Below are 55,471 nucleotides of genomic sequence, written 5' to 3' on the forward strand. Positions count from 1 at the left end.
CTTGCCGATCGCCGGGTGTTCGGCCAGGGCCTCTTGCCGATCGCCGGGTGTTCGGCCAGGGCCTCGCCGACGTCGCGGCCGCCGGAAACCACCGTGAGGAGGCCGTCGGGGAGTTCCTGGTTGAGGATTTCGACCAGGGCCAGGACGGAGAGCGGGGTGTATTCGGAGGGCTTGACCACCACGGCGTTGCCCATCCGCAGTGCCGGTCCGATCTGCCAGACGGTGATCAGCATGGGCCAGTTCCAGGGCCCGATCGCGCCGACGACGCCGATGGGCCGGTAGTGCAGTTCGGCGCGGGTTTCGCCGTCGTCCACCACGGTTTCCGCTTCCAGGGGCGTGGCGGCGGCGGTGCGGAGCCACGCGGCGCAGGCGCCGACCTCGAAGCGGGCGTTGGGGCCGTTGAGCGGCTTGCCCTGCTCGCGGGAGAGCAGCCGGGCGAGTTCCTCGGCGGAGCGTTCGACGGCGTCGGCGGCCTTCAGCAGYGCGGCGGACCGGGCGTCGTGGCCCAGCGCGGCCCAGGCCGGCTGCGCKGCGGCYGCGGCGGYGATGGCGTGCTCGAGGTCCTCGATCCCGTGGACCGGGGCTTCACCGACCGSCTCGCCGGTGGCCGGGTCCAGGATGGTCCGGGTCGGGCCSGASGCCGGGGTGATCGAGGCMAGAAGGGCGTCGTAGGTTTCCATGGTTACTCCACATCGAGTAGTTGAGGCACTAAGAGGCTTGTGCACGGGCAGCTCTGTCATGTCCGAGTYTCCTCCGGCGCCGGACGYGCAGTCTTGTCTTTGCGCGAACTGCACTTGACCCAGTGCGAATGATCACCGCGGTCCCGGATGCCGCTGCGCCGGATGCCGCGGKYCTGGATGCCACTGCGCTGTGGAACAACAACCGGTCACTGATCGACAAAAGGGTGACGGGCATCACCTGCCATGCTGGTTTGCACGGTGCMAGGCACCTCCCATTTCACGGCGCTTTTCCCAGACTGTTTTCCCCAGACTGTTTTTCCCAGACCGCAGGTCCCAGATCGACATTTCCCAGCACTCATGACCGTTAAGAAGGATCCGATGAGTATTTCAAATTCCGAGTCCCGGACCGCGGAGGCCCGTCCCCGCGCGGAGCATTCCACTGCGCTGCGCGCCGGCAGCGTCGGCGTCATGGGCATTCTCTTYTTTGTCTTGTCCGCCCAGGCGCCATTGACCGGCATCGTCGGAGCGTCACCGCTGGCCGCGGCCCTCGGGAACGGGGCCGGGGCGCCCGGGGCATATYTGGTGGTGGGCATCGTCATCGTGATCTTCGCCGTCGGATTCGTCGCCATGAGCCGCAAGATCCAGGCCAATGGCGCCTTCTACGCCTACGTCACCGCCGCATTTGGGCGGAAGATTGGGGCAGGAGCTGCGTGGCTGGCKCTCCTCGCGTACAGCACGGTCCAGGCCGCGATGTACGGGCTGTACGGCGCCGCGTTCTCGGGTGTCCTGGGAACCGCCGGCATTGAGGTCCCCTGGTGGCTGCTGGCCGTGATCACCATGGCGGGAGTGCAGGTGCTGGGATCCCTCAACATCGAACTCGGGGCGCGGGTCCTGGCGGTGCTCGTGGGCCTGGAAGTCGCCATCCTGCTCATGTTCGGGTTGACAGTGCTGTTGCGCGGCGGTGGGCCGGAAGGAATCAGCCTGGCGGCATCCTTCTCTCCCGCGGCGATCGGCGCCGGGGCCCCGGGGGTGGCCATCATGTTCGCTGTCGCCTCGATGTTCGGCTTTGAATCCACGGCCATCTACTCGGCCGAAGCCAAGGATGCGCACCGCACGGTGGCCCGCGCCACGTATCTGTCGGTGGGGGTGATCTCGGTGTTCTTCTCCTTCATTTCCTGGATGCTGGTCAGCTACTACGGCCCCTCGCACGTCATTGATGCCGCGGGCGCGGCTCTCGAATCGGGCGATTCCACCGCCTTTGTGCTGACACCGATGGTGGAGCTGTTCGGGCCATGGGCCGGAACCGTCACCGGCATCCTGCTGGTGACGTCCCTGCTCGCCGGCATCATCGCCTTCCACAACGGCATCAACCGCTACCTCCACTCGCTGGCGCTGCGCGGATCGATGCCCGCCGCCTTGGCCCGGACCAACCGGCACAAGGCCCCCGCCGTCGCTGCCCGGATCCAGACCGTCATCGCGCTCCTGCTGGTGGCGCCGTTCGCCCTGCTATCCCTGGATCCCGTCCTGACCCTCTTTTCCTGGTTCAGCGGGCTGGCCGTGGCGGCGCTGCTGGTGCTGTACATGCTCTGCTCCCTGGCCGTCGTCGCGTACTTTCGGCGCGAACGGGAAGCCGGCCAGATCTGGCAGACTGCGGTGGCGCCCGTGCTCGCCACCCTGCTGCTTGGCTGGGTCCTGTTCCTCGTGATCAGCAACTTCACCGCGCTGATCGGCGGCAGTGCTGAAACGGCCGTGGGCCTGCTGATGACAGTCCCCGTYGTGTTTGCGGCCGGCGTGCTGGTGGAAATCGGCGTGGAACGCCGGGCAGCGAGGGCAGGGATCGCGGCGTAGCGAGGGGCCCTGCCCTAGGGCAGGGCCCCTGGCCCGCTCTGGATGTCTTATTTCGACACGTTTATCCTCGTAGCTGGAACTCGTTCCGTAACATTGGAGCAAATACAGGCCTCGGCTTGCCAAGCTAGCGCTAAAGGACTAATGCATTGTCACTCGAATCACTGCCCGTCCTGGACTTCTCCCGATTGACTGCAGGACCGGAGGAGGCCTCCCAGTTTCGGGACGACCTGCGTAACGCCATGCATGAAGTCGGGTTCCTCTATCTGGCCGGCCATGGCATTCCGCAGGAGCTCACTGACGCCATGCTCGAGGTCTCACGCCGCTTCTTCGAACTGCCCGAGGAGCAGAAACTCGCCATCGAGAACGTCCACAGCCCGCAGTTCCGCGGCTATACCCGCGTCGGCGGCGAACTCACGGACGGAGCTGTTGACTGGCGCGAGCAGATTGACATCGGCGTCGAGCGTGACGCGGTGAAGCCGGGCGCCGGTGTCGCCGACTACTGGCGCCTGGAAGGGCCCAACCTGTGGCCGGAGGCGCTGCCTGAAATGCGGGCGATTGTCTCTGAATGGACCGAGCGGCTGAGCGCCATCTCCCTCACCCTCCTGCGGGCCCTGGCCGTGTCCCTCGGAGCACCCGAGGACACCTTCGACGCGGCCTTTGCCGCACGGGCTTTCCCGCTGCTCAAGATTGTGCGCTATCCCGGGGAATCCAACCCGGAGCCGAAGCAGGGCGTCGGTTCCCACCGCGACGGCGGCGTCCTGACGCTCCTGCTGGTGGAACCCGGAAAGGGCGGCCTCCAGGTCGAGTACCAGGGGAAGTGGATCGACGCACCCCAGGTGCCCGGAACATTCGTGGTCAACATCGGCGAGATGCTCGAGCTGGCCACGAACGGCTACCTCAAGGCCACCCTGCACCGCGTGATCTCGCCCCTGCGCGGCACGGACAGGATCTCCCTGCCGTTCTTCTACAACCCCGCGCTGGACGCGACCATGCCCAAGCTTGCGGTGAGCCCGGAGTTTCAGGCCAAAGCCCGTGGGCTCTCCGTTGACCCGACCAACAGCCCGATTCTGGAAACCTACGGCGATAACGCCCTTCGCTACCGGCTCCGGGCCCACCCGAACGTTGCCGCAGACCACCATGCGGATCTGATCACGAGCTGACGTCCCCGCGGCCCTGGCGACGGCGGGTGCATTCGGCCGCCGGCGGCGGCGGGCAACGAAGGTCCTGCTCAGGCGCCGCGGCGCCAGTCGCTGGGGGATTCGCCGAAGGCATCGCGGAAGGACCGGCTGAAGTGGGCGGCATCCAGGAAGCCCCAGCGCCCGGCCACGGCCCCCACCGGCATCCCGGCCAGGAGCGGATCCCGCAGCTCGCGTCGGGCCCCTTCCAGCCGCTGGGTCCGGATCCAGCTCGCCACGGTGGTCCCGGACTCGTGGAAGACGTTGTGCAGGTGCCTGGTGGAGATGAAATGGGCCGCCGCGATGGAGGCTGGCGAGAGCAGCGGATCGGCCAGGTGGGCGTCGATGTACTCGCGGACAGAGGCCGCCAGGAGGGCCTGCGGCCGCATCCGGTCCGCGGACATGTCCAGCTCCGAATGCAGCATCGTGGAGACGAGATCGAGGGCATTCGTGGCCAGGCGGGACCCGCTCGGGCCGCCCAGCGCGTCCAGGTTCTCGGCAAGATGGGCGATGAAAGGCCCGACGATCGCGGCGAGGCCGCCGTCGGCGGCCATCCGCACGGCCGAGAGCTGGGCGATGCAGTCCGGCGGCAGGGACAGGGCGTCCCAGGGGAACATCACCACCATGAGCCGGGCGTCCTCCTCGAAGGCAAGCGTGTACGGGCGGCTGGTGTCGTAGATGGAGAGGTCGCCCGGGCGCAGGACGGCCTCGCGGTTGTCCTGGATGAGGAGACCGGTGCCCTGGAGCTGGAGATTGAGCTTGAAATAGCGCTGGTTGGACTGGGCGATCAGCGCCGGCGTGCGGTGCACTTCATGGCTTGTCGACGAGACTTCGACGATCGCCACCCGGTCCAGCTTGCGGGCCCGCATGCGGCCACGGAAATGGTCCGCATCGGCGCACGAGGCAGCCAGCGGAACGAAGGACTCCGCGACGAGGTGCCTCCAGTGCTCAAACGAGGCCGCTGTGCTGGTGTGGACGTCCTGTCCGGCGGCGATGGCGGCAATGGCGTCGCTGGCGGCACTGTGGGTTGGGCGGACTGCAACTGCGGTCATCGAAGATCCTGACGCCGTCGGAGGTGAAGGGACTGCACCGTTTCCGGGAACTGTGTCGTGGGACACAGTCCTTTCAGGGTAGCGGCGCGGCGCGCAGCTGTCATCTTTTTTCGACGTTCGGCGAAAAAAGATCTCCGGTCATCAAAGATAATCGGGTGCCTTTTCCAGTCCGAAGTAATCCTCCAGGGCGGCAATGCCGGTGTCTTTCATGTCCTGGGCGACGGCCCGTCCGACATAACGCATATGCCATGGCTCGTAGGTGTAGCCGGTAGTGCCCTCGGCGCCGGCCGGATATCGGATGATGAACCCGTACTCCCAGCCGTGCGTGGCCGCCCACTTCCCCGCGGGGGTATTTGCGAAGCAGGCCTGCAGGGCGCAGGTTCCGCTGGCATTGCCGATGTCCATGGCCAGGCCGGTCTGGTGTTCACTGTAGCCGGGCCTGGCGGCAAGCGTGTCCGCCGTCGCCTGTCCGTACTGGCGGACGTAGCTGTCGTAAAGGCTGGCCTGCTGGCTGAACGAGCGGTAGCCACTGATTGGCAGGATATTCACGCCGGCCGACTTGGCGGCTCTGGCAAACTGCTTGTAGGCGTCCGCGGCCTGCGCGCGCAAACGTTCCCCCTGGACTGCGACCAGCGACCCCGGCACGTACCCGGTCGGGTTCAGCTGCCGGTGCTTGTTGACTACCACCTGAAGGCTGGAGGCCGTGTCGAGGTCGTAACCCGCCGAGGCCACTGCCGTCACCGGCGGTGCGATCATGCCGAGCGAAAGCACCAGACCCGCCACGGCACCTGTCATCCTGCTGATTCTTCTAAGCATGATTGCCCCCAAGAAGTGTCCGGAACAAGATGGGGGAACAGTACCCGTCTGCAGGTGCGCCGTCGAGAGGGTCGCGGTCAAGAGCCGGCGGAGAGGGCAGTCGAGCGGGTGCCGCCGGACGGTACGCTCACGCGAGACTCATCCGCGCGGCACCCGCGCGCAGGGAAGGGGCCGGCTTCCGTCGGTCGGCCCGCCTAGCTTTCCAGCAGGGCCAGGAATCCCTCCAGCTGCCCTTTCAGGCCGAGCTCCATCTGGCCTTCGGGAGCCAGGGCCGCTGCGATCTGCGCGCCGAGGAGGAAGTTGAGCAGCTGCCCGGCCAGTACGGAATCGGCGACGGCTGTGGTGAAGGCGCCGGATTGCCGCGCCTCGGCAAGGTGCTGGCATATCTCCGCAAGCCATTGCTCCATCGAGTCCCGGTGGATCCGGGCCTTGCCGGGATCATTGATGGCTTTTTGCCAAAAGGGAATGACAATCCGGGCCTCGTTGATCCGCTCCTCATCCAGGGGCAGCACCTCGATGCAGAACGACCTCAGGGCTGTAAGTCCGGACTGCCCTGCGGTGACCTCCGCGATCCGTTCGTTGGTGCGGTTGAAGACGTGCCCGAACGCGAACGTCAGGAGGTCATCCTTCGTGGGGAAGTAGGGCTTGAGGGCCCCGTTCGCGAAGCCGGCCTCCAGGGCAATCTCCCGCATGGTGGCGCTTTCGATGCCGAGCCGGGCGATGGTCCGCCATGTCGCGTCGACGAGTTCAAGCCGCCGCTGGTCGTGGTCGACAATCTTTGGCACCGGGCTCCCCAATTTTTCTTGCGTCGGACTCCGTGGCACAGCTTACATTTCCGTATTCTCTGCAACTATAGAAAATAAAGTTCCGACCCGCCAGGGTCCCCGAACGGAGGCCGTGGCGGTGTGCCTGCCGTGCGCCGGGCACATCTGGCGCCGCGGCCGGGCCGGCGCCCTTCGCCAGGTCATGGCCGCGCGCTGGCGATGACCGGGGTGCTGCTGGCGGTCATCGCGCCGGAAATGACGACGGCGCTGCTCGCCGCGACGCTCTTGGCCCGGCTCCGGGCACGGCCCCACCCGGCCGAATGAGGGCAATCCAAGGTAAAAGTGCGGCCAACACGCGGCCACCGCAGCTGAGGCGGGTCAGTCGTTGAACAGCCCCGCCAGGTCCTCGGCCGTCAACGCCCCGCCGGTCAACGCGTCGCCTTCCATGACGTCGGCGAAGAGCTGGGATTTCTTCGCCTTGAGCGCCATGACCTTTTCCTCGATCGTGTCCTTGGCGACGAGCCGGTAGACCATGACGTTCCGGGCCTGGCCGATCCTGTGTGTGCGGTCCACGGCCTGGGCCTCGGACGCGGGGTTCCACCACGGGTCCAGCAGGAACACGTAGTCGGCCTCAGTCAGGTTCAGGCCGAAGCCGCCGGCCTTGAGGCTGATCAGGAACACCGGGGCGGCGCCGTTCTTGAACTCGTTCACGACGTCGGTGCGGTTGCGCGTGCCGCCGTCGAGGTAGCAGAACTCGATGTTTTCTTCGACGAGCCGCTCCCGGACCTTGCCCAGGAAGCCGGTGAACTGGCTGAAGATCAGGGCCCGGTGGCCTTCGGCCACGAGGTCCGCGAGCTGCTCGAACAGGACGTCGAGCTTGCTGGAGCGCACCCCGGACAGGGAGGGGTCGATCAGCGAGGGATCCAGGCTGAGCTGCCGGAGCAGGGTCAGCGACTGGAAGATGGTGAACCGGTTCTTGTTGACGTCCTCAATCAGGCCCAGGATCTTTTGCCGCTCCCGCTGCAGGTGCGTCTGGTAGACCTTCTGGTGCCGCGGATTCAGCACGACTTCCAGGATCTGCTCCTGCTTGGGCGGCAGGTCCTTGATGACCTGCTCCTTGGTGCGCCGCATCATGAGGGGCCGGACCCGCCGCCGGAGCTTATCCAGCTGCCCCCTGTCCCCGTTCTTCTCCACCGGCTTCTGGTAATACTCGGCGAACCGTTTGGGGCTGGAAAAGAGTCCGGGGGCCACGATCGAGGTCAGGGCCCAGAACTCCATCAGGTTGTTTTCCAGCGGGGTGCCCGTGATGGCGAGCTTGAAGCCGGCCGGCAGTTTGCGGGCGCACTGGTAGGCCTTGGACTGGTGGTTCTTGACGAACTGCGCCTCGTCCAGGACCAGGCCGGCCCAGGCCTGGGCGGCATAGGCCTCGTAGTCGATCCGGAACAGGGCGTAGGAGGTGATGATGATATCCGCGCCGGCCATCGCCTCGGACGGGTCCGAGCCGCTCTTGGCGAAGGTTTCGCCGATGGCGCGCACGCTCAGCCCCGGGGCGAACCGTGCGGTCTCCGCCTCCCAGTTGCCCACCACGCTGGTGGGGGCAACGACAAGGAACGGCGCGGTCCGGGCAGCGGGCGCCTCCGGCGTTGGGTCCGGAGTTGTGTCCGCGGTTGAATCGGAAGTTGAGTCCGGTGTTAAGTCCGCGGTTGAATCGGCGGAAACGACGGCGGCGGCGGCGTCTTTCGCGGCGCAGATCAGCGCCAGGGCCTGCACCGTCTTGCCCAGGCCCATGTCGTCGGCCAGCACGCCGCCGAGGCCGTGGCGGTACAGGAAGCTCAGCCAGTTGAAGCCCTCCAGCTGGTACGGGCGCAGCTCGGCGTTCAGCGTCGCAGGCAGGGGGAGGCCCTTGATGCCGCCTTCCAGCAGGCCGCCCACGGATTCGCGCCAGGCGGCAGCCTGTTCGTCCACGATGCCCAGGTGCGCGAGCTCGTCCCACAGCCCGGCCTGGAAGCGGCTGATCTGCAGGGGAGCGTCCTTGTCTCCGGGGTTGTCCTGCAGGGAACGCGCCTCGTCGATCAGGGCCCGGAGCTGGTGCAGTTCGGGCAGGTCCAGGGAGAAGTACGCCCCGCTGGGCAGCAGCATCCGGGTCTGGCCGGCGGCGAGGGCGGAAAACAGGGCGGCGAAGGAGACCGGCTGGCCCTCCAGGGTGATCACGATGCCAAGGTCGAACCAGTCACGGCTGTCCGTCGCTTTGGTGGAGATCGCCACCACGGGGGCCTCTTCGGCCTCGCGGTAGTCCGCAATCTCGCCGGAGGTATCCACGGAGACGTCGGGGAGGTCCCGGAGCCGGGGCAGTACGTCCTCGGTGAACGCCAGGGTGTCCAGCCCGGCCAGTTCTGCCGTGGCGGCAAGGCGCGGCGTTCCCCAGCCGCCGGTCGCGGATTCGCCCAGCGCGGGCACCACGTCCCAGGGCTGCCCCACGCCCTCGAGGATCCGGGCCTCGGCGGGGTCGTCCCGGTAGCCGTGGTCGCCGGGGTGCCGCCACAGCGGCTGGGCCGTGACGAGGTTCCCGGACGTGTAGTGCCATTCCCAGTGCAGCCTGACCCGGTGGTCCGCACCGTAGTTGGCCAGCAGGGACAGGGTGGGCACGGCCAGCGAGGGCAGCTCCACGGATTCGTCGGAGGCCGTCACCCGGGCGGTCTGCTTGAGCTTGGGGTAAAAACCGGTCAGGAAGCGGCTTTCGTCCCGTGCGGGGATGTGCAGGGTGGTTCCGCCGGTGACGAAGGTCAGCAGTTCCTCGCTGAGCCCGCTTTCCAGCGGGGCCAGGGTGATGACGGGGTCGGCGGGGGCGACGCCAGGCAGGGCGTCGCCGTCCGTGGCCAGGAAGATCCCGTGTGCCGGGCGGCCGATGGTCCCGACCGTCGCCGGATCCACCACTTCGCCTTCGACCGTGATGGTCGGCGCGAGCGCGAGCCCGCCGTCCTCCCCTCCGGTGCCGAACCGCGCCAGGTTCAGTCCGACAGCGGCAGGCTGCTCGACGAACCGCACCGGCTCGGCGCCGCGGCTGTGCACCAGGGCGACGCCGATCTTCTGGGCCTGGGACAACAAGCTCCACAGGTTCTTGCCGGCGTAGGTGTTCAGTCCCAGCCACAGTCCGGTGCCCGAGTGCTGGCGGTTCGCCACGGCAGTGTGGGAGGCGAGGAATTCCTGCATCCACTCCACGTGGGCCTCGTTGCATTCGCGCCGGTAGTTCAGGTAGCTCAGCGTGCTCCAGGAGACATCGCCGCGGATCCACTTGCCCTTGGCCCCCATGATCACGGGGCGTGCCTTGAGCTGCCGGACACTCCGGAGCGGATCTCGGCGGCCCGTGTAGGAAAAGTGCGGGGCGGGTTCCTCGACGTCGAACTGCAGCGCCAGCGGGGTGCCGTTGGCGGACGGCGCGATTCCCGGCCGGGCGATCAGGGGGCTCAGCGCCTGCTCCCAGTCGGCCATTTCCGGCGGCGCGCTCTGGCGCGACAGCCGCGTGGCCTCGGCAGGGGCCAACAGTTGCATGCGGGTCGCCGGGTTGTCTTCGGCGGCGAACAGCAGGGCCGCGACGTGCTTGCAGTCCTTGCGGACGGGGCAGCTGCAGACGCCCACCGTGCAGCTCCAGCCACTGGGCTTCCGGACAAGCTTCGCCGTCGTGGAGTACGGCACTTCGGATCCGCCGCGCACCTTCCCCAGCAGCAGGCCCGTGGCGGCGTCGAAGGACATGCCGGAAACACGGCTCCCCATGGCGTAGGCCAGCCCGGCCGCGAGGGAGCGGTCGTTAATCGCGGGAGTCTGTATTGCCAGTGCCGCACTCTCGTCCGGATGGGATGGCATGTGCGCGCTACTTTCGGCAGGTGGTCATCTGACCCATCTTACCGAGGCTTCGCGGGACCCGGAACTTCGCCGGTACCCGCGGAACCGCCGCCCAAACTTCGCCTGACGTTCAACTGGGGCTCGGCTGCCCGCCGTGAAGACCGACCTACCGTGGAGAGGTCCGGAGTATCAGCAGTGCCAGCAGTAAGGATTCCGAATGACCAACGGCGAGCCCACCATCCAGTCCGCCCCCAGCTACCCCACAGTGCTGACCACGGAGAGCCTCAAAGGCGGAAACGAGGACGTTGTCGACGCGAACGTCAACGTGGTCAACGCCATGTTCGAGGAATTGCTCGAAGCGGACGAGATCTCCCCGACCGCCCTGCGCAGCTACTACGTGGACTTCTACCTGACGCAGGCGCTGGCCGGCGGCTTCGCGCAGTACGTCTTCACGGTCCCCGAACGCGAGGACGTCGATCCCTACGTCCGCGAAGGCCTGGCGGCCATGGGCGGCGACGCGCACCTGGACCTCTTCAACCGCACCGTGGCCGCCTTCGGCGCCCTCACCGACACCGACGTCGACACCTACCTCGACGGCGGCAGTGGCTGGGCAGCCGTCGGCGACGACACAACCGAAGACGACACAGCCGAAGACGCTCCGGGGGACGGGGTTTCCGACGCCGTCCGGCGCATCGAAGAACTGGACGGGGAGTTCGAGTCGCTCCTGGAAACCGAGGACATCGCGGCCCTGAATGCCGCCTGGCTGCGCGGCCAGGAGGACCTGCTGGTCCTTGCCGAGGACGACCTCGACGCCCACATTGCCGGTCGGGTGGCCCGGGTTCCAGACCTCGCGGAGCGCCAGGCGGCCGCCGCGGAGGAAGCCCTCCTGGACGCGCCGGAGTTCGAACAGATCATCCGGGAGCTGTGCGACATCGCGGGCCACACCCTGGAACGGATCACCATGGGTGATCCCAACCATGAGCACAACGGGGAAACCACCCTGGCGTGGCACTTCACCACCGAACAGGGCGAATTCCTCATGCTGGAAGACGACGAGGAGGCCTTCATGCTGAACCCGCGCACCCAGGAGATCCTCGCCGCCGTCGAATTTGAAGAGGCGGACTTCGCGGAGGCCGGCGCCTAAGAAGCCGGCGCTTAAGCCACGTTCCCCGGTACGGCCGGCGCCTCCCCCCAAAGAGCAGGCGCCGGCCGTACGCCGGACCCGGCAGGCCTGGCCTGGCCAGCCGGAAGGGGCGGGCCGCTGGGCCAGCCCGAACGGGCGGGCCGCCGGCCAGCTCGAACGGGCGGGCCTCCGGCCCTAGCGGAGCCTACGGAACCGGCGGCGCGGTGATCATCTCTCCGGAGGGTGCCACAAGGAACCAGACTCCGCCGACGCCCTGGCCGTTGGTGTCCCCCGCGGCCGCGTCCTTGGCGAAGTAGTAGATCGGCATCCCGTTGATGGTGATCTGCATCTTTCCGTCAGCCGTCGGAATGGTTCCGATCTTGCCCGTGACGCCCTCAACGGTAGGGGTCGCCGTCGTCGAAGTGACCGCGGGCCACGACGTCAGGCACCCGGCGGTGCAGGCGCTGGTCCCGGAGTCCTTCGTGTTCTTGGTGAAGTAATAGACGCTCAGTCCTTGGCCGCCCACCACGATCTGTCCGTACTTGGACTGAGCCACCGTGAGCTCGGCAGCGGACGCCGGCGCCGAACTGGACGCGGCGGCGGACGACTCTGCAGGCATAGAAGAGGCGGCGGAGGTGGCCGGCGCTGCCGATGTCGGCGTCGTCGTGGTCGCACCGCCACCGCAGCCGGACAGTAGCGCGGCCAGGGCAAACGCGGACAAGCCAATGCTGAGGTGCTTCTTCATTGCTGCTCCTAGACTCGAGCCAGCCCAACTCGGAGGCCGGCGCTACCTGATAGGACGCCGTGGAGCGCGGAATGGTTCACGCCCGTGCCGTTTGCCTCCGCCGTTTATGCCTTCGACGTTTATGTGTGGGCGCTCCTGCGGCACACTGAACTATTGGGGCCGCCTGTACGTCTTACAGGCGGAGAGGCGCAGGAAATCAGCTCGGAGGACAAAAACCCGCAGGAGGTGGGAAATGCCGCTGGACGAAGACGTCGTGGCTGCCATCTACCGCGACCACGGGACGGCCTTGAAGCGTTTCGTCCTCAGCGCCTCCCGCGATCCCCAGCTCGCCGACGACGTCGTCCAGGAAACCGTGCTGCGGGTCTGGCAGCAGGCACCGCAGATCACCGGAAGCCTGCGCAGCTACCTGTTCAGGACGGCGCGCAACATCATGATCGACAACTACCGCAAGGCCCAGCGGCGGCCCCAGGAAGCCGGCGAACGGGATGTCCCGGACACCCCCGACGGCGCCGGACGGATCGATGAACTGCTCAACAAGGTCCTGATGGAGGAGGCGCTGCTGCGGCTCAGCGCGGAGCACCGCGAAGTCCTCGTAGCGCTCCATTACCGCCGCTACACAGTCCAGGAGGCATCCGCCCAATTGAAGATCCCCAGCGGCACGGTGAAGTCCCGGGCGTTCTACGCCGTAAGGGCCCTTCGGACCATCCTCGACGAGATGGGGGTGCAGCGGTGAACGACAGCGACCTGCATCAGCTCCTCGGCGCGTACCTGCTCGGCGGGCTGGAACGGGACGAGGCCGAAACCTTCGAACGGCACCTGGCCGTGTGTGCAGAATGCCGGCAGGAGCTCGACGACCTCGCGAGCCTCCCCGCCCTGCTCGACGCCATCCCGGTGCCCGACGCCGTCGCACTCACCGTGGCGGCCGCGGCCGCCCGGGAGAGGGCGCTTGTTCCGCCGGAACCGGTCCCCGTCCCGCGCCGGCTCCTGGATGAGATCGCCGCCCGCCGCCGGAAGGTGCGGCGGCGCTGGACGGCGGCGGTAGCCGCCGCGGCAGCCGCGTGCCTGGGGGCGGGAATCATGGTCGGCCCTTTGCTCAGCCAGCCCCCGAAACCGGACGCGAGCTACTCCGTGGCGGCCAGCAGCGGGCTGCAGGTCTCGGTGGGCCTCGTGAAGAAAACCTGGGGCACCGAACTGGCGGTGGACGGCCGGAGCCTGCCCGTCGCCGGGACCCTCTCGCTGTGGGTCAAGGACCGCGACGGCGGCGAGGACCGCGCCTGCGCGTGGACGGCAACACCCACCGGCAGGGTCCGGATCACCGGGGCGACGCCGGTGCAGCTGGCCAGGATCGCCAGTGTGGAGATGCGCGACGAGCAGCAGAAGACCGTGGCAGTCATCGCCGTCCCGCAGGGGTAGCGTCCGCGGGGCCTACATCTTCGCGAGTTTGGCCCGCATGGCCATGTAGATGCCGTAGCAGATCAGGCCGACACCGACGGCGGCCAGCAAGTACACGCCGAACGGCTGCTCGCGCAGGGCCTTCAGGCTGCCGTCGAGTCCGGTTGACTCTTCGGGGTGTGCCTTCACGGTGGCGATGATGATGAGCAGGCCCACCAGCAGCAGGGCGAAGCCTTTGGCGACGTAGCCCACCACGCCGGTGACCGTCACCGCGGTGCGCGCCTGCGGCTGGGACGGCATGCGCAGGTACTTGATGAATGACTTCTTGAAGCCGCGGATCGCGTAGACGATCCCCGTGACTGCTATCGCGGCGCCGATGACCACCAGGAGCGCAACGCCGCCCGGTGCCTTCATGAGGTTGATTGTCAAATCCCTGGTTGACTCGCGGTTGTCGGAGCCGGCCCCAGTGGCGACCGACGCGAGCGTCAGGGCGAACACGGCGTACACCACGGCTTGGACGGCTGCCTTGAGCTTCTTGGCGACCTTTTTCTTGGTCGGCAGGTGCTCGAAGTCGAAGATCGCGTCGGACGTCTGCCAGATGGCCAGCGCTACGCAGGCGGCAAACGAGGTCCAGAGCAGCAACGGCCCGGCCGGCTGGGCGGCGAGCTGTTGCACCGCGCCGCTGACGTCGGCCTGGCCTTGGCCGCCCATGGCAAGCCGGATCGCGACCAGCCCGATGAGGAAGTGCAGCAGCCCGGACACGGCGAAGCCGGCCCGTGCCACCACTTCGAGGGGCTTCGAATTCGTGACGTCCTCGGCGACGTCGGCGACGTCCTTCATTTCATCTTTGATGATCGTGTCCTTAGTGCTACCCAGCGCGGTTCGTTCCGCAATGGTGTCACGCGAAGCCGTTCAGGAACAGATCCCCGCGTACTGGGGGCGCCTAGATTCTGCGGTAGCTGAGGTCGAAGATCAGGCGCCCGGCTTCGTGCGCCTTGTTCTCGAAGCTGGTCAGGATCCGGCCCTCAAACCGCGGCGCCCAGCCGCCGGTCCCGTCCACGCCTTCGTTGGGCCCGGTGTGTTCGGTGCTGACCGGTGCCCGGCCCTCCTTGACGGGCGCTCCGCCCACGAGGGACTCGACGCCGGATTCCCACACCTGGGTCAGGGGGCTCTCCGCGCCGGCGCGCTCGCCCTCATGCAGGTTCTCGAAATCCGCGGACCCGGCCATGACTTCGCGGACGTGGACGGCGTAGTTGGACCAGTCGGTSGCGATCCGGAAGGTGCCGCCGGGCTKGAGSGCCCGGGCGGCRAGRTCGGCGAAGGCCGGCTGAATGAGGCGGCGYTTGTGGTGCCGGGACTTGTGCCACGGGTCMGGGAAGAACACCCACAGTTCGGTGACTGAGCCAGCCGGCAGCATGGTCGCGAGCACTTCGGGGGCGTTCGCCTCCACCACGCGGACGTTGCTCAGTTTGCGGCTGTTGATCTTGATCAGCGTGTTGGCCAGGCCCGGGGTGTAGACCTCCACGGCCAGGAAGTCCTTGTCCGGGTTTTCCTCCGCCGCGTGGCACACGGCGTCGCCCAGCCCGGAGCCGATCTCCACAATCAGCGGCGCCGTCCGGCCGAATTCGGCTTCCGCGTCGAAGACGTAGTCCGGGTGCACGGAGGTGTTGGCGACGTGGCGGGGGACCTCAACGGCCCAGCGGTCGGAGTGCTCCTCCCAGGCTGCCTGGCGACGGCCCTGCAACCGCGTGCCGCGGCGCACGAAGCTCACCGGACGGCCCCCGTACGTGCCGAACGAGGCCTGGCTGCCGGGGGTCACGGGGCGCGGCAGTTGTGTCTCTTCCGGGGCGCCGGACTCCGGGGTTGCCGGCGTGCCGGGGGATTCTGGGGATTCGCTCATCCCTTCCAGAATAGTTGAGTTTGCGGGGCCGGCCCGCCCCGCAACCATCCGGAGGCGGGAGACCGCGGCGGCGGGCGGCAGCACGAAGCGACTGCAAGAATGGGGCGGATGAGCCCAGCAGGAAAAACTGACCAGCAGGAACACCTGGCAAGCCTCGCTGTCCGGGACGACCCCGCCGGAGCGCAGCGCGCTGCCGGCCGGCGCACGCTCGCGTACCTGGGCGTCTGCCTGGTCCTCATCGGGCTGAACCTCCGCACCGTCTTTTCGAGTTTCGCTGCGGTACTGCCCGAGGTGACGGCCGACTCCGGGCTTCCGGCCTGGGCGATCATGGTGCTCACCACGGTGCCCGTGACGCTGCTGGGCGTGTTCGCCCCGCTCGCCCCGGGGCTTGCCCGCCGGTTCGGAGCCGAGCGGGTGCTGCTCGGCGCCATGGCGGTGCTTACAGCCGGGCTGCTGCTGCGGCCTGTGGAGCTGCCGGCGGCCGGCCATCTTCCGGCCCTGCTCGCAGGAACCGCCGCCTGCGGCGCGGCGATTTCATTGTGCAACGTGCTGCTGCCCGGTGTCGTCAAGCGCGACTTCCCCCACCGCCTGGGCCTCATGGGCGGCCTTTACACCACGGCAATCTGCGCCTCGGCCGCCCTCGGTGCGGGTTTCACGTTCCCGGTCTTTCGCGCGACCGGGCAGTGGAGCGCGGCGCTCTGGTTCTGGGCGCTGCCGGCCGGCGTCGTGCTTCTGCTGTTCCTGCCGGCAGCGCTCCGGGCCCGTCCCGGCGGCCCGGCCCCGGCGGGCGGCGGCGTCAATGTCTGGCGTTCCGCCGTGGCGTGGCAGGTGACGGCGTTCATGGTCCTGCAGGCCATGATGTCCTTCAGCGTCTTCGCCTGGCTGGCCCCGATCCTGCGCGAACGCGGCGTGGACGGCGGCACGGCCGGTCTGATCGTCTCGGCCTCGATTGTGCTGCAGATGCTGGGCTCGCTGTTCGCCCCGGCCCTCGCCACACGGTTCCGGGACCAGCGCGCCATCAACACGGTGGTGGCCCTCATGACCGGCGGAGGCTTCGCGCTGAGCATCTTTGGGCCCGCCGATTTGCTCTGGCTGTGGACCGGGCTGCTCGGCCTGGGCCAGGGGAGCCTGACAGCCGCCGCCCTGACCCTGATCATGGTCCGCACCCGCGACGGGCACACCGCGGCCCACCTCTCCGGGATGATGCAGGGCGTGGGCTACGGACTGGGCTCCAGCGGCACGCTCTTGGTCGGCCAGTTACACCAGTCCACCGGGTCCTTCGCCGCGGCGGGGGTGCTGTTCCTGGTGGTGGGCTCGCTCGCCGCCGTGTTCGGGTACCGGGCCGGCCGGAACCGCTACGTCGGCGGCTGACGCCTTAACTGCGATGAGCTACCAGTTGTAGCTGTCTGGAGCCCTCCATGACAGCTACAACTGATAGCTCAAGCGGGACCCCGGGACCGCAGGGCCGGGCAGGACGGGATCAGAGGGTGAGGTCCTTGCCCTTCGTTTCCGGGATGGTGAAGACGAAGACCGCGGAGATGGCCAGGAGAATTACGGCGTACACGTTGAACAGCTGCGGCATTTGCACGGTAGTGCCGAGCCACTGCTGCAGGTAGGGCGCGGTTCCGCCGAACACCGCTACGCAGATGGAGTAGGGGACGCCGACGCCCACCGTGCGGATGCTCGTGGGGAACAGCTCGGCGTAGACGGCCGGGACGATCGCCGCGCTGGCCGCGATGAAGATCAGCATCACGGACATGCTGACGGCCAGCTGCCACGCGGCGTCCTTCAGCAGCCAGGTCATCGGAAAGTGCATGACCCCTGCGCCGATCGCGCCGGCCCACAGCACCTTCTTGCGTCCGATCCGGTCGGAGAGTTTTCCCCAGAACGGCAGCGCCGCGATGAACACGATGTTGCCGATCACCCCGGCCCACAGGGCCTCCCCACGGTCGATCTTCAGGGCGGTGGTGGCGTAGCTGGGGGCGACGACACCCCAGATGTAGTAGATCACCGTCAGGCCCACGGTCAGGCCGATCACCTGCAGGGCCTGCTTGCGGTGGCGCACGATCTGGGGCCAGATCGGGGCGCGCTTTTCGGCAGTGGCCTCGCCCTCGAAGACGTCCGTTTCGTGCAGCCGGGACCGCATGATCAGCGCGTAGAGTCCCATGGCCGCGCCGATCAGGAACGGGATGCGCCAGCCCCACGCGTTCATGACCTCGGTGCTCAGCGCCATGTTCAGGACGGCGCCCAGCAGGGTCCCGAACAGGATTCCCACGGTGCCGGAGGTGTAGATCAGGGTGGCCCAGAAGCCGCGGTGTTCCTTCGGCGCCATTTCGGACAGGTAGGTCTGCGACGACGGCAGCTCACCGCCATGCGCCAGGCCCTGGACCAGGCGCGCCACCAAGAGCGTGAGCGATGCCCATACACCCACTGCCGCGAAGGTCGGTGCGATGCCGATCATCAGGCTGCCCACCGATGCGAGCCCCACGGCCAGGGTCATGGAGGCCTTGCGGCCGATCCGGTCACCGATCCACCCGAAAAGGAAGCCGCCGAAAGGACGGGCAACGAAGCCGACGGCGAAAATGGCCAGGGTGGACAGCACCGCGGACGCCGGATCCGACTTGCTGAAAAGCTGGCTGGCGATGAACGGCGTGAAGGTGGCGTAGATGGCCCAGTCGTACCATTCGACGGCGTTTCCGATGCCGGTGCCGATGATTGTCTTGCGGGTGGATGTCCGGGGCGCCAGTTGGGTGCTTGCAGTTGCAGTCATGGTCTTCTCCCTCAGGGGGTGGGCTAGGAAAGGGTGGAGGCGGCGGTGGCGGATGCGGCAGCGTCGGCCGCCGCCAGCGCGGCCAGCCTCGAAATGGCGAGCTCCGCGTAGAGTGCGGCGCCGTCGGCCAGCACGCCGTCGTCGAACGTGGCGTACGGGGAGTGGTTGAACGCGGACGTGGCGTGGTCGGAGCCCCGGGGGACGGCGCTCAGCCCGATGAACGTGCCGGGGACCTCGGCGAGAACCCTCGAGAAGTCCTCGGAGCCGCTGAGCGGCGTGGCCCAGCGGGAGAGCCGGGAATCGCCGAACATGCCCTCAATGACGGTCTCCGCGGTGTGCGTTTCGTCCTCGTCGGTGATGGTGAGCGGATACTCCTGCTGGTAGTCGACGTCGACGTCGAGGCCGTGCGCCGCCGCGATTCCCTTCAGCAGGCGCGGCACGGCGTCCATCATTTTCTGCCGGGATTCCTCGGAGAAGGTCCTGATGGTCGCCTCGATGCGTGCCGTTTCCGGGATGATGTTGCGCTTGGTGCCGGCCTGGAGGACCCCCACGGAGAGGACCACGGGATCGAACATGTTGAACTGGCGGGTGACCATGACCTGGAGGGCGGTGACCATTTCCGCCGCCACTGTCACGGGATCCTTGGCCGAATGCGGGGCCGAACCGTGGCCGCCGGCACCCAGCACGGTGACCATGAGGCCGTCGGATGAGCTGAGCATGACGCCGGGTTTGGTGCAGAACGTCCCGTGCGGCTCCAGGGCGGAAAATACGTGCATGCCGTAGGCGGCGTCCACGCGTCGGCCGGCGGCATCCAGCACGCCCTCGCGGATCATGTGGCCGGCACCGTCGAAGCCTTCTTCGCCGGGCTGGAACATCAGGACGACGTCGCCGGCCAGGTTGTGCCGGCGTTCGGCCAGGAGGGTGGCGGCCCCTGCCAGCATGGACGTGTGCAGGTCATGGCCGCAGGCGTGCATGGCGCCGTCGATCCTGGACGTGTAGTCCACGCCTGTTTTTTCCTGCACCGGCAGGCCGTCCATGTCCGCGCGCAGCAGCACGGCCGGGCGGGAGCCGGCGCCGGACCCGGGTGCCTGGCCGCGCAATACCGCGGTGACCGAGGTGGTGTCCTTGCCCAGGGTGATCTCATAGGGCAGACCGTCCAGGGCTTGGAGCACCTTCTCCTGGGTGCGGGGCAGGCTCAGGCCGATCTCGGGCTCCCGGTGCAGTTCATGGCGGAACCGGGCGAGGTCCGCCTGCATTTCCCGGGCGTCTTCGGTGATCGGCACGTGTTGCTCCTCGTTTGTCGCGTGGTTGGTGATGTGGCCTGGCTGACTGGCTTTGTTCGGTCCCCGCGGGGGACTTACTGCGTCTATTCTGAAGTGACATAATTCACATGCGGCCGAAGCCCTGAAAAAATGCAAAAAGGGACTGCTGTTGCAGGTTTCATGCATTAACGAAGGGAAAAGTGATGGAACTCAGCGAGGACGACCTCGCCCTGATTAATGTCCTGCAGATTGCGCCGCGCCTGAGCTGGGCGGACGCGGCCCAGGTGCTGGGCGTCCACGCCACTACCCTCGCCGCCCGGTGGGAACGGCTGCTGGCCTCCGGCGTTTCCTGGATCACCGCCCACCTGATCGGCGACCCCCATCAGATGTGCCTTGCGTTCGTGGCTGTGGACTGCGAAATGAACCGGCGCGAGGAAGTCACCGCCAGGCTCGCCGGGATGCCGGAAATCGTCACAGTGGAGGAGGCCGCCAGCAACCGGGACCTCATGCTGACCGTCATCACGCCCTCCCTGGACGACTTCAGCCTGAAGGTCGTCTCGCGGCTCAAGGAGATCGACGGCCTACTCAAATATCAGACCGCGCTGTGCACCCGGCTGCACGCGAGCGGCGGCTCCTGGCGGCTCAATGTGTTGAGCCGGGCCCAGCAGGCCGCCGTGCGGGCACTGGCCGGCCCCGAGGCAACCGGGGTTGCCCCGGCTGCCGCCCGGGACGCGTTGCCGAAGAGCCATCTGGCGCTCCTGCCGTTCCTGGCCAGGGATGGGCGGGCCACGGCGGCGGACATTGCCCGGGGGCTGGGCAGGCACCCTGCCACGGTCCAGCGGCAGCTCAACCGGGTGCTCGCCAGCGGCATCCTGTCATTCCGGTGCGAGGTGGCCCAGAAGTTCTCGGCCTTCCCCGTGACCTGCCAATGGTTCGTCAACGTCCCGGCCGGGCGGCACGAGGCAGCCGCGGCCGAATTGAGGACCATGCGGAACGTGCGGCTCAGCGCTTCCACCACGGGGCCCACGAACTTCGTGATCATCATGTGGCTGCAGTCCCTGGCGGACGTCATGAGCATTGAACTGGCGCTGCAGCAGAAAGTGCCCGGGATCGTCCTCGTGGAAAGCGTAGTCATGCTGAGCACCGTGAAACGCGTGGGCTGGATGCTGAACCCGGACTCACGGGCGAGCGGCGCCGTCGTGGTTCCGGCCCAGGGGCTCGATGCGATGGTCTGACCTCGACGGCTAACCGCGACCGACTGACCTCCACGGACTGACCACCTCACGTCCACTGCTGACGAGCAGCCCGCGGCGTGCCCGGCTTTCAAAGCTGTGGCATGCTTCCCCTAGGCGCCCTTCACCTGCTTCATCCTCCGGGTGGCCAGGCCAGGAGCCGCGCCACTGGTCCCCGCCCGCCCGGACCTGCCTTGGCCTCATCGTTGAGTTGAGGATTCCTGGGCTGCGTCCCTCATTACTGATCAGGCCCCGCTCGTGCCCCGAACTGACCCGCCCGCCCGCCAAAGAGCCGTCCCCGAATCGGCCGGAATCTTCCACCGCAGCTACCTGCTGGTGACGCTCGGCGCGTGCGCGCTGGTGTTCCTGGCGGCATTCGAGTCCCTGGCGGTGACCACCATCATGCCGCTCGTCAGCCGGGAACTCGATGGCGCGGGCCTGTATGCCTTGGCCTTCGCCGGGCCGCTCGCCACCGGGGTGATCGGCATGGTGGCGGCCGGTAGCTGGTCGGACCGCAAAGGCCCCGTGGCGCCCCTCCTGGCCGCCGTGGGCATGTTCGTGCTCGGCCTGCTGATCGCCGGTACCGCCGGAACCATGCCGGTTCTGGTATCCGGACGGCTGGTGCAGGGCCTCGGCGGAGGCGGGCTGACGGTGGCCCTGTATGTCGTCATCGCGCGGGTCTACCCGCAGGTGCTGCACCCGAAAATCTTCGCCGCCTTCTCCGCGGCCTGGGTCATCCCGTCCCTCGTGGGCCCGTTCGCGGCGGGCGCCGTGGCGGAACTGGCCGGCTGGCAGTGGGTGTTTCTGGGCGTCGTGGGACTCGTGGTTCCGGCCCTGCTCCTGACGGCCCCGGCCCTGCGGGGCTTGAATGGCAGCCCGGACGACGCCGGGGAGCCGCGGGCAAGCGCGGAGCCCGCCGTCGGCCGCGGTCCGGGCGGCCTCGCCAAGTTGGCGCTGGCGGCGCTGGCAGCGCTCGCGGTGCTGGGCCTGAACCTGTCCGCCACGGTGCCGGGCGCCGGGGGCGTGCTGGCGGCGGCCGCCGTCGCCGTCTCGGTCCTGGCCGTGCGTCCGCTCATGCCCCGCGGAACCCTGACCGCCCGGCGCGGCCTGCCCAGCGTGATCCTCACCCGGGGGCTCGCGTCCGCGGCGTTCTTCGGGGCGGAGGTCTACCTGCCGTACCTGCTGGTCGAGCGCTACGCCTTCGCCCCGACCTTTGCGGGCCTCACGCTCACCGGCGGCGCCATCGCCTGGGCGGCGGCGTCGGCCATCCAGGGCAGGCTGGGCAACCGCCTGGAGCACCGCAGGGCTGTGCGGATCGGCTCGGCCCTGGTCCTCGGCGCCATCGTCCTGGCCCTCGTGACAACGGTCTTGGCCTGGCCGGCCGCCGTCGCGATCGCGGGATGGATCTTCGCCGGCGGCGGGATGGGCCTGATGTATCCGCGGCTGAGCGTCATGACTCTGGCCCTTTCCACCCGGGACACCGAGGGCTTCAACAGTTCGGCGATGTCCATTTCGGACTCGCTCGGCGGCGCCCTGGCCCTGGCCGGCACGGGGATCGTGTTCGCCGCGTTCGCGACGGCGACGCCGTCGGCACCCTTTGCAGGGGTCTTTGCGCTGACGGCGGCGATCGGGGTCGCCGCCGTGGCCGTCGCGCCGCGCGTCGCTGTCGTCCCGGCCCTCAGGAAGCCCGCCTAGCGGCCCGTGACGCATAGAAGCCCCGAACTGCAGGAGCCCCGGCCGGAAAGTCCGGCCGGGGCTCCTGCGCGTCACGCTTGAGGATCAAACAGCCGCGCGGGCTTCCTCCTCAGAGCGGACGGCCTTCCATTCGACAATCCGGGCCTGCTGCAGCGGGGTCTTCCGGTTGAAGTGCCAGGCCGCGCCCAGCAGCAGGAACCACACCGGTGCCACCACGAGCGCCAGGCGGGTGTCATCGGCCTGCGCCAGCGCCACCAGCATGAAGACGAAGAACGCGAGCACGACGTACGGCATGAAGGCCGAGCCGGGCATCTTGAAGGCCGAAGCCTCGTGCAGGTCCGGCCGGCGGCGGCGGAAGACGATGTAGCTGATCAGGATCATGGACCACACGAACATGGTCAGCACGGAGGCCACGGAGGTCACGATCGTGAACGCGCCGATCACGGAATCGCCGGAGTAGAGCAGGACAAGTCCGGCCAGCAGGAAGATGCAGGAGAACAGCAGGGCGTTCTGCGGCACCTTGCGGACGCTGAGCTTGCCGAACGCCTTGGGCGCGTTCCCGTCCTGAGCCAGGCCGTAGATCATCCGGGAGGTTGAGTAGATTCCGGAGTTGGCGCTGGAGGCGGCGGAGGTCAGGACTACAAGGTTGATGACCACTGCGGCGATCCCCAGCCCGGCCAGGGTGAACATGCCGATGAACGGGCTGCTTGCGGGATCGATGGTGCGCCATGGGTTGACCGCCATGATGACCACCAGGGCGCCGACGTAGAAGAGCAGGACGCGCACCGGGATGGAGTTGATGGCACGCGGCAGGTTCTTCTCCGGGTCCTTGGTTTCGGCGGCGGCGGTGCCCACCAGTTCGATGCCGGCGAAGGCGAAGATGGCGATCTGGAAGCCCAGGATGAAGCCGAACATGCCGTGCGGGAACATGCCGCCGTCGTTCCACATGTTGGCAAGGTTCGCTTCCGCGCCGCTCGGGGACGTGAAGTGGGTGGCGATCATGACCGCGCCGGTGATGATCAGGGCCACGATGGCCACCACCTTGATGATGGCAAACCAGAACTCTGCCTCACCGAACGCCTTCACGGTGGGGAGGTTCAGGAGGATCAGCACCACGGGCGTGAGCAGCGCCGGGATCCACAGGGGCGTGCCGGGTGCCAGCTTGTCAACGTAGCCGGAGATGGCGACGATGTCCGCCACGCCGGTGACTACCCAGAAGAACCAGTAGGACCAGCCGGTGAAGAACCCGGCCCAGGGGCCGAGCAGGTCGCCGGCGAAGTCGCTGAAGGACTTGTAGTTCAGGTTGGAGAGCAGGATCTCGCCCATCGCCCGCATCACGAAGAACAGCATGAAGCCGATGATCATGTAAACGAAGATGACGGACGGGCCGGCGAGCGAGATGGTCTTGCCGGAGCCCATGAACAGGCCGGTGCCAATAGCACCGCCGATGGCCAGCAATTGGATGTGGCGGTTGCCGAGGGCGCGGGCGAGGTGCGGTTCGCGGCTCCCGGCGCCGGAGTCACTGTTGGTGGAGGCGGCAGTGTCAGATTCTGCAATGGCCGGAGCGGCCGAGGTGGTGCGTTCAGACATGAGGCTTCTTCCTTGTCACGGGCGGTCGCAGCGGGCGGGGGTTCCGCAGTGCGGGCCGCGCAGGTCCGTCAGGGTGTGACGGAGGTAACAGTTTTAGCGGGTAGATCCAGATTAGGGCCGATATTTCGCGGCCCCTGTTGTCGCCGTGGTCCGTGCAGGTGGGCCGGCCGTCCGGTGATGTGCCGTGGTTCTGCCGGTGGCATGGTGATTCCGCACGGTGCGGAAGCGGCTCCGGAACCCGCATCTATCGCGGGCTCAAGGGAAAATTCGACGCCGGCACGGCAGTCCGGTGCGGCCGCCTGCGCCGCCTTCTCCGCGAACCACCCGCGCACGGGCCTGTTCGACAACTGTCGACCATCTTAGCTTCAGTTGTCGTCCGCTGTCTTTTGTCACATTTTTTGCGCGCTGAAGGCGGACCGGGGCTCCTCGTGGCCTATCTGGGCGATGCCGACCTGGACCGTCACCCGGTGGTGGCCCAGATGCTGCCGCACCGCCGCGGCAACGGCCCGGGCCACGTCCGGCGACGGGTGCGCCCCGCTCACCCCGATGCGCGTCCTGACCGCTACGGCGGCGCCGGTGGCGGAAACGTCAACCGGCGGTTCCGGCTCTCCCGTCACGGCCGACCGTGCCGCGCCCGCGATTGTCTGCCACAGCGGGCCTGCCGGATAGACCGCCGTTACGCCGTCGACGGCCTGGATGACCACTTGCAGTTCGACGGCCAGTCCGGCGGGGAGTCCGGCGGGGAGTTCGGCGGTCGGCCCGGCCGGGTCTTGCCCGGTGACGCCGTCCAGGGGAGGCAATGGCTCGGTCATGGTTTCTCCTGCGGGTTCCGTGCTTCCAGGACGTCGGTGATGGTGACATCGATTGCGGTGATGTTCAGCTCCGTCTGCCGCGCCAGGACTGTGGCCAGCTTCCGGCGCAGTGTGGCGGCGCGTTCCTCCATCGGGTGCCCGTACACGACGGCGAGATCGACGCCCACGGTGATGGGCGCCCCGGGCTGGGTGACGTCCCCGTGCAGGCGGCATTTCCCGGCGGCCGTGCCCGGAAGGGAATCCGCCACTGAACGGATCAGCGCCGCAATGGAACCCTCCGTCTCGGTGAGGATGTCGCCGGGTGTGTCGGCCCGCAGGGGAATGTTCCGCCCCGGCCGCAGTTCCAGGCGCAGGTTGCCCAGGATGGTTTTCATCCAGTCGTCGCTGCCGCTGCCGGCAGCAGCGGTGTCGGCGTCGAGCAATTCATTGCTCAGGGCCGCGAGGCTGCGCAAGGATGCCAGTCCTGACTGGCATTCGGGACAGTCCGCCAGGTGGCCGGGATCGCCGATCCTGCCGGTGTCGAGGTATTCGCCCAGATCTGCCAGGCTGCGCCCGCAGCCGAGCATGTCGCCGGTGGTGGTCATCGCCAGTCCTCCATTTCGCGGGCGAGCGTGATGCGGGCCCGGGCAAGGCGGCCGCGGACGCTGGCCGTGCTGATGTTCAACGTTTGCGCGATTTCCTCATAGCTTTGGTCATTGAACGCCTTCAGCACCCAGCAGCGGCGCTGTTCCTCCGGCAGGGCGGCCAGGGCAGTCCTGAGGGCGTCCATCCGGGAGCCGCTGACGGCGGCGTCTTCGGGGCGGTCCGTGCCCGCACCAGCCGGCACCTTGTGGTCCAGTTCGCCGAGGTCCGCATGGGTTTTTCGCCTGCGCAGATGGTCGATGCTGCGGCTGCCGGTAATGCGCAGCAGCCAGCCCCGCACGGCGTCGCCGTCCCGCAGGGTGTTGAGCTGCTTCCAGGCCTGCATCAGCGATTCCTGCACGACGTCGTCCGCGTCGGCGAGGGAACCGGTCAGGCGGCGGGCGCAGGCACGCATGACGGGGCCGTGCCGGCGGGCCAGTGCCTCGAAGGCCGCGGTGTCGCCGTCCGCGGCCCGTCCGGCCAGCAGGGCGTCCGGCACGAGGTCAAGTTGATGCGGCGGCGGGGGTAAACCAGTCACGTGTCCGTCGCTTTCCTCTGCTTTCACCACGGGTTGGTGTGGGCTTTTTGGCGTGGGCTTTCGGCCCGCACTGATCCGCGCTGATCTGGCCTGCACTGATCTGCGCCGGTCCGGCATGCACCCGTCGCTGCGGCCGGAACGGCCCCGCCGTGGGCGCGGGGCCGTTCCGTTGCGCAGTTCTTGGACTTGGATCGGGGCCGAAGCCCGGCGCGGACGCTATTCCTTGCTGAAGCCGTCCCTGAGCTTCCGGGCGGCGTCCTGGATGTTCCCGCCGATGTCGGCCGCGGCGTCCTTGACGCGCTCGCCGGCCTCCTGCAGTTTCGCCTGCGCCTGTTCGTGCTGGCCTTCGCGCCGGAGGTCCTGATTGCCCGTCATCCTTCCGGCACCTTCTTTGGCTGTGCCGATGTGGTGGATGACCGTGAGGTTGGCCTTGTCGTCGGTTCCCATGATGTTTCCCTTTCGTTTTCCTACTTCGTGAAGCCGTATAGCGGTGCGTCTGCCCGGGTCAGCGGGCGCGATCGGGTGCCGCCACCTTGCTCCTGGCGCCACTGGTGATTCGGACCAGAACCGGAAGTGGATGGCCCAGCAATGTGTCGATGCCCCGGACCAGTTCGTCGGCGGTGTCCGCGATCTCCCGGGGGGATGCTCCCTGTCGGGCCTGAAGCCCCAGCCGCAGTCCCGTCCCGCCCATCGTGTGCCAGGCGGAGACCGATGTCCCGAGCACCTGGCGGTTGCCGGCCAGGGCCTGTTGGACGGCGGCCGAGACGAGTCCGGCTTCGATCACGGTGGTGCCGCGGCCGCCGTCCTCTTCCCGGCCGACGTGCGTTGTGCGGCCGCCGCCCTGTGATGCCAGCCAGGCGATGCTGAGCCCGGCCGCCAGGATCAGCGCGACGACTCCGGCCACGGCCCACCAGCTGCGGGCCGGGCCCGGGAGGGGTGCCGCGGAGAAGAGGCGGCCTGCCCAGTCCATGAGCGCGGATCTTGTGGCTGCCCAGGCAGCCGCAACATCGGGCAGGATCCCCGCGGCAGCTGTCGCCGTGCCGGCTGCGAGCAGCCCGAGCCCGGCCAGTGCCAGCAGGATCCGGTTCAGCGCCCTGTTGGTGTGATTCATTGCCCCAGCGCTCCTTCCCTCAGGATGTGGATTTTCAGTGCGATGCGGTGGTCCAGGGAGTAGGCGGCCAGTTCGTCGCCCACGGCGGCGTCGATCGCGTCCCGGTCCACGGGAACGCCCGACGTCGGTCGGACCTGGACGCGGACGGCGCGCCGGCTCACCGTGGTGGTTACCTGCCCGGGGGCCAGTCCCGCCGTGAGGCGCGCCCGCCGGGACAGGGCCGCGGCGAGGACCTCGTCGTCGGCCACCACTGCGCTACGGTTGCTGTGCAAGGCGTGCCGGGGCCGGCGGCCGCGCGTCACTGCGGCCCAGAGCAATACCAGGCCAAGAATGGCCAGTCCGGCTCCACCGGCTACCAGCCCCGCGGGGACCGTGTTGGCCGGCACGTCGACGACCCAACGGCCAAGGTGGTCGGGGCTGACCAGGAGCGGGTGTTCCTGGAGCAGCGCCAGCACGGATTCGAGCGCAAGCCAGAGCCAGAGGCCGGCCAGCGCGCCGGCCGTCAGGACGGACGCGGCGGCCCGGGACGAATGGGTTTCCCTGCGGACCAGGCGCCCGATGGTTCGGTCCGGTCTCACGTGACGCTCCTCTCCGCGGGGTTCGTGCTCGGCTGGTTCGTGTTCGCCGGGTTCCTGTTCGGCCGGTTCCTGTTCACCTGACCGGCCCGGGCGTCCGCCTTGGCGGGGCCGGGGGACGGCTTTGCCCCGGTGAGCCGGATATTCACCCTGCCCAGCGTCCGGCCCGTGAGGTCCAGGCCGCGGGTGATGATGTCTTCCCGGGCTGCCCGTGACCGCTCGAAGACGGTGCCGCCGGCCGAGTCCTCGCGTGGGCCCAGCAGGGACGGGAGCGCCAACTGCACGCTGACTGTTGCGCCGAGCCGGCCCGAATCGTCTTCCAGCACTGCTGTGACGTTGGACCCCGGAACGCCGAAGGCGCGGGCGGCGATGGTTTCAACCGTGTGCCGGAGGGCCGCCGGGGTGACCCGGGTGTGCCCCGCCCGCATCACGAGGAGGAGCGCTTGCCGCGCAGGGCGTCCAGGACTCCGCCGGGATCCAGCCTGCCCTCGGCGGCGCGGCCCATCGCGGCCCCTGCCCCCATGAAGAGCGCCGTGAGCAGGAATCCCCAGAATCCGAACGCCAGGGCGGCTCCGGCGAGGACCGCTCCGATGGCCAGCCCGCCCGCGGTGGGACTCAAGCGACCCTCGGCTCGGGGCGGCCGGCGTCGGCGTCCTCGTCGTCGGAAGGCACGTGAATGTCGGTGATGGTGATGTTGACCTCCGTCACTTCCATGCCGACGAGGTTCTCGATGGCCATGTACACGGCCTCGCGGGCATTGTCAGCGACCTGTTGGAGCGGGTGCGGGTACTCGACTACCAGGGTGATGTCGACCGCCACTTGCGTCTGTCCGACTTCCACGTGGACGCCCTGGGTGAGGTCCTTCTGGCCGACCTTGTCCCGCAGGGATCCGAGCGCGCGGGCCGCTCCGCCACCGAGGGCGTGCACTCCATCGATTTCCTGGATCGCGATGCCTGCGATCTTTGCCACGACGCCGTCTGCGACCGTGGTGGCGCCGCGGCCGTCGTTGCCGGCGGGAAGGGCGTGGGGCGTAAGGCCTGGCGTCTTGGCGGCTGGCGCCTTTGCAGCGGGCGTCTTGCTGGCGGGGGTTGTTGCGGTGCCCGGTCCGGCCTGGCCCTGGACGTCTGCCGGGGTGTGAGTCTGGGTGGTCAATGCAATCACTCCTGATCGGTTGAGGACGCGCTCCGTGGCGCTGTCTCAACTAAGACGGGCCCGGAGCGGAAATCCTCACGGTCAAATCAGGGTGAGCTGCATCACATGCAGCCTTGGCGCTTGCCCGCGGCCTACTGGGCGGCCAGGCGCGTGGCCCGCAGCACGGCATCCGTGAGGGGCGCCGTCCCGCCGTCGGGCCCGACCATGCTGCGGTGCCGGCTGTCCAGGACATCGACCCGCCACTGTGGTTCTTCGAGGGGGAGTTCCCGGGCTATGTCCTCGGCAGTGAAGAACTTCTCCGGAGTATGGTGCGCGCCCCACGGCGGCAGCCCGTCGGGGTGATGGCCGACGATCAGCAGCGTCCCGCCGGTCCGCACCGCGCCGGCGGCGAGCTGCAACGCCTGCTGCCACGGCATCTGGGTGGAATGCAGGAACTGTGCCGAGACGAGGTCGAACAACCGGTCCGGGACCCACGTGGCAAGATCCTGCTGCACCCACGTGATGGTGGCCCCCTGGCCGCGGTCCCGGGCGTGCGCGGCGGCACGTTCAAGGGCGACGGCGGAAACGTCCAGGCCGGTCACGGCCCAGCCGCGGGCGGCGAGCCAAATGGCGTCCGCGCCCTCGCCGCACCCCAGGTCCAGGGCATCGCCGGGAGGCAGGTCCGCGGCCTCGGCGACGAGTTGCGGATTCGGCTCCCCGCTCCACATCCGGGTTCGGCTGCCGTACTTTTCATCCCACACCTGCGCCGCAGTGCCGGGCACCTGATCGGCGGCGTGCTCGTGGCTGTGTGTTGTCATGGCTTCTCCTCGTCGCCTTGCCCGCCCACCATGCTCCTCCGGGACGCGGCGGCGGTCAATACATCCCCTGGCCTGCAGCAATGCGTCGAATAAATCTGCGAAGGCAGGGGGGACACATGAAAATCACGCTCCGGAAACGCTCTCGAAACCTGTGTCGTGAATGCTGGGCACATGAGGTTGAATGCTGGGGAAGGACAATGATCATGGACGTTGACACAGCACGGCACATCCGCAGTTCCACCGAGCTGAACGTGGGGGACGAGATCGAGGCCTGGCACAACGGGAAGCTCTTCCACCGGGGCACGGTAACGCAGACCGTCACGGCCGTGGACCTGTTCTGGATCCTGGATGCCAGGACGGGAACCCGCCGCCTAATCGACGCCGAGGCGCTCGTGATCCTGCGGGCGGCGGCCCCGCCCGCAGGCAAGTCGCCGTCGCCGTCGCAGTCGCAGGCGTCCGTCCGCACACCCTCCTCCCACACACCCTCAGGACCCTCCCACATGCCACTGTTCCAAGCCCCTGTCCTGGCGGGCTAGGGGCTGTGACTTCGGCCACGGATACGGGGCCCGGCCCTGCCGGATGGTAGGCTAGTGGAACTTGATGTGCAGTGATGCCCACTTTKGATTCGGTTTACCGGCTTCGGTCCACCAACCGGATCCCTGCCAGATTCCCTCGGGAATCCGTACGCAGGCAGTGGGATTTTTTCATGTGAGAGGCACATCCTGCGTCGATGAACGCGTTCCATTTGGTCCCGGCGGCCGCTTGCTGAAGTTTGGCAACAGCCCGGTTGATCACCTGACTTTTCTTCGGCGAACCCTTGAGCCAACCGGCATCGGGGGCCGATATCCGCACGGATACCGCCTGAAAGACCTTGAAACACATGACTACATTTGCTGCCCTCGGCACGCCCAAAGCACTCGCCGACACGCTGACCGCCCAGGGAATCGTTGAGCCGTTCCCCATCCAGGTCAAGACCCTGCCGGACACCCTGGCCGGACGCGACGTCCTGGGCCGCGGCCGCACCGGCTCCGGCAAGACCATCGCTTTCGCCATCCCGCTTGTGGCACGACTCGCCGAGCGGGAAGCCAAGCACTTCCGCAAGCCCGGCCGCCCGATGGGCCTGGTCCTGGCCCCCACCCGTGAGCTGGCCACCCAGATCAACGCGACCATCGAGCCGATGGCCAAGGCCCTGGGCCTGACCACCACCGTGATCTACGGCGGCATCTCCCAGGCCCGCCAGGAAAAGGCCCTCCGCGCCGGCGTCGACATCGTCATCGCCTGCCCGGGCCGCCTGGAGGACCTGATCCGCCAGCGCATCCTGACCCTTGAAGCCGTCGAGATCACCGTCTTGGACGAGGCCGACCACATGGCCGACCTCGGATTCCTGCCGGTGGTCAAGAAGCTCATGGACATGACGCCCACCCAGGGCCAGCGCCTGCTGTTCTCCGCCACCCTGGACAATGGCGTGGACAAGATCGTCCAGCGCTACCTGTCCAACCCGCTGACCCACTCCGTGGACGACCCGCAGGCCGCGGTGACCACCATGGAACACCACGTCCTGGTGGTCAACGACCAGACCGTCAAGAAGCAGCTGATCGTCGAGCTCGCCTCCGGAGCCGGCCGCCGCGTGCTCTTCATGCGCACCAAGCACCACGCCCGCAAGCTGGCCAAGACCCTGACCGACGCCGGCATCCCCGCCGTCGACCTCCACGGCAACCTCTCGCAGAACGCCCGTGACCGCAACCTGGCCGAGTTCTCCTCCGGTGACGTCCGCGTCCTGGTGGCCACCGACGTCGCCGCCCGCGGCGTCCACGTCGACGACGTCGAACTGGTCATCCACGTGGATCCGCCCACGGAGCACAAGGCGTACCTGCACCGCTCAGGCCGTACGGCCCGCGCCGGTTCCGACGGAACCGTGGTCACGCTGACCCTGCCCGAGCAGCAGTCCGACGTCAAGAAGCTGATGAAGGCCGCCGGCGTCGAGGTCAACTTCGAGCGCGTCACCGCCAACTCCCCGCTGGTTGCAGAACTGGTTGGCGAAATGGCCGACAAGATCGATCCGCGGACCCGTGCGGCACTGCTGGCAGCCAAGGCCGCCCAGCACGGCGGCGGCACCTCCACCGGTGCCAACGCCGAGCGTAAGCGCGCACGCCGCACCACCCAGGCTGCACCCACCGCCGGTGGCCGTGGCGGCCGTGGCGGACGCGGACGCGTCGGAGCCGAGGCTCCCCGCACCGATCTGCCGCGCGCCGAGCGCCGCGCCGTCGCCTACGAAGGCAAGGCTGCTGCCCGCAACGCTGCCGACCGTGTCGCCGAGCAGAACCAGGACCGCGCCGATGCCGAGCGCGCCGAGCGCCGGAACGCCCGTGGCCGTGGCCGCACCACCGCCTACGCGCACCACAACGACGTTCCGGCCGCCGGCGGCCGTGCCGCGGCTGGCCGCGGTTCGGACGGACGCGCAGCCGAGGGACGCAGCGACGCCCGGGGCGCTTCGGCTCCCCGCAGTGGCGCACCCCGGACCGGTGGAGCTCCCCGCACGGGTGGYGCACCGCGCACCGGCGGCGCACCCCGCACGGGTGCCACGGCCGGCGGCCAGCGCAACGGACGCCCGGCAACCGGCCAGCGTGCAGCWGCCGGCGCCAAGTCCGGAGGCAGCGCCGCTGTCTGGTCCTCGAACACCGGCGGCACCTCGGGCGGATCCTACGCAGGCGGCGGCAACGGCCGCTCCAGCGAAGGCCGTCCTGCCCGCAGCGGCGGCCCCCGCCGCGCGTCGGCTCCGGCCTCGAACGAACGCCGCAGCCGCTAGAGTCCCACCTGCCCGCTACCTAAAGTAGCTGGCGAGGCACGAAATGCCGGTCGCTACGGGAATTCCCGCAGCGACCGGCATTGTGCGCAGCGCGAACCATGAAGTGCAGCGCAATCCACACAGCGCAGCGCCGGTTACCAGCCGCGGGCGCGCCACTCTTCCAGGTGCGGGCGTTCCGCGCCCAGCGTGGTGGGCTTGCCATGGCCCGGGTGGACTACGGTGTCATCCGGATACACGTCGAACAGCCGCTCGCTCACATCGGTGATGAGCTGGTTGAACCGCGCCGGATCCTTCTGCGTGTTGCCCACTCCGCCCGGAAACAGCGAGTCGCCGGAAAAGATGTGGGCCGGGCCTTCCGGGTCCTGGTACACGAGGGCGATCGAACCGGGAGTGTGCCCGCGCAGGTGCACTGCCGTCACGTCGAACCCGTCGAAGTTGCCGACGTCCCCGTGATCCAGCAGCACATCGACCTTCACCGGCAGTTCCGGGGCGTCTTCGGTCCCGGCCGCCGTTTTCGCCCCCGTGGCTTCCACCAGGCCCGGCAGCGCCCGGACGTGGTCCCAGTGTTGGTGGGTGGTGGCAATCAGCGCGAGCTTCGGCGTCGCGGTGGTATCTGCGGCGGCGTCCGCGAGCAGTCCCTGGATGGCGGCCAGATCATCGGCCGCATCGATCAGGAGCTGCGCGCCGGACGCCTTGGCCGTGAGCAGATACACGTTGTTGTCCACCTCGCTGACCGAAATCCGGCGGATGGTGATGTCACGTAAGGAGTGAATGAGCGAGTCCATGGACTTCAGTCTACGGAGGCGCTATTCACGGCCCTGGGACACCCAGTTGGGATCCGCGGAGCGGGAGCCGACGACGGCGTCTGCGGCGGCGTCGAGCGTTTTCAGTTGCGCTGCGGTGAAGTCCAGTGCCAGGGCACCCAGGTTCTCGTCGATCCGGTCCGCCTTGCGCGTGCCGGGGATGGGGACCACGGGCAGTCCCAGCTTCCGGCCCTGCGCGAGCAGCCAGGCCAGGGCCACCTGGGCAGGAGTTGCGGGCCGCCCGGCAACGCTCAGTTCCGCAGCGACTGCCCGTACGGCGGCCACCACGCCCTGGTTGGCGTCGGCGGCGTCCGCGGCGAAACGCGGGATGTTGCGGCGGAAGTCGTTACTGCCCAGCGTTGACGCGTCCACGGTGCCGGTGAGGAATCCCCGGCCCAGCGGCGAATAGGGCACAAAGCCCACCCCGAGGCCTGCCGCGGCCGGAACCACGTTGCGTTCCACGTCGCGGCTCCAGATGGACCATTCGCTCTGGACCGCGGCGATCGGGTGGACGCGGCTGGCCTCACGCAGCTCCTCGGCCGTCACTTCTGACAGGCCAAGGTGCCGCACCTTGCCGGCCTGCACCAGCCCCGCCATGGCCTCCACGGTTTCCACTATCGGAACGCGGAGGTCACGGCGGTGCAGGTAATACAGGTCGATCGAGTCGGTGCCGAGCCGTTGCAGGCTGCGGTCCACCGCCTGTTTCACGTAAGCCGCATCTCCGCGGATGTCCGTGTAGCCGGCCGAGGGGTTGCCCACGAGGCCGAACTTGGTGGCCAGTTGGACCTCGCCGCGGCGTTCCTTGAGCAGCCGCGCAATCAGTTCCTCGTTGCTGCCCCCGCCGTAGATGTCCGCCGTGTCGATGAAGCTGACGCCGGCGTCGACGGCGTGGTGCAGGGTCTTGAGGGCCTCGGCCGGGTCCACGTCGCCGTAGACAGGGGTCAGGGCCATGCCGCCGAACCCGAGGGGGCTGACCGTGAGGCCGTCGCCGAGCTGGACTGTTGCTGCCGTCATCTGGGTCTCCATTCGCGCACGCAGTAGTTCCGAAGTAGTTCCGTCCCTGCCAAGAACCTTTCCCTGCTAAGAACCCTTGAGCGCGCGCGGCTATTCCGGCCCGCGCTTGTTGGCCGGTCTGTTCGCCGGCGGACAATTCTCCCCACCTTTGACCGTGGCACGGCCAGCACGACGGCGCGCCGCGGGGACACGCCGTCGTACTGCCTTAAACGTGGGGAGTTTCCGCGGAGGAGGGCCGCTGCTGTGCCCCGGTGGCCGGTTTGGTCGCCGGTCCCGCGTCCCGCTCTTCGGCCGGCAGGAGCTTCAGGCCCGCGGCGCAGCCGACAATCCCGGCGATGAACAGCAGCCTGAGCGGGCTGGCAGGTTCGACGCCGGTGGCCATCGCCCAGCCCACGGTCAGTGCGGCGCCGATCCCCACCCAGACGGCGTAGGCGGTGCCGAGCGGGATGCGCTTCACGGCCATCCCAAGCCCCACCATGCTGAGAGTGGCCGTCACCGCGAAGACGATGGTGGGCAGCGGGCGGGTGAACCCGTTGGACAGGCCCAGGGCAGTGGCCCAGACCGCCTCCAGCACAGCGGAGGCGAGCAGGATCAACCAGGTAAGGGCAGGAGTTGACCGGTTATCGCGGCGTTGGTTGGCAGCTTTCATCACGCCACCAGCTTCAGGCCCACGACGCTCGCGGCAATCCCGCCAAGCAGCAGGATCCGGGCCGCGGTGGCGCGCTCAACTTTGGCGATCATCGCGTACCCGGATGTCAGCACGACGCCGACCCCCACCCAAACGGCGTAGGCCGTTCCGGTGGGGATGGACTGCATGGCGACGGCCAGCCCGCCCGTGCTTGCAATGACGGAAACGAGGAAAACCAGGCCCGGGACCAGCCGGCGCCGGCCGGTGGCCTGCGACGTGCGGTGCAGCGCGGCGGCCCAGACCGCTTCCAGCGCTCCGGAAAGAATGAGTATTAACCATGACATGACGGCTCCTGTGGCCAGTCTTGTCGCGTGCCGGGTACTGAACCGTCGTCCGGAGGCCCGCAAAGGGGGGCCTTGGCCTCCAAGTTTAGCAAATCCGGTTGCCCCCAGGCGGGCGTCACCGCCGGACGGCGTCGCTCCAGACCGTGAACGTGCGCCCCACAGGGTAGTGGGCGCATGCCTCGCCCGGGGCGGTGAGGTCGCCGGCGTCGATATCGGATGCCGCCGACACCACGGCCCGGCCGTCGGCGGTGGCCAGGGTGGCCCGGGCGCCGATCCGCCGCAGCGCCGGCATGGCCCCACGTTCCAGGCGCTGGACCGTGACGTCGATGCCCACGATTCCCGCGACCGGACCATCCGGGCGGGTGAATACCGGGTGAGTGAAGGTCAGGACGTATTCGTCGGTGCAGAGGAAATCCACGTAGGGCCCCGTGACATGCGCCTGGCCCGTTTCCACGGGGATCCGGAACCATTCGGCCTTGACGTAGCGGCTGATGGAATTGGGGCTGAAGTTGGCCAGGGCATCGACGGGCTCCAGATCCGGGCCCTGCCACCAGGCGATATAGCTGCGTTCGGGTCCGAGCAGCCCGGCGTTGGCGATGAACCCTGCGCCGGCCGCGTAGCCATCAGGCAGCTGCACCAGTTCCTCGACTACCGGCCTGATGAGCTTGTCCACGGCCGTGCCCGTGACTTTCCCGGACATGGCGGCCAGGGCTGCCCCGGTGTCGGCGGCCCACACCGTCAGGCGGCGCTCGATGCCGGCGATGGTGGCATCGAGTTCGGCGGGCGCCCGCTCGGCAGGACCGGGTCCGGCGGCCGCCGCGGGAGGAGCAGCGGGGCGCCCATCGGTGGGCTCTGCGGAGGCGACTGCCGGGGCGGCAGCGTTTTGGCCTGCGGTCGACGTTGTTTCGGTCATGGTTGCTGCCTTTAGCTCGAAGGGGCCGGGACATGTGTGGTCAATAGCGTTTGGCCTGTTCGGTCAGCAGCCAGTCGGCAGTGGCGGAGATGAGGGCCTTGACCCCGGTTTCGGCCGCCCCCGGATCGTGGGCCTCGATGGCGGCCGCCACGTCCTCGAGGATTACTGTGGTGCGTTCACGGTAACCGGTATCGGCGCACGGGAGCAGGGTGAGCGTGCCGAGGTCGGCCTGCAGCCTGATGAGCTCCCGGGCGAGCCGGGCGGAGCGGGCTATGGCCGCGACTTCCAGCAGGAACTCCGAGAGGGCCAGCCGCCAGCTCAGAGAGTCATCGTCCGCAGCGGGGATGAACGAGCGCAGCGTGGCGACGTCGGCCGCGTCCGAGCGCCGGGCTGCGACGCCCGCGCAGGCCGCGGCGATCGCCTGGTAGTGCAGGGCGAGGTCCCTGATCTGCAGCCGGCTCAACTCATGCAGCTGCTCTAGGGCCCGTTCCCGGGAGGGCAGCACGTTGTCCGCGATGAAGCTCCCGCCGCTGCGTCCACGGGCCGTCCGGATGATTCCCGAGGCCCGCAGTTGGGAAAGGGCCTCCCGTGCCGTCACCGCAGACACGCCGAGGGCCGCGGCCAGCTCGGTTTCGTTCGGCAGCCGCTGGCCGCTGGTCAGCAGCCCGGTCTCCACGGCCTGTTCGATCCGGCCGCACACTTCATCCACCAGTCCGCGTGATTTGATCGGCGTGAACACCGCGGCGAGGCTCCGGGAGGCGCCCTTGGGCGACAACAACATCCGGGCCTCCCTTCCCTCCGGCGGTATCCGGCCGCCTTGGCCGGGGCATTCCTGCAGCGTCCGCGAGCGGCGCCGCCGTGCGTCGTCCGGGCTGATGTCATCCTAATCCGGGCTTTGCCGGAGGGTCTATACATAAAACCTATGAAGTAATAGCATTTGGGCCAGCAGCCCAGTGTGCACTGGATCACATTCCGCTGCGTGGCTTTCCCGTGGACGATCCGGCAACGACGTAAGGCGCACCGCATGACCGAAACATTGGCCGCCGGCACCTCGACCGGAACCGAAGAGGTTCCGGCGATCCGCCTGCGCAAGCTCACCAAGGTCTTCGGCGACACCACCGCGGTCAACGGGGTGGACCTGGACATCCGCCATGGGGAGTTCTTCTCCATGCTGGGCCCGTCCGGCTCCGGCAAGACCACGGTCCTGCGCTTGATCGCAGGCTTTGAACTGCCGACCTCCGGCAGCGTTGAACTCGAGGGCAAGGATGTCACGGCGATGGCGCCCTTCCAGCGGGACGTCAACACCGTCTTCCAGGACTACGCGCTGTTCCCGCACATGTCCCTCGTGGACAACGTCGCCTACGGGCTGCGGGTGCGCGGCATGCCCGGGAACCAGCGGCGGGAGCGGGCCAGGGAGGCCCTGGACCGTGTCCAGCTCGGAAAGTTCCTGGGCCGCAAACCCGCCCAGCTCTCCGGCGGCCAGCGGCAGCGGGTTGCCCTGGCCCGGGCGCTCGTTGTCGAACCAAAAGTGCTGTTGCTGGACGAGCCGCTCGGCGCCCTGGACCTGAAGCTCCGGCAGCAGATGCAGGTCGAACTCAAGGAATTGCAGCGCTCGCTGGGCATCACCTTCATCTTCGTCACCCACGACCAGGAGGAGGCCCTGACCATGAGCGACAGGATCGGGGTCTTCAACAACGGCAGCATCGAACAGATCGGGACCGCGCACGAAATCTACGAACGCCCCGGCGACATTTTCGTGGCCAACTTCGTCGGCACGTCCAACATTTTCGACGCCGGCCAGGCGCAGGCGCTCTACGGCCGGCCGGATCCCCTGTGCATCCGTCCGGAGCGGCTGCGCGTGGCTTGGACCGGGCAGCCGGAGGGCCGTGCCGGCACCACCTCCCGGCCCGGGACGGTGACGTCGTTCGTGTACGTCGGGCACGCCACCCAGGTGCGCGTGCAGCTCGACGACGGGCCCGCCGTCGTCGCGCTCTTTCCCGAAAAGCTTCCCGGCAACGACGCGGAACTGGTGAACGGGCCGGTAACCGTCAGCTGGGACGACGACGCCGTCGTCTGGCTTCCGGCCGGCGGCTCCGGCACCGATGCACCACCCCACTCCGATTCTCCACACATCGAAAGGTAAGAATCATGGCACCAAGAACAAAGGCCTCCCTGGTGGTCGGCGTGGTGGCGGCGGCAGCCCTCGCGCTGTCAGCCTGCGGAACCAGCGGCGGATCGGGCGCCTCAGCGTCGACGCAGCCGGCGAAGACCGAGATCGGCGCCGGTGAAGGCCAGATTTCCATCCTCGGCTGGCCCGGGTATGTCGAGGACGGCAGCAACGACCCCGCGGTGGACTGGGTGCATCCGTTCGAAAAAGAGACCGGGTGCAAGGTCAGCTTCAAGCCGTTCGGCACCTCGGACGAGGCCGTGACCCTCATGCGCACCGGGCAGTACGACGTCATTTCCGCCTCCGGGGACGCGTCGCTGCGCCTGGTCGCAGGCCATGACGTCCAGCCGGTCAACATGAGCCTGCTGAAGAACTACCCGGACATCTATCCGTTCCTGAAGGACAAGGCCTGGAACACCGTCAACGGCGTGAACTACGGTATGCCGCACGGCTGGGGCGCCAATCTGCTGATGTACTCCACGGACAAGGTCACCCCTGCGCCCGCCTCCTGGAGCGCAGTGTTTGACGACGCCGCCAAGCACACCGGCAAGGTCACGGCCTACGATTCGCCCATCTACATCGCCGATGCCGCCGTCTACCTCATGGCCCACAAGCCGGAGCTGGGCATCAAGAACCCGTATGCCCTAGACAAGGACCAGCTGGCCGCCGCCGTCGACCTGCTCAAGCAGCAGCGCACGCACATCGGCGAGTACTGGAGCGATGTCGTCAAGGAAGTCCAGGCCTTCACCTCCGGGAGCACCGTGGTCGGCACCACCTGGCAGGTGGGTGCCAACATCGCGACGGCGGGCGGCGCCAAGGTCGCAACCCTCCTCCCTGAGGAGGGTGCCACCGGCTGGTCGGATACGTGGATGATCGGGTCCAAGACCAAGAACCCGAACTGTGCCTACAAATGGCTCGACTACATCGCCAGCCCCAAGCCCAATGCCCAAGTGGCGGAGTACTTCGGCGAATCCCCGGCCAACGCGAAAGCCTGCGCGCTGACCACTGATCCCAAGCACTGCGAGACGTACCACTCCGGTGATACGGCTTACGCCGAAAAGATCTGGTACTGGACCACCCCGGTGGCTGACTGCCTCGATGGCCGCAAGGACGTCAAGTGCACGGACTATTCGGAATGGACCAAGGCCTGGACGGAAATCAAGGGCTGATCCCGGCACCGCCGCACCAATACCCGCAAGAAAAAGCCGGCCCCGGCGGCCGGCAGAGATTAAGGCGAGATGGCACAACAGACGCAACAGCTGCCGCCCGGCCCACCCCGTGATGCCGGCGCTGTACCCCGGGCGAAAAGCAACGCCTTCTCGGCGTTGCTTCACCGCTCACCCCGGCTGAGGCTGGTCGGGCTGCTCACGGCCCCGGCGGCCTGGCTGGTGCTGGTGTACATTGCCGCCCTTGCGGCACTGCTGATCACCGCGTTCTGGACCGTGGACACCTTCACGGGTGAGGTGTCCACGGTCTGGACCACGGAGAACATCGTCACGGTCCTGACCGATCCGGTGTATCAGCGGATCACCCTGCGGACGTTGTGGATCGCGGTGGCGGTCACGGTGATCGACATGATCCTTGCCCTGCCCATCGCGTTCTTCATCGCCAAGGTGGCCAGCGCCCGATGGGAAAAACTGCTCGTGGTGGCCGTGCTGATGCCCCTGTGGGCCAGCTACCTCGTCAAGGCCTACGCCTGGCGGAATGTCCTGGCCGAGGGCGGCCTGCTGGAGTGGCTGGGGGCTCCGATCGGCCTTTCGTCCCCCGGCTACGGCGAGACCGCCGTCATCCTGACCCTGTCCTACATCTGGCTGCCCTACATGATCCTGCCGATCTACGCGGGCTTTGACCGGGTGCCCGACTCCCTGCTGGAAGCCTCCGGGGATCTGGGCGCGAAACCGCTGACCACCATGCGCCTGGTGATGCTTCCGCTGCTGGTCCCCTCCATTATCGCGGGCACGATCTTTACGTTCTCCCTGTCCCTGGGCGACTACATCACCGCGCAGATTGTCGGCGGGACCACCCAGATGCTCGGCACCGTGGTCTACGCAAACGTCGGGTCCGCGAACAACCTGCCCTTTGCCGCCGCGGTGTCGCTGGTTCCGATCGCCATCATCATGTTCTACCTCTTCATCGTCCGCCGAACCGGCGCCCTGAATAACCTGTAGCGAAAGGCGCATCATGAGGCTTTCCCGTAGCGCCAAAGTGGTCCTGGGCATCGTTACCGCGCTGGTGCTGCTGTTCATCTACACCCCGCTCATGCTCGTGGTGGTGAACTCGTTCAACGCGGACCGGACGTTCGGCTGGCCGCCCAAGGGCTTCACGCTGGAATGGTGGGGCAAGGCTTTTGACTCGCCCGGCGTCCGCGAGGCCGTCTTGTCCTCGCTGTGGGTGGCGGTGGTCGCGACTGTCATCTCGCTGCTGCTGGGGACGTTGCTGGCATTGTCATTGCAGCGGTACGCGTTCTTCGGCCGCGACGTCATCAACCTCCTGGTGATCTTGCCGATCGCGCTGCCCGGAGTTGTCACGGGCATCGCCCTGAACAACATGTTCACCACCATCATGGGCATCCCGCTCAGCCTGTGGACGGTGGTGATCGCCCACGCAACGTTTTGCATGGTGACCGTGTTCAACAACGTCATCGCCCGGCTCCGCCGCATGAGCCCCGGCCTGGAGGAAGCCTCCTCCGATCTCGGCGCCGGCGTTTTCACCACGTTCAACCTGGTGACGTTTCCCCAACTGCGCTCTGCCCTGCTGGCCGGCGGGCTGCTTTCCTTCGCGCTGAGCTTCGACGAAATCATCGTCACCACGTTCACGATCGGTGCCGGTGAGACCACGCTGCCGATCTGGATCCTGCAGAACCTCTTCCGTCCCAACCAGGCGCCCGTGGTCAACGTTGTGGCCGTCGTGCTGATCGTGGTCTCGATCGTTCCGATCTGGCTGGCGCAGAAGCTGTCCGGGGACTCTGTGCGGGTCAGCGGCGCCCGGGTTAAGGCGGACGCGCGCTAGCCCGTGCCTGGCTCGTGGATCGGATCGATGGAGACGACTGCCAGGAACCCGCGGCCCACGATTTCCGGCGTTCCGGCATCGGATCCCACGACGGCGTCATAGCGGTTGAGCTCGGCGGGTGCCGGCTCCGGGGCGGCGGGCTCCGGGGTGGCGGCGGTCGTGTCGTTCGCCTGTGCGGGCCCGCCTGCCGTCGCCGGGCTGACGGTCGCCTGGCCCTGCAGGAGGATGCCGAACTGGCCCTCGAACACCGGGTGTGCGCGCTTCTTAGAGAGCTCGATGATCGACGTGTAGCCCTTGAAGGCGCCGTTGCGGGTGATGACGTTCAAGTCCCGGATGTCGCCGGTGGGCAGTGCCCCCGCCGAGTCCGCGTCGCCGGAGAACCGGAACGGGCGGTACTTCTCCAGCGGGTGCTCGGCGCCGTCCACGCTCAGGAGCAACAGCTCGCCGTCGATCACGGTCAGCACGCGGTCCATCCCGGCGAAGACCGAGAAGGCACCCGCTTTGGACACCTCGGCGATGCTGACGCGCCAGTCCCATGCGTTGTCCTGCGCTGACCGCGGATGGCGTGCCACTTCGCGSGTCACCCCGCCGCCGTTGCGCCAGGGGWSGGSTTTGAGCTCGGCGTAGCGGATGATCTCCATGGCCTCAGCCTATCTGCCGGGCTGCCGGCGCCCCTGCCGCCCCGACTCCGCCCCGACGCAAAGTCGGCGGCGGCGGTCCGGTCTTGCTAACGTCGGAGGCAGGAAGCGTGCAAAAGGAGCCCCGAATGTTTGTCAAAGTGTGCGGTCTTAGCACCCCGGATTCGGTCCGCGTCGCGGCCGGCGCCGGCGCGGACGCCGTCGGCTTCGTCCTGACCCGCAGCCCCCGGGAGGTCACGCCGGAACAGGTCAGGAACCTCCTCGCCCACAKCCCGGACGGGCTGCCGGCGGTGGGGGTGTTCCGGCACGAACCGGCCGCCGACGCCGTCGCCGTCGCCCGTGAGGCCGGGCTGGCGTGGGTCCAGCTGCACGGGGACCGCTCGCCGGCGGACGTCCGGACGGTGCACGACGCCGGGATGAAACTGATCCGGGCCGTCACCATGGCCGCCGCCCCGGAAACCTTCGAGGACTGGGGCGAGGAGTTGCTCCTCATCGACGCCGCTGTCCCCGGCTCCGGCGAGGCCTGGGACTACGGCTCCGTCCGGGCCAAAGCCCTTGGCGGCCGCAAATGGCTGCTCGCCGGCGGCCTGGATCCCGCCAACGTGGCCCGAGCAGCCGCGGAGGCCGGTGCATGGGGCGTCGATGTTTCCTCCGGCGTCGAGTCGGCACGAGGCATCAAGGACCTGGACAAAATCGCGGACTTCGTGCGGGCGGCCAAGGAATCGGACTAGGGCCGGACACGGAAGAGTGGCAGCGGGATCGTCCCTGTGCTGCCACTCTTCCAACGGGGGCCGCCACGTTTCTAACGCGGCGCCCGAGAACTGTCGGCGCGGACTAGGAGCGTTTGATGATCACGTCATCGATGTATTCGTCGCCCTTTTGCCGGTTGTGCTCCGCCCCGAGCTGAACCTTGCTCAAGGTGCTGCCGAGCATGCTGACGCTCGTGCTGCTGTACTTCTGTACGCCGTCGAACCACACCTGGATTGTTGAATTGCTGCCGTTCGCGGTCACCCTCATGGCGACGCGGTGCCACGCGCTCATGGAGATGCTGCTGGAGATCAGCTTGGTGTAGACGAAGGTGCCGCTTGGTGAGGTCACCCGGAGCCACAGCTGCCCGTTGCTGTTGTAGCGGTAGATGTCTGCAACGCGCGTGGAGCCTGAGAAGAACCGGAAGTACGGGACGTCATTGCCGGAAACGCCGGCCACGGTGATATTGAACCAGCCGTCCGCGTACGAGGTCTTGGTTCCAGAGCCGAAGGCCGGAGTCGAGAGGTTCGCGAGAGAACCGGAATCCGTGGTGACATGCAGCTTGGTCGAACGCGTCCCGGTATGTTTCTGGGAAGTCGAAACGGCCGCCGTGCCGGTGCCTGAAACTTGGGGGATGAGGCCGCAAAAGCCACTGGCCTCAAAACTCGTCGCGAGCACCACAGTTCCCGGATAGGAGTTTGTTGGCGCGGGGGCGCAGGTTGCAGCGTTGGCCGCCGGGGCCGAACCGAAAATGAGGGAACCGGCTACGAGCAATCCGAGCGTCCCCACCGTGCTGAGTGCTTTGAGTTTTCTCATTGGAGATTCTTTCCGTGGTTGGTTCGAATTGTTGACGTGCGCTTGTCCCGGCGGCACCGGGTGAGTGGTTCGGTTCATGCAAGCTGCGCAAGGTGTGCCAGCTGCATTACTACAGCGACGCAGACGATAGCCAGCAGTGCTGCGGTGATGACCACCACGGCCCGCGGGAGTGCCTTATCAGGCTTCAGGACGCGCAACACATCGCAACTCACCAGCGCCGATACCGTGGCCAGCCCTGTCAGGAAGATGATCATTTCGCACGCACCAGGACCCGCTTCGGCCGCTTGAGCTCAAGGCCCAGGAAGGCGAGGGTGATCAGGGACAGGACGCACACGCCCACCGGCGGTGACCAGAGCCGTGCATAAATCATCGCCGTCGCCACGAGGGTGGACATCGTCAGGCTGAAGGCAATTGCGATGGCGATGCTGAGGGGCAGCGCGCCGGTGGCCTGGGCCGAGCGCGGGGGGTCGAAGCGCAGGAGCAGTACCAATGCTGTTCCGGGCCCGGCCAGCATCAGCAGCCCGATCACCGCCAGGCGCAGCCCCTCCGGTCCGACGAACGAGAGCGGTATGGCTGCCAGTGCGACGGCTGCCGTCGCATAGCTCACGTAGCTGCGTTCACTTGCCATTGCTAACTCCTTCGATATGAAAAATCACGCCGCCGGCGTTTTCGAAGACCTTCGTCCAGCCCGGACTGGTGCCGCAGGTGGCGACAAAGCGTTGAATGTCGCCAGTGGGAGTCGACCCGCGAAGTTCGGCGGCCTCCTGCTGGCTTTGGGTAACGATGAGGTACGCACCCGATTTGTGGGCGATCTGGTTGGCCGCGTCACAGCTCAGCGGCGCGGCGTTGGGGATGGGCTCGGCAGCAACGAGCGCCCGGTAGTCATAGTCCGCGTAGTGCTGGAATCTCCACGGGGTGTTGCGAACAGCCTCAATGAGGACAGAGCCGGTGGGCGCGGTCGAATAGAGGCGGTTCACGACTGCGAGTTCGTCGTTGCTAAAGCTTTCCATGCTGTCATTTCCGTAACGGGAGACCACCGTGGCCGTCGCCAGCACGGAACCCATCAGCAGCAGTGCAAGGGCCCGGCGCAGGCTCAGTCCGGCGGAATGGTCTGACATCAGGGGCAGTACGGCCAGGCAGACCGCAAACGGCAGGCTGAAGAGATAGAGGCGCAGGAGCAGTTCACCGCCATATGGCTGGAGGGGGATCAGCACCAACGGCGCAAGGGCTGCGGCCGCGGCGGCCAGCCACGGTGCCTTCCGCCGGTAGCCCACGATGGCGCCGACAACGGCGAGGAGCCAGACCAGGGCGACCTCGGCGATGCGGGTGTAGACGACGAACACATGGGCATCGCTGCCTGAGACCCTGGTGCTCAGCGCACCGAGGCTGTTCGCACCGATGTCGCCGAGCGAACCGAGGAGCTGGCCGAAGTGACCCTGCACGAAGGATGACGCCGCGAAGAGCAGCCAGCCCAGGGGCAGGACCACGGCCAGGACCGGCAGGAAGCGAAGCCGGAGACGGCCGGTCAGCAACAGTGCGGCCAGGATGGGGATCACGGCAAAGGGGCTGAGCTGATGGGACGCGGTCATGGCAACCAGGATCAGCGCGCAGACCACAACGAGCACCGCCGTGTCCGCCCGGGGTGCCGCTATGGCGCCGTACCGGGGGACTGAGCCGTCCAGGTTGGTGACGTTCCGGGCAAGCCACTTGGAGAACTTCGTGCGCTCCGTGGGCCAGGCCCATCCCTCAAAGACGCTCAGCAGGCAGGCCACCAAGGTGAGCAGGAGGACGAACGAATAGGCCTGCGGCGACAGGTAGTCCTGTCCAATCCAACTGGCCAGGTAGAAGATCCAGACCGCCGCCCACGCTTGGCGCGGATTCGCTGTCAACCGCCGGGCCAGGGCCAGCAGGGGTGCGAGCATGAGGATGTTGATCCCCACGGGAGCCCACGTTGCAATACCCAAAAGGTCTTTTGCGCCCGTCGCCCCGGAGAGCATTCCCAGCATGTCGAAAAAGCCGGGCCAGTTGAAGTAAGCGTCCAGGTTCGGATTCAGCTGGCCCGATTGGCCAATGGTGTCGGCGATGCCCAGATGGCGGTAGCTCGCCTCCAGCCGGGGCAGCCCATGGATGACGGCGTCAGCGCCATGCAGGATGACCACTGTGACCAGCAGCTGCCAGGTCAGGAGCACTGGAACGAGCCGGCGGAGGCTCAACGAGGCGACAAATGCGGTCAGGCTGAGCCCAAGCGCCACGAAATAGGCCGGCGGCAGGGAGGCGATGAGTCCGGCCCCGCCGATCAGGACGGGATTGACCTGGGTCATGCTCCAGACGCCGAGGGCCAGGGCGGCCGCGGCGGCCGCAGCCAGGGCGCCGACGTGCCACGACGGGGTCAGTCCAAGGTTGCGGTGTGTGGGCGGTTTGGCGCCGCCGACGTGCGTATGCCCATGGGTCTCCTGCCGGTGGGCGCCGTGCTCCGGGAGGCTGGTTGCCGTTTCGCGTATCATCATTTCTCGATTCAGGTCGGCTGGTGGCGCGCCGCTGAGGGAATCTCGCCCGCGGTGGAGGCGGACTTCGCTCGGGTCAGAACGATCAGGCGCCGGGCGGCGATCAGCGACGCCGTCGCCTGGGCAACGGCCCAGAGGACGGAGATGCCAGTGAGGCCATATTGCTGGGCCACGGCCACGGCGGGTGCCACGACCAGGATGGCGGCCAGGGTGGCGACTACCGTGGATTCCACGAGCCGCCCTTGGGCCCGGCACAGCCCGTAGTAGACCTGGGTCACGCAACTCAGGAGCAGTGCCGGCACGAGTACAGGAAGAAGGACCCACGCGGACGCGTATTGCGGTCCGAGGAAGCCCAGAAGCAGCGGCCCGGCCACTATCAATATCAGCCCGGCCACGAGAGTCAACAGGAAGCTGGCCCGCAGCGCGGAGGCGACGAGGCCCGGCCGCGCCCGCGTTCCCGCGAGGGCCGTTTGCAGGGTAAATCCGGCAGACTGCGGCACAAAGAACACCGCCGAGGCCATCATCCACACCACGTACCAGGAGGCCGTAGGGGCCGGACCCAGAGTGGCTGCAACGATGAGCGGGAGCAGGTAGCCGGGTGCGCGGTCGGCGAGCATGAGGGCGTGGTTGGGAAGTCCGGGCTTCAGGAGTTTCAGGGCCTGGCGCGCCCGCAGTCCGTGTTTCCAGTCCGGGGACACCTTGGCCCGGCGCAGCTGGCGCAGGCCTACGAGGACGCTGGCCAGAGCCCCGGCGGCAACAGCACCCACAACCACTTCCACGTCACGGAGTCCGACGGCGAATGCGGCGGCCAGGAAGGCGAGCTGGACCAGGCTCTGCACGAGACTCCTGACCAGTGCGCGGTCGGCCCGTTCCTGGGCCACGCCCACGTGGTCAAGCTGGTACGCGCTGGCGGCCAGGAGCGCCGTGGCCAGGAAAAGTACCGTGACCAGGGGGTCGACCCACGCCTCGCCCACACCCGTGCCGAGCCAATTCGTGATGCCAACCAGCAGGCCCGCGCCCAGCAGGGAGAACGCAGCGACGCTAAGCAGGCTTGTGGCGATAAGGCGCCGGCCGCCATCACTTTCCGCGGGAAGGAGCGTCAGCGTGGCGGGCCCGACGCCGAGCATCCCCAACTGCACGGTCAGGAGCGCCGCCGACACCACCGCGGAGCTGAGACCTATCTGCGCAGGCGGCAGCACAAGGGCCGCCAGCGCCCAGAACAGGAAGCCCGTCACCATGGGGGCGATCCTCGCCGCGGCCAGCCAGGCCGCGTTCCCTCCGACTGACATGGGCTTGTGGGCCGGCCGCAGGAGTTCGCCGAACATGGCGCGGTAGTTGTAGAGGAGGAAGCCTATCCAATACGGCAGGAAACGCGGTGCCCGGAGCAGGGACAGGCCCACACCCCTCACAGTGGCCAGCAGCGGCAGAATCACCAGCCAGAGGTGGCCCGTGTGCTTGCGGACGGTCCGGGCCGTCCCGGCCCCGTCCTGAAGCCACTGGTCGCGGGCGTAGTCGAACGTGTCGTCGAACCGGTGCCTGACCATCACGGAGTCGGAGACGCCCAGCCGGTAGCCGGCCTGCTCCAGCCGGATCCTCAGCTCGACGTCTTCCCCGGAGCGGAAGTCGTCGTCGAACCCGACGCCAAGCAGTACGTCGCGGCGCATGAGTGTGGCGCTGACGCCGAACCATTTGCGCACCCGGCTGTGGTTGTGGTGCCAGGCCAGCGCGGCACCCCAGTACCCGGGGCCGTCGGCTTCGCTGGCCAGCCCGAATTGCAGGCCGTCGTAGTCGCCGGACTCGAATTCGCTCAGCAGCCGGGGCAGGCTTTTGGGCGGAAGGACGACGTCGGCGTCGATCAGGGCGACAACCTCACCGGTGGCGCTTCGGGCGCCGAGCATCCGTGCGGCCGGCAGGCCGCGTCCTTCGTCGGAGATGACGGTTGCCCCGCACTCGCGGGCGATGGCGGCGGTGTCATCGGTCGAGCAGCCATCGATGACGATCATTTCGTGCGGATGCTGGCTGCGGATCGACTCAAGGCACTCGCCCAGCCACGCTGCGGCATTGCGTGCCGGAACGACAACTGACACCTTCAGATCGCTCACGTGGACTCGCCTCACTCATCCAGTTTTGAACGGACCAGATTCGCGATGTAGTCAGATGCCTGGTCCGCAGACCATGCGGCCGGCAGCCGGAGCAGCCAGCAGGGAACATCCTCCAGGGCCCGGCGGACCACGGCCGCCTTCTGCCCGAAATGCTCCTCCAGCGGGACCAGGCTGGTGGCGCCGAGGGCCTCGACGAGCCGCCGCGACACCATGGGCAGTTCCGAATGGAAGTTGCCTACGACCCGGGACGTCATCCATTCCGCGCTTCGCGCTTCCAGCCGGGCGTCCGCGCCGTCGAACCGCTCGAGGAAGATGGCCAGCTGTGCCGGCGCCGCGGATGAAATCCGCTGCGCCCCGAAGACATGCTCCGGCTGCACCATGCGGTGCTCGGGGGACCAGCGCCGGGTGAAGGCGGCGGTTTTCGGGTAGCGGACAATGACCGGATGGACCGCCGTCGCCAGGTGGGCGACCGGCGTGGTCAGCCATCCGGGGGCCAGGGGCTTGCGCGTCCCCCGGAACATGTCCGGGTAGATGGCACGGTGGTGGGGCTTGATGAACATCGGTTTGGCGTAGCCCATGAGCATGCCGCCGGCGCCCATGAAGGCCCAGTCATCCGCCATGAAGCGCACGTCGCGCATGGCCACCAGCTTCGCCACCGTGCTGGTCTTCCCGACCCCGCCCCAGGCCGGCAGAAGCACCCCGGAGCCGCGGAAATCCACTACCGCGGCATGGATCATGGCCGTCTCCTCCTGGACACACAGCCTGTCCAGCAGCGGAATCACGGAGGTCAGGAGCTCGCCGGCGCCCTCGACCCGGTACCCGTCCTTTGTCTCGATGATCTGGACGCGGTCCGCCGGAATGTAGAGGGATTCCCCGGTGAACCGGTAGGCATCCTCCGCGTGGGACTGGCTGGAAACCGGCGATATCTTCGCGCCGATGGTGATCCGCCGTGGCGCGGCGGAGGTCCCCAGGAACGGGGCGAGCATGTCCCGCAGCTGCGGTTCGCCAGGCGTCCCGGCCTCGACATCGATGCCCACGATCCCGTGGACATCGAAGGAGGCGCCGGGGGAGGCATCGATCGGCTGTTTCACGTCGCGTTCAGGCTGGCTCATGATCCAAGCTTTCTGGGGTCGGGTTACAGCGGTCGGGTGGTTCGGGGTGCAGGGGGCGCAGGTGCTGCACCGGGCGGTCTGCGGGGACGGGCTCGTAGGCTGCACGGTTCACTGGACTTCCCTCCAAGGCTCTTCCGCCGACGCCGTGGCCGCCTTCACGGGCGAGGGTGCGGCCGGCAGGCGGCGCCCGCGGACGTAGCCGGTGGCAGTGGCTGCGAGCACGGCGATGATGGTTGCCGCCCGGCCGAGTCCGGCACGGTCGCCGCCACCGAGCCAGCCGCGGATTCCGGCGAACACCGCCCGAGGCAGGACCTGCCGGACATAGCGCCGTTCAGGGCCCAGCGCGCGCTTGTGGCCAACCACGCGGCTGACCTGCGCCTTGGAAATCCCTTCGCCCCAGGAGCGCGCAAGCATGTAGCGCAAGGTGCCGCGCTCTGCCGGCACGTGGTGGTGCACCAGGGCTGCGGGTTCATAGACAACCCGGGATCCGGGAGCTCCGATTACCGCGCGGATGCACAGTTCGGTCTCTTCGCAGCCCAGCGGGACGGCGTCCTGGCGCCCCAACGCTGTGTTGAAGCCGCCGACACGGTCCAGGACATCGGCCCGGAAGGACATGTTTGCGCCAATGACGTTGCGGACTTCGGCGGCAACTTTGGGCATTCCCCGGTAGGTGCAGCCAACAATCCAGTCGAGCTCGTTGGCGAAGTGGCCCGGCCGGCCCGTTTCCCAGAGCGGTTCCACCCGGCCGCCCACAGCAAGGACGTCGGGATCGTCGTACAAGGCTGCGAGCCGCTCGAGCCAGTCCGGCTCGGCTTCGGCGTCGTCATCGAGGAAGGCCACGATCTCTGCCTTGGCGATTCCGGCGCCCGTGTTGCGGGCGCCGGAGAGGCCCTTGGGGCCGGTGTTTTCGACTATGACGGCGTCGGGGACGGTGAAGATCAGCCGTTTGTACAAGTCCACGTTGTAGTCGACGACGACGATCGTCTGCTTGGGCGGGACGGTCTGGGTGCGGACCGAGTCCAAGGCGCCCATCAGCCTGTCCCACCGGTCCTCCGAGTAGGAGCAGATGACCACGGATACTGCCGGGAAGCTGGAGTGTCCGGACATCCTATTCGCCTGCCCGTACGCCCAGGACGCTGCTGGGATCGGTGGGAACGTGGGGGAACACCGCGCTGGGGTACTTGTACTTGACTCGGCGCAGGGCCTCGGGGCGGGCACCGGCTGTCGGCGCCTCCCAGCTCACGCGCTCRCGGGCAAGGGTGCGGAGAACCCGCCAGCCGTCCCGGAATGTGTGCAGGTTCGACTGGCCGGAGATGCGGGACAGCTCATGGCTGGGAACCTCGGCAATGCGAAGGCCTGCCCTGGAGGCCCGGACAATCAGTTCGGTTTCGATCTCGAACCCATCGGACTCCAGTTCCAGAATGTCAACGCATTCGCGGCGGAGGGCAATGTAGCCGTAGCAAAGGTCCGAGTAGTCGCTGTGGAGGACCGCATTGGCGAGCCCGGTGAGCAGCTTGTTCCCCCCGCTGCGCAGCCAGGTGAGATCGTCGGAGCCGCCGCCCGTCACATAGCGGGAACCTTTGACGAAGTCGTATTCATGCTGGAGCGGGGTCACCAGCCAGCCGATCTCCTGGGGGTCCATGCTGCCGTCGCCGTCCAGCATGACGATGATGTCGCCGGAGGCCGCGGCAAATCCGGCCCGCACGGCGTTTCCCTTGCCGGGGCGGGGCTCGGCCACCACCACCACGTCCAGGCGCATGGCCCGCGCGACATCAACTGTTCCGTCCAGGGAACGGCCATCAACAATTACCACCTCATCTACATAGGAGGGCATACGCCGCAGAACCCACGGCAAGTTCATCGCCTCGTTCAACGTGGGAATCACCACACTGACCGAGGGATTTGCCGGCGGGGGCGTCGTTTGGGGGCGCACGTTTGGCTTGAGATTCGGGATGGACACTGGCCTCACCACTCAATGACGTATTCTGCTCGTCCCAATTGCAGCGCTCTCCGACCTCCTCAAACCGGAAATAGACCCGATGCTGACACTGAACAATTGTGGACAACTTAGTGAATTACCCCAGGCTTAAAGTTTGGTCATGCCACCTTGCATTAACCTTGGATTAACTTGAATATTCAAGCAAAAAGGAGTGAAAACTGTTGATGCGCGGCGGCCTCCGTGCAACACTGGCCGAATGCGGACGCGCGTCATGTGGGGGCGCGTGCCGGCGGGCCGCCGGCGTCTCCACACCATCTGGTTCAGGCTGGTTCCCGCCATGGTCCTGGGACCCGCCCTGGCGCTGGCCGGCTGCGCCGCGGATGTGGCTCCCCGGGGCGACCGGCCGCTGTTCACGTCCGTCTCGGCGTCGCCGTCTGGTCCTTCCGCGAGCCCGGGCGCTGGTCCGGGCGCCGGCAGCCCGGAGGCGCAGCCGGGCGCGCCGGAAAGCGGTGCCGTAACGGAGCCCGCTCCGCCGTCGGGCGCCCTGTCCGCGCCCCCGCCGGGCCTGGGAACAGCAGCACTTCCGGTCCGGACCACGGATGTGACCATGTCAGGTGATCTGCCCGGCTGGAAGCAGGTCTTCGTCGAGGACTTCTCCGCCGGCGACGTCCCGGTGGGCAGCTTCCCCGGCCCGCTCTACAGTTCGCGGTGGAGCGCCGGCTATAAGGACGGGACACCGGACACGGCGGGGCAGACCAACGGGGGAAAGACCGGCTACTACCCGTCCAAGGTGCTCAGCGTCCGCAACGGCACGCTGGACTGGTACCTGCATTCGGAGAGCGGGATCATCATGGGGGCGGCGCCAACGCCCAAGATCCCCAATGCCAGTTCCAGCCCGCACCGTGCCAACAGTCTGCTGTATGGCCGGTACTCGGTCCGCTACCGGGCCGACGCCTTGCCCGGATTCAAGACGGCCTGGCTGCTGTGGCCAGACAGCGGCGTCTGGCCGCGGGACGGTGAGGTGGACTTCCCCGAAGGGGATCTGGCCAAGATCATCTACGGCGCCGTCCACTATGACCGGAACGGCGCGGATGCCTTCGAGAAATTCGATTCGGACCAGTCCGTCACGTCCTGGCATGTGGCCACAATGGAGTGGAGCCCCGGGCAGGTTGAGTTTTTCCTCGACGGCCGTTCCCTGGGCGTCAGCTCCAAGGTGCCGACAACGCCCATGCACCTGATCCTGCAGACCGAGTCATGTCTCACCGGATGCCCGGCCCCGACCACCCAGGGCCACGTCTCCCTCGACTGGATCAGCGTCTGGGTGCCGGCCTGATTCGCTGGGAACGCTGCCGGGCGGCACGCTCATCCGCTGTAGCCGTGACATCGAGTGTCCCGAAGGCCGGGTTCTGGTACTTTCCGGACGTGCTGGCGAAGTAGGCATCTCCGGATCATCCGATCTGACGTTGTGTCAGCGTCAGGGCCGCTCGGACCTAGCCCGGGACGGGCTTCCTCGTTAGCATGCAGGAAGGGGAACACCCCGATCGCTTGGCGGGACCCGCCCGCCCCCGCTCAAAGGAGACCGTTGTGACTCTGCCCGAAGGTTTGACCCCCGGAGTGTGGATGCTGGACATGTCCCACAGCGAAGTCGGTTTCAGCGTCCGCCATGCGGGCATCAGCAAGGTCCGCGGCCGGTTCAACGAGGCCACCGCCGAGGCGCACCTGCGCGAGTCGCTGGCAGATGCCAGCCTGCACGCAACGGTCAAGACCGCCAGCTTCGATTCGGGCGACGCCAACCGCGACGGCCACGTGCGCGGCCCCGACTTCTTCGATGTCGAAAAGTACCCCGACATGACTTTTCGGGCCACCGCGATCAGGGGCGGCGGGGATGACTACGTGTTGACCGGCGACCTCACGATCCGCGGCGTCACCAAGCCCGTCGAACTCGAAGTCGAGTTCACCGGCGTCGCGGTGGATCCCTTCGGCGCCACGCGGGCCGGATTCAGCGCTGAGGCAGACATCAGCCGGAAGGAATTTGGCCTGACCTGGAACGCCGCCCTCGAGGCAGGCGGCCTGCTGGTCAGCGACAAGGTAAAGATCAATGTTGAGGCAGCAATGGTCAAGCAGGCCGACGCCTAAGCCCTGGAAAGTCCAACGTGCACCCGGTGTCCCCTACGGGGGGGCGGCGTCGGAGGGCCGGAGGCGTAAATCAGGGATCTTTCCGGGTGAACCACTAAGCCGAATGTCAGTCCTACGGGCGAGAATGAAACCATGAAGACACTCCTGAACATCATCTGGCTGCTCTTTGGCGGCCTGTGGCTGGCCCTTGGGTACTTCCTGGCCGGCGTTGTCTGCTGCATGCTGGTCGTCACCATTCCGTGGGGGCTGGCCTCGTTCCGCATCGCGTCCTACGCCTTGTGGCCCTTCGGTCGAATGGTGATCGACAAGCCCGGCGGAAACGGCATATTTGCCCTGGTGGGAAACGTCATCTGGCTGCTTGTGGCAGGGATCTGGATCGCGATCGGGCACATCATCACGGCCTTCGCCATGGCCATCACGATCATCGGCATCCCGCTGGCGATCGCCAACCTCAAGCTCATCCCGGTCTCGCTCATGCCGCTCGGCAAACAGATCGTCCCCAGCAATACGCCGTACGTAACCGCCTACAGGCCCGGCCGACGCTAGCGCGGCGGCGCAGCCCCGGGGCCGAGGCCGCGTCCCCTGTCAGTCCAAGCAATCCGAGGGAGAGGACCATGAGCGAACCGGCGTCCGGGGACACGGACCTCATGCTGGTCATTGTGCGCGAGTTCAGGGCCCCGCTCCGGGGTGTCTGGTCCGCGTTGACGGACCCGGACGAGGCTCCGCAGTGGTGGGGTCCGCGCGGCTTCCATGTCCCGCGGGAGAGCGTCGATACGGACCTTGAGGTCGGTGGCCTGTACCGCGCCTGCATGATCCAGGACAGTACGGGGCAGCAATTTTGGTGGGGCGGGGTGCACACCGATATTGAGCCGCCGCACCTGTTGGTCTTCACCCATGCCTGGGACAGGCCGGACGGCACCCGCGGCTTCGAGACCGAGGTGACGATCCGGTTGGAGGACGTCGACGGCGGCACCCAGATGACCTTCACCCAGGGACCGTTCGACTCTGCGTCCAGCCGCGACCGCCACGGCGAAGGATGGCGTGAATCGTTCGACCGGCTGGCGAATCACCTCAGCGTTGCCGCCTGAGCATCACCGGCTGCCGGCGAGCGCGGTGGTCTCTTTTCACGCGAGTTCGCCCTGCAGGTTCCGGCGGGCCGCCTCCAGCCACAGCCCGCGGGCCCGGTCCGTATGGAAGAGCGGATCCAGCTGCAGCAGCCGGCGGACGACGGCGGCGCGGCCGGTGGCGAAGTCGGCGTCGCCGATGTGCGCGAAGTCTTCCCTGACGGCGGCCAGATAACGGCCGTAGGCCTCCGGGTCCCCGCCAAGGACGGAGAGGTCGGCGTCGCTGAGCAGGGCGCCGGCGTCGTCTCCGGGCTCCGGACAGTGGTCCGCGCTCAGCAGGACCAGGCGCACCACTTCGTCCACCTCGGCGGCCGGCAGGCCGGCATGCCGGAGCCGGTCTTCGGCCAGCCGCGCCGATTCCTCTTCGTCCTCTCCCGCGATGCCGCGGTAGACGGCATCGTGGAACCAGGCCGCCAGCAGTACTGCTCGGGGCGGATCGGACGGATCGCAGAGCAGGTCCAGGGCCTCCAGTACGGCCAGCAGGTGGGTGCGGCCGTGGTACTTCCGGTGCTCCTCGCCCCAGCGGTCCAGCAGGTCAAGGAAGAGGGCGTCGTGGCCCGGCAGCGCCTCATTCCAGCGGTTCAGCAGGGGAATCCTGAGGGCCTTGCCGCGCCGGCGGGCCGGGATCCGCAGGCCGCTGTCGATCAGCTTGCGGACCAGCACCCGGCCCTCCACAGGGATGGCGCCGGCCGCCACGAGGGCCGCATAGCGGTCCTCGGCGACGTCGTAGTGGTCGCCGTCGAACGCGCGGCCGGAGATGCCCGCGGCCGCGGCAAACGAGTGCAGCTCCTCAAGCGAGCTGTCCGAGACGAGGTGCGAGAAGTGCGTTCCGTGGGCAGGCCAGAGCGGCGGATCGACGTAGACGGCCATGGAGGAAGTCTAGCGCCGCCCGCTGACGCCGACGCGGGCCGGCGCGGTCCGGCGTCGGGCATCGTCGGGCATCGTCGGGCTGTCGCCGGCCGGGTGCGGGCCGGGCCGCCGGGCGCGGGGTCACACAGCGACGGAGGGGCGGATGTTCTGGTTGCCGTGGAAAACATTCCCGGGGTCAAACTCGCGTTTCACGTTTGCCAGCCGGGCGTAGTTGTCCTCGCCGAAGGCTGCCCGGACGCGGTCCTGGCCCTCGTTGCCGATGAAGTTCAGCCACACGCCTCCGGTCGCGTAGGGGGCTATGTCCTGGCG

At 67.8% G+C, this 55,471-nt stretch carries 57 protein-coding genes and 1 riboswitch (1 of these 58 cut by a window edge); of the genes, 19 read left to right on the plus strand and 38 right to left on the minus strand.

The genetic code is table 11. From position 1 onward, the window contains the following. Positions 1-680, minus strand: a 680-nt coding sequence (locus AC1DEY_RS16160) for an aldehyde dehydrogenase family protein (RefSeq protein ID WP_476868849.1), incomplete at its 3' end; no start/stop codon positions are given. Between the two features lie 378 nt (positions 681-1,058). On the opposite strand from AC1DEY_RS16160, the gene AC1DEY_RS16165 reads away from it, so the two are divergent. Together AC1DEY_RS16165 and AC1DEY_RS16170 are read left to right on the plus strand one after the other, a co-directional pair. Beyond that, complete coding sequence (locus tag AC1DEY_RS16165; RefSeq protein WP_476868850.1) at positions 1,059-2,528, plus strand: APC family permease; 1,470 nt, start codon at positions 1,059-1,061, stop codon at positions 2,526-2,528. 146 nt (positions 2,529-2,674) lie between these two features. Further along, positions 2,675-3,688 (plus strand): isopenicillin N synthase family dioxygenase, encoded by a 1,014-nt coding sequence (locus tag AC1DEY_RS16170; RefSeq protein ID WP_476868851.1) that lies wholly within the window; start codon positions 2,675-2,677, stop codon positions 3,686-3,688. A 68-nt stretch (positions 3,689-3,756) separates the two neighbouring features. Here the strand turns inward: AC1DEY_RS16170 and AC1DEY_RS16175 are convergent, their stop codons facing one another. From AC1DEY_RS16175 to AC1DEY_RS16190, 4 genes are all read right to left on the minus strand, one after another. Next, entirely contained in the window at positions 3,757-4,755 is a 999-nt protein-coding gene (locus AC1DEY_RS16175) for an AraC-like ligand-binding domain-containing protein (protein WP_476868852.1), read from the minus strand. Between the two features lie 141 nt (positions 4,756-4,896). Further along, entirely contained in the window at positions 4,897-5,550 is a 654-nt protein-coding gene (locus AC1DEY_RS16180; RefSeq protein WP_476868853.1) for a M15 family metallopeptidase, read from the minus strand. Positions 5,551-5,765: 215 nt separating this feature from the next. Next, positions 5,766-6,356: a TetR/AcrR family transcriptional regulator gene (locus AC1DEY_RS16185; protein ID WP_476868854.1), complete on the minus strand. Its 591-nt coding sequence runs from the start codon at positions 6,354-6,356 to the stop codon at positions 5,766-5,768. A gap of 357 nt (positions 6,357-6,713) precedes the next feature. Continuing rightward, a complete protein-coding gene (locus AC1DEY_RS16190) occupies positions 6,714-10,196 on the minus strand; it encodes a DEAD/DEAH box helicase (protein ID WP_476868855.1) in 3,483 nt (1,160 codons plus the stop codon). A 196-nt stretch (positions 10,197-10,392) separates the two neighbouring features. Between AC1DEY_RS16190 and AC1DEY_RS16195 the strand changes: the two genes are divergently transcribed. Then, complete coding sequence (locus tag AC1DEY_RS16195) at positions 10,393-11,319, plus strand: DMP19 family protein (protein ID WP_476868856.1); 927 nt, start codon at positions 10,393-10,395, stop codon at positions 11,317-11,319. A 184-nt stretch (positions 11,320-11,503) separates the two neighbouring features. On the opposite strand, the gene AC1DEY_RS16200 is transcribed toward AC1DEY_RS16195, so the two are convergent. Beyond that, positions 11,504-12,043 carry a COG4315 family predicted lipoprotein gene (locus AC1DEY_RS16200; RefSeq protein WP_476868857.1) on the minus strand — a complete coding sequence of 180 codons (540 nt, stop codon included), beginning with the start codon at positions 12,041-12,043 and terminating at the stop codon, positions 11,504-11,506. A gap of 232 nt (positions 12,044-12,275) precedes the next feature. Here AC1DEY_RS16200 and AC1DEY_RS16205 point away from each other — a divergent pair, with 232 nt between their 5' ends. Both AC1DEY_RS16205 and AC1DEY_RS16210 read left to right on the plus strand, forming a co-directional pair. Then, positions 12,276-12,776 (plus strand): sigma-70 family RNA polymerase sigma factor, encoded by a 501-nt coding sequence (locus AC1DEY_RS16205; protein WP_441409564.1) that lies wholly within the window; start codon positions 12,276-12,278, stop codon positions 12,774-12,776. After that, positions 12,773-13,456 carry an anti-sigma factor family protein gene (locus AC1DEY_RS16210; protein WP_476868858.1) on the plus strand — a complete coding sequence of 228 codons (684 nt, stop codon included), beginning with the start codon at positions 12,773-12,775 and terminating at the stop codon, positions 13,454-13,456. Before AC1DEY_RS16205 ends, AC1DEY_RS16210 begins: the two co-directional genes overlap by 4 nt. 12 nt (positions 13,457-13,468) lie before the next feature. Here AC1DEY_RS16210 and AC1DEY_RS16215 read toward each other — a convergent pair whose 3' ends face one another. Further along, positions 13,469-14,275 (minus strand): DUF1206 domain-containing protein, encoded by an 807-nt coding sequence (locus AC1DEY_RS16215; protein WP_476868859.1) that lies wholly within the window; start codon positions 14,273-14,275, stop codon positions 13,469-13,471. A 103-nt stretch (positions 14,276-14,378) separates the two neighbouring features. Further along, complete coding sequence (gene trmB / locus AC1DEY_RS16220; RefSeq protein WP_476868860.1) at positions 14,379-15,335, minus strand: tRNA (guanosine(46)-N7)-methyltransferase TrmB; 957 nt, start codon at positions 15,333-15,335, stop codon at positions 14,379-14,381. Positions 15,336-15,443: 108 nt separating this feature from the next. On the opposite strand from trmB, the gene AC1DEY_RS16225 reads away from it, so the two are divergent. Further along, positions 15,444-16,706, plus strand: coding sequence for an MFS transporter (locus AC1DEY_RS16225; protein WP_476868861.1), 1,263 nt, complete (start codon positions 15,444-15,446; stop codon positions 16,704-16,706). A gap of 109 nt (positions 16,707-16,815) precedes the next feature. On the opposite strand, the gene AC1DEY_RS16230 is transcribed toward AC1DEY_RS16225, so the two are convergent. Both AC1DEY_RS16230 and AC1DEY_RS16235 read right to left on the minus strand, forming a co-directional pair. Further along, complete coding sequence (locus tag AC1DEY_RS16230) at positions 16,816-18,105, minus strand: MFS transporter (RefSeq protein ID WP_476868862.1); 1,290 nt, start codon at positions 18,103-18,105, stop codon at positions 16,816-16,818. Between the two features lie 23 nt (positions 18,106-18,128). Next, on the minus strand, positions 18,129-19,388 hold the full coding sequence (locus tag AC1DEY_RS16235; protein WP_476868863.1) for a M20 metallopeptidase family protein: 1,260 nt from the start codon (positions 19,386-19,388) through the stop codon (positions 18,129-18,131). 182 nt (positions 19,389-19,570) lie between these two features. On the opposite strand from AC1DEY_RS16235, the gene AC1DEY_RS16240 reads away from it, so the two are divergent. Both AC1DEY_RS16240 and AC1DEY_RS16245 read left to right on the plus strand, forming a co-directional pair. Continuing rightward, positions 19,571-20,602, plus strand: coding sequence for an Lrp/AsnC family transcriptional regulator (locus AC1DEY_RS16240; protein ID WP_476868864.1), 1,032 nt, complete (start codon positions 19,571-19,573; stop codon positions 20,600-20,602). Between the two features lie 255 nt (positions 20,603-20,857). Next, positions 20,858-22,294 (plus strand): MFS transporter, encoded by a 1,437-nt coding sequence (locus AC1DEY_RS16245; RefSeq protein WP_476868865.1) that lies wholly within the window; start codon positions 20,858-20,860, stop codon positions 22,292-22,294. Between the two features lie 84 nt (positions 22,295-22,378). Here AC1DEY_RS16245 and cycA read toward each other — a convergent pair whose 3' ends face one another. The 11 genes from cycA to AC1DEY_RS16300 all read right to left on the minus strand — a co-directional run bounded on the left by cycA (position 22,379) and on the right by AC1DEY_RS16300 (position 29,490). Further along, a complete protein-coding gene (gene cycA, locus AC1DEY_RS16250; RefSeq protein WP_476868866.1) occupies positions 22,379-23,884 on the minus strand; it encodes a D-serine/D-alanine/glycine transporter in 1,506 nt (501 codons plus the stop codon). Between the two features lie 389 nt (positions 23,885-24,273). After that, on the minus strand, positions 24,274-24,696 hold the full coding sequence (locus AC1DEY_RS16255) for a hypothetical protein (protein ID WP_476868867.1): 423 nt from the start codon (positions 24,694-24,696) through the stop codon (positions 24,274-24,276). Then, a complete protein-coding gene (locus AC1DEY_RS16260) occupies positions 24,693-25,280 on the minus strand; it encodes an Asp23/Gls24 family envelope stress response protein (RefSeq protein WP_476868868.1) in 588 nt (195 codons plus the stop codon). The genes AC1DEY_RS16255 and AC1DEY_RS16260 overlap by 4 nt, the downstream gene beginning before the upstream one ends. Further along, positions 25,277-25,855, minus strand: a complete 579-nt coding sequence (locus AC1DEY_RS16265; protein ID WP_476868869.1) for an RNA polymerase sigma factor — start codon at positions 25,853-25,855, stop codon at positions 25,277-25,279. Before AC1DEY_RS16265 ends, AC1DEY_RS16260 begins: the two co-directional genes overlap by 4 nt. A gap of 216 nt (positions 25,856-26,071) precedes the next feature. Beyond that, a complete protein-coding gene (locus AC1DEY_RS16270) occupies positions 26,072-26,302 on the minus strand; it encodes a CsbD family protein (protein ID WP_476868870.1) in 231 nt (76 codons plus the stop codon). Positions 26,303-26,360: 58 nt separating this feature from the next. After that, positions 26,361-26,966 (minus strand): hypothetical protein, encoded by a 606-nt coding sequence (locus tag AC1DEY_RS16275; protein WP_476868871.1) that lies wholly within the window; start codon positions 26,964-26,966, stop codon positions 26,361-26,363. Then, positions 26,963-27,544, minus strand: a complete 582-nt coding sequence (locus AC1DEY_RS16280; protein WP_476868872.1) for a hypothetical protein — start codon at positions 27,542-27,544, stop codon at positions 26,963-26,965. The genes AC1DEY_RS16275 and AC1DEY_RS16280 overlap by 4 nt, the downstream gene beginning before the upstream one ends. Next, the gene (locus tag AC1DEY_RS16285) at positions 27,541-27,969 is read right to left on the minus strand and encodes a hypothetical protein (RefSeq protein WP_476868873.1); all 429 of its coding nucleotides are present in this window, start codon (positions 27,967-27,969) and stop codon (positions 27,541-27,543) included. Before AC1DEY_RS16285 ends, AC1DEY_RS16280 begins: the two co-directional genes overlap by 4 nt. Then, positions 27,969-28,160: a hypothetical protein gene (locus AC1DEY_RS16290; RefSeq protein ID WP_476868874.1), complete on the minus strand. Its 192-nt coding sequence runs from the start codon at positions 28,158-28,160 to the stop codon at positions 27,969-27,971. The genes AC1DEY_RS16285 and AC1DEY_RS16290 overlap by 1 nt, the downstream gene beginning before the upstream one ends. After that, positions 28,157-28,693 (minus strand): Asp23/Gls24 family envelope stress response protein, encoded by a 537-nt coding sequence (locus AC1DEY_RS16295; RefSeq protein ID WP_476868875.1) that lies wholly within the window; start codon positions 28,691-28,693, stop codon positions 28,157-28,159. Before AC1DEY_RS16295 ends, AC1DEY_RS16290 begins: the two co-directional genes overlap by 4 nt. 131 nt (positions 28,694-28,824) lie before the next feature. Then, positions 28,825-29,490, minus strand: a complete 666-nt coding sequence (locus AC1DEY_RS16300) for an SAM-dependent methyltransferase (RefSeq protein ID WP_476868876.1) — start codon at positions 29,488-29,490, stop codon at positions 28,825-28,827. Between the two features lie 203 nt (positions 29,491-29,693). On the opposite strand from AC1DEY_RS16300, the gene AC1DEY_RS16305 reads away from it, so the two are divergent. Next, positions 29,694-30,026, plus strand: coding sequence for a hypothetical protein (locus tag AC1DEY_RS16305; protein WP_476868877.1), 333 nt, complete (start codon positions 29,694-29,696; stop codon positions 30,024-30,026). 344 nt (positions 30,027-30,370) lie between these two features. Further along, positions 30,371-32,296 (plus strand): DEAD/DEAH box helicase, encoded by a 1,926-nt coding sequence (locus tag AC1DEY_RS16310; RefSeq protein WP_441409585.1) that lies wholly within the window; start codon positions 30,371-30,373, stop codon positions 32,294-32,296. 134 nt (positions 32,297-32,430) lie between these two features. Here the strand turns inward: AC1DEY_RS16310 and AC1DEY_RS16315 are convergent, their stop codons facing one another. The 6 genes from AC1DEY_RS16315 to AC1DEY_RS16340 form a co-directional block, all read right to left on the minus strand. Then, on the minus strand, positions 32,431-33,081 hold the full coding sequence (locus AC1DEY_RS16315; protein ID WP_476868878.1) for an MBL fold metallo-hydrolase: 651 nt from the start codon (positions 33,079-33,081) through the stop codon (positions 32,431-32,433). Between the two features lie 21 nt (positions 33,082-33,102). Next, positions 33,103-34,113 carry an aldo/keto reductase gene (locus tag AC1DEY_RS16320; protein WP_476868879.1) on the minus strand — a complete coding sequence of 337 codons (1,011 nt, stop codon included), beginning with the start codon at positions 34,111-34,113 and terminating at the stop codon, positions 33,103-33,105. A gap of 205 nt (positions 34,114-34,318) precedes the next feature. Continuing rightward, positions 34,319-34,762 carry a DMT family transporter gene (locus tag AC1DEY_RS16325; RefSeq protein ID WP_476868907.1) on the minus strand — a complete coding sequence of 148 codons (444 nt, stop codon included), beginning with the start codon at positions 34,760-34,762 and terminating at the stop codon, positions 34,319-34,321. Beyond that, complete coding sequence (locus tag AC1DEY_RS16330) at positions 34,762-35,085, minus strand: DMT family transporter (protein WP_229994079.1); 324 nt, start codon at positions 35,083-35,085, stop codon at positions 34,762-34,764. Before AC1DEY_RS16330 ends, AC1DEY_RS16325 begins: the two co-directional genes overlap by 1 nt. Positions 35,086-35,094: 9 nt before the next feature. Beyond that, positions 35,095-35,162, minus strand: a riboswitch (guanidine-III (ykkC-III) riboswitch). 38 nt (positions 35,163-35,200) lie between these two features. Beyond that, entirely contained in the window at positions 35,201-35,998 is a 798-nt protein-coding gene (locus AC1DEY_RS16335; protein ID WP_476868880.1) for a cache domain-containing protein, read from the minus strand. 40 nt (positions 35,999-36,038) lie between these two features. After that, positions 36,039-36,779 (minus strand): FadR/GntR family transcriptional regulator, encoded by a 741-nt coding sequence (locus AC1DEY_RS16340; RefSeq protein WP_476868881.1) that lies wholly within the window; start codon positions 36,777-36,779, stop codon positions 36,039-36,041. A gap of 243 nt (positions 36,780-37,022) precedes the next feature. Here AC1DEY_RS16340 and AC1DEY_RS16345 point away from each other — a divergent pair, with 243 nt between their 5' ends. From AC1DEY_RS16345 to AC1DEY_RS16360, 4 genes are all read left to right on the plus strand, one after another. After that, positions 37,023-38,141 (plus strand): ABC transporter ATP-binding protein, encoded by a 1,119-nt coding sequence (locus AC1DEY_RS16345; protein WP_476868882.1) that lies wholly within the window; start codon positions 37,023-37,025, stop codon positions 38,139-38,141. Between the two features lie 5 nt (positions 38,142-38,146). Next, complete coding sequence (locus AC1DEY_RS16350) at positions 38,147-39,334, plus strand: ABC transporter substrate-binding protein (RefSeq protein ID WP_476868883.1); 1,188 nt, start codon at positions 38,147-38,149, stop codon at positions 39,332-39,334. Positions 39,335-39,403: 69 nt separating this feature from the next. Continuing rightward, positions 39,404-40,333: an ABC transporter permease gene (locus AC1DEY_RS16355; protein ID WP_476868884.1), complete on the plus strand. Its 930-nt coding sequence runs from the start codon at positions 39,404-39,406 to the stop codon at positions 40,331-40,333. A 13-nt stretch (positions 40,334-40,346) separates the two neighbouring features. Continuing rightward, positions 40,347-41,174 (plus strand): ABC transporter permease, encoded by an 828-nt coding sequence (locus AC1DEY_RS16360; protein WP_476868885.1) that lies wholly within the window; start codon positions 40,347-40,349, stop codon positions 41,172-41,174. Here AC1DEY_RS16360 and AC1DEY_RS16365 read toward each other — a convergent pair. Continuing rightward, positions 41,171-41,815, minus strand: coding sequence for a HutD/Ves family protein (locus AC1DEY_RS16365; RefSeq protein ID WP_476868886.1), 645 nt, complete (start codon positions 41,813-41,815; stop codon positions 41,171-41,173). The two genes, AC1DEY_RS16360 and AC1DEY_RS16365, sit on opposite strands and share 4 nt — an antisense overlap. A 125-nt stretch (positions 41,816-41,940) precedes the next feature. Between AC1DEY_RS16365 and AC1DEY_RS16370 the strand changes: the two genes are divergently transcribed. Then, positions 41,941-42,543 (plus strand): phosphoribosylanthranilate isomerase, encoded by a 603-nt coding sequence (locus AC1DEY_RS16370; RefSeq protein ID WP_476868887.1) that lies wholly within the window; start codon positions 41,941-41,943, stop codon positions 42,541-42,543. Positions 42,544-42,646: 103 nt separating this feature from the next. Here AC1DEY_RS16370 and AC1DEY_RS16375 read toward each other — a convergent pair whose 3' ends face one another. From AC1DEY_RS16375 to AC1DEY_RS16410, 8 genes are all read right to left on the minus strand, one after another. Then, positions 42,647-43,375, minus strand: a complete 729-nt coding sequence (locus AC1DEY_RS16375) for a hypothetical protein (RefSeq protein ID WP_476868888.1) — start codon at positions 43,373-43,375, stop codon at positions 42,647-42,649. Between the two features lie 74 nt (positions 43,376-43,449). Further along, positions 43,450-43,629 carry a hypothetical protein gene (locus AC1DEY_RS16380; RefSeq protein ID WP_441409599.1) on the minus strand — a complete coding sequence of 60 codons (180 nt, stop codon included), beginning with the start codon at positions 43,627-43,629 and terminating at the stop codon, positions 43,450-43,452. Continuing rightward, entirely contained in the window at positions 43,626-44,003 is a 378-nt protein-coding gene (locus AC1DEY_RS16385; protein WP_476868889.1) for a hypothetical protein, read from the minus strand. The genes AC1DEY_RS16380 and AC1DEY_RS16385 overlap by 4 nt, the downstream gene beginning before the upstream one ends. Next, positions 43,993-45,882 (minus strand): hypothetical protein, encoded by a 1,890-nt coding sequence (locus AC1DEY_RS16390; protein ID WP_476868890.1) that lies wholly within the window; start codon positions 45,880-45,882, stop codon positions 43,993-43,995. Before AC1DEY_RS16390 ends, AC1DEY_RS16385 begins: the two co-directional genes overlap by 11 nt. Before the next feature lie 8 nt (positions 45,883-45,890). Further along, positions 45,891-47,981 (minus strand): glycosyltransferase, encoded by a 2,091-nt coding sequence (locus AC1DEY_RS16395; protein WP_476868891.1) that lies wholly within the window; start codon positions 47,979-47,981, stop codon positions 45,891-45,893. Between the two features lie 11 nt (positions 47,982-47,992). Further along, positions 47,993-49,093, minus strand: a complete 1,101-nt coding sequence (locus AC1DEY_RS16400; protein ID WP_476868892.1) for a hypothetical protein — start codon at positions 49,091-49,093, stop codon at positions 47,993-47,995. Between the two features lie 108 nt (positions 49,094-49,201). Beyond that, positions 49,202-50,200: a glycosyltransferase family 2 protein gene (locus AC1DEY_RS16405; protein ID WP_476868893.1), complete on the minus strand. Its 999-nt coding sequence runs from the start codon at positions 50,198-50,200 to the stop codon at positions 49,202-49,204. Position 50,201: 1 nt separating this feature from the next. Continuing rightward, complete coding sequence (locus AC1DEY_RS16410) at positions 50,202-51,062, minus strand: glycosyltransferase family 2 protein (RefSeq protein ID WP_476868894.1); 861 nt, start codon at positions 51,060-51,062, stop codon at positions 50,202-50,204. Positions 51,063-51,288: 226 nt separating this feature from the next. On the opposite strand from AC1DEY_RS16410, the gene AC1DEY_RS16415 reads away from it, so the two are divergent. The 4 genes from AC1DEY_RS16415 (at position 51,289) to AC1DEY_RS16430 (ending at position 54,256) form a co-directional block, all read left to right on the plus strand. Next, positions 51,289-52,365: a glycoside hydrolase family 16 protein gene (locus tag AC1DEY_RS16415; RefSeq protein ID WP_476868895.1), complete on the plus strand. Its 1,077-nt coding sequence runs from the start codon at positions 51,289-51,291 to the stop codon at positions 52,363-52,365. A gap of 251 nt (positions 52,366-52,616) precedes the next feature. Further along, positions 52,617-53,168 carry a YceI family protein gene (locus AC1DEY_RS16420; protein ID WP_476868896.1) on the plus strand — a complete coding sequence of 184 codons (552 nt, stop codon included), beginning with the start codon at positions 52,617-52,619 and terminating at the stop codon, positions 53,166-53,168. A 132-nt stretch (positions 53,169-53,300) separates the two neighbouring features. Continuing rightward, complete coding sequence (locus tag AC1DEY_RS16425; RefSeq protein WP_476868897.1) at positions 53,301-53,714, plus strand: YccF domain-containing protein; 414 nt, start codon at positions 53,301-53,303, stop codon at positions 53,712-53,714. A 68-nt stretch (positions 53,715-53,782) separates the two neighbouring features. Next, positions 53,783-54,256: an SRPBCC family protein gene (locus tag AC1DEY_RS16430; RefSeq protein WP_476868898.1), complete on the plus strand. Its 474-nt coding sequence runs from the start codon at positions 53,783-53,785 to the stop codon at positions 54,254-54,256. A 36-nt stretch (positions 54,257-54,292) separates the two neighbouring features. Here the strand turns inward: AC1DEY_RS16430 and AC1DEY_RS16435 are convergent, their stop codons facing one another. Both AC1DEY_RS16435 and AC1DEY_RS16440 read right to left on the minus strand, forming a co-directional pair. Next, positions 54,293-55,162: a DUF4031 domain-containing protein gene (locus AC1DEY_RS16435; RefSeq protein ID WP_476868899.1), complete on the minus strand. Its 870-nt coding sequence runs from the start codon at positions 55,160-55,162 to the stop codon at positions 54,293-54,295. Between the two features lie 120 nt (positions 55,163-55,282). Next, positions 55,283-55,471: the 3' portion of an FAD-binding oxidoreductase gene (locus tag AC1DEY_RS16440; protein WP_476868900.1), read on the minus strand. It continues 1,149 nt past the right edge of the window; 189 of the gene's 1,338 nt are visible here — the last part of the coding sequence; its start codon lies beyond the right edge, outside the window — the gene reads right to left on this strand; its stop codon occupies positions 55,283-55,285.

The sequence above is a fragment of the Arthrobacter sp. 05T47 genome, assembly GCF_056395825.1.

Excerpts from the sequence above, each read along its gene's own strand:
- AC1DEY_RS16355 (WP_476868884.1), top strand. The coding sequence starts at position 39,404 with ATGGCACAACAGACGCAACAGCTGCCGCCCGGCCCACCCCGTGATGCC.
- AC1DEY_RS16180 (WP_476868853.1), bottom strand. The coding sequence starts at position 5,550 with ATGACAGGTGCCGTGGCGGGTCTGGTGCTTTCGCTCGGCATGATCGCA.
- AC1DEY_RS16320 (WP_476868879.1), bottom strand. The coding sequence starts at position 34,113 with ATGACGGCAGCAACAGTCCAGCTCGGCGACGGCCTCACGGTCAGCCCC.
- AC1DEY_RS16325 (WP_476868907.1), bottom strand. The coding sequence starts at position 34,762 with ATGAAAGCTGCCAACCAACGCCGCGATAACCGGTCAACTCCTGCCCTT.
- AC1DEY_RS16425 (WP_476868897.1), top strand. The coding sequence starts at position 53,301 with ATGAAGACACTCCTGAACATCATCTGGCTGCTCTTTGGCGGCCTGTGG.
- AC1DEY_RS16330 (WP_229994079.1), bottom strand. The coding sequence starts at position 35,085 with ATGTCATGGTTAATACTCATTCTTTCCGGAGCGCTGGAAGCGGTCTGG.
- AC1DEY_RS16400 (WP_476868892.1), bottom strand. The coding sequence starts at position 49,093 with ATGAGCCAGCCTGAACGCGACGTGAAACAGCCGATCGATGCCTCCCCC.
- AC1DEY_RS16275 (WP_476868871.1), bottom strand. The coding sequence starts at position 26,966 with ATGAATCACACCAACAGGGCGCTGAACCGGATCCTGCTGGCACTGGCC.
- AC1DEY_RS16360 (WP_476868885.1), top strand. The coding sequence starts at position 40,347 with ATGAGGCTTTCCCGTAGCGCCAAAGTGGTCCTGGGCATCGTTACCGCG.
- AC1DEY_RS16315 (WP_476868878.1), bottom strand. The coding sequence starts at position 33,081 with ATGGACTCGCTCATTCACTCCTTACGTGACATCACCATCCGCCGGATT.
- AC1DEY_RS16225 (WP_476868861.1), top strand. The coding sequence starts at position 15,444 with ATGAGCCCAGCAGGAAAAACTGACCAGCAGGAACACCTGGCAAGCCTC.
- AC1DEY_RS16260 (WP_476868868.1), bottom strand. The coding sequence starts at position 25,280 with ATGACCACCACCGGCGACATGCTCGGCTGCGGGCGCAGCCTGGCAGAT.
- AC1DEY_RS16335 (WP_476868880.1), bottom strand. The coding sequence starts at position 35,998 with ATGACCGAAACAACGTCGACCGCAGGCCAAAACGCTGCCGCCCCGGCA.
- AC1DEY_RS16190 (WP_476868855.1), bottom strand. The coding sequence starts at position 10,196 with ATGCCATCCCATCCGGACGAGAGTGCGGCACTGGCAATACAGACTCCC.
- AC1DEY_RS16435 (WP_476868899.1), bottom strand. The coding sequence starts at position 55,162 with ATGGCCGTCTACGTCGATCCGCCGCTCTGGCCTGCCCACGGAACGCAC.
- AC1DEY_RS16380 (WP_441409599.1), bottom strand. The coding sequence starts at position 43,629 with ATGATCATCTTCCTGACAGGGCTGGCCACGGTATCGGCGCTGGTGAGT.
- AC1DEY_RS16305 (WP_476868877.1), top strand. The coding sequence starts at position 29,694 with ATGGACGTTGACACAGCACGGCACATCCGCAGTTCCACCGAGCTGAAC.
- cycA (WP_476868866.1), bottom strand. The coding sequence starts at position 23,884 with ATGTCTGAACGCACCACCTCGGCCGCTCCGGCCATTGCAGAATCTGAC.
- AC1DEY_RS16375 (WP_476868888.1), bottom strand. The coding sequence starts at position 43,375 with ATGAGAAAACTCAAAGCACTCAGCACGGTGGGGACGCTCGGATTGCTC.
- AC1DEY_RS16350 (WP_476868883.1), top strand. The coding sequence starts at position 38,147 with ATGGCACCAAGAACAAAGGCCTCCCTGGTGGTCGGCGTGGTGGCGGCG.
- AC1DEY_RS16345 (WP_476868882.1), top strand. The coding sequence starts at position 37,023 with ATGACCGAAACATTGGCCGCCGGCACCTCGACCGGAACCGAAGAGGTT.
- AC1DEY_RS16175 (WP_476868852.1), bottom strand. The coding sequence starts at position 4,755 with ATGACCGCAGTTGCAGTCCGCCCAACCCACAGTGCCGCCAGCGACGCC.
- AC1DEY_RS16340 (WP_476868881.1), bottom strand. The coding sequence starts at position 36,779 with ATGTTGTTGTCGCCCAAGGGCGCCTCCCGGAGCCTCGCCGCGGTGTTC.
- AC1DEY_RS16240 (WP_476868864.1), top strand. The coding sequence starts at position 19,571 with ATGGAACTCAGCGAGGACGACCTCGCCCTGATTAATGTCCTGCAGATT.
- AC1DEY_RS16415 (WP_476868895.1), top strand. The coding sequence starts at position 51,289 with ATGCGGACGCGCGTCATGTGGGGGCGCGTGCCGGCGGGCCGCCGGCGT.
- AC1DEY_RS16430 (WP_476868898.1), top strand. The coding sequence starts at position 53,783 with ATGAGCGAACCGGCGTCCGGGGACACGGACCTCATGCTGGTCATTGTG.
- AC1DEY_RS16390 (WP_476868890.1), bottom strand. The coding sequence starts at position 45,882 with ATGATGATACGCGAAACGGCAACCAGCCTCCCGGAGCACGGCGCCCAC.
- AC1DEY_RS16385 (WP_476868889.1), bottom strand. The coding sequence starts at position 44,003 with ATGGCAAGTGAACGCAGCTACGTGAGCTATGCGACGGCAGCCGTCGCA.
- AC1DEY_RS16270 (WP_476868870.1), bottom strand. The coding sequence starts at position 26,302 with ATGGGAACCGACGACAAGGCCAACCTCACGGTCATCCACCACATCGGC.
- AC1DEY_RS16300 (WP_476868876.1), bottom strand. The coding sequence starts at position 29,490 with ATGACAACACACAGCCACGAGCACGCCGCCGATCAGGTGCCCGGCACT.
- AC1DEY_RS16285 (WP_476868873.1), bottom strand. The coding sequence starts at position 27,969 with ATGCGGGCGGGGCACACCCGGGTCACCCCGGCGGCCCTCCGGCACACG.
- AC1DEY_RS16230 (WP_476868862.1), bottom strand. The coding sequence starts at position 18,105 with ATGACTGCAACTGCAAGCACCCAACTGGCGCCCCGGACATCCACCCGC.
- AC1DEY_RS16205 (WP_441409564.1), top strand. The coding sequence starts at position 12,276 with ATGCCGCTGGACGAAGACGTCGTGGCTGCCATCTACCGCGACCACGGG.
- AC1DEY_RS16405 (WP_476868893.1), bottom strand. The coding sequence starts at position 50,200 with ATGTCCGGACACTCCAGCTTCCCGGCAGTATCCGTGGTCATCTGCTCC.
- AC1DEY_RS16255 (WP_476868867.1), bottom strand. The coding sequence starts at position 24,696 with ATGACCGAGCCATTGCCTCCCCTGGACGGCGTCACCGGGCAAGACCCG.
- AC1DEY_RS16215 (WP_476868859.1), bottom strand. The coding sequence starts at position 14,275 with ATGAAGGACGTCGCCGACGTCGCCGAGGACGTCACGAATTCGAAGCCC.
- AC1DEY_RS16200 (WP_476868857.1), bottom strand. The coding sequence starts at position 12,043 with ATGAAGAAGCACCTCAGCATTGGCTTGTCCGCGTTTGCCCTGGCCGCG.
- AC1DEY_RS16195 (WP_476868856.1), top strand. The coding sequence starts at position 10,393 with ATGACCAACGGCGAGCCCACCATCCAGTCCGCCCCCAGCTACCCCACA.